Origin of the sequence: Nitrospirillum guaranorum (genome assembly GCF_034653275.1) — a bacterium.
GTDB lineage: Bacteria > Pseudomonadota > Alphaproteobacteria > Azospirillales > Azospirillaceae > Nitrospirillum.
Map to the genome: position 1 here is coordinate 2,386,860 of NZ_JAYEES010000003.1, position 56,902 is coordinate 2,443,761.

Here is a 56,902-nt window from a genome sequence, read left to right on the forward strand (position 1 = left end):
ACCATCAATGCGGTGCGCAGCGGCGACAGCCACGGCGGCGGCTCCTCCATCAATCTCTCCGAAGGTGACCTCTGATGTTTCGACGACCCTCGACGCACTATGGAAAAGCTCCCGAACCCGAAACGCCGTACCAGCGCGCTGCACAGGTCTGGGACGACCGCATCGGCTCGGCGCGCGTTCAGGCACGTAACTGGCGCTACATGGCGTTCGGCTCGCTCTTCCTGTCGGCCGGATTCGCGGCGGCACTGGTCTGGCAGTCGGCGCGCGGCACCGTCGTTCCGTGGGTCGTCCAGATCGACCGGCTCGGCCAGGCACAGGCGATCGCTCCGGCGACGCCCGATTACCGACCGACCGACCCGCAGATCGCCTTCCACCTCGCGCGCTTCATCGAGCAGGTCCGCTCGATCCCGGCGGACGCGATCATCGTCCGCCAGAACTGGCTGCGGGCTTATGACTTCACGACGGACCGGGGAGCCGCGGCCCTGAACGACTATGCGCGCTCGAACGACCCTTTCACCAAAGTTGGCCGTCAGCAGATCGCCGTGGACGTCTCCAGTGTGATCCGCGCTTCTCCCGACAGCTTCCGGGTCGCATGGACCGAGCGCCGCTACGAGAACGGCCAGCTCGCCGAAACGACCCGATGGACGGCGATCCTCACCATCGTCGTCCAGATTCCGCGCAACGCCGACCGGCTGCGCGCCAATCCGCTGGGGATCTACGTCAACGCAATTTCATGGTCACGGGAGCTGGGGCAATGACGATGCCGATTTGCCGTAAAGCCGGAGAACCGGCTTTCCGTACTCGCACACTGGCAGTTTTACTGCTTTCCGCCACGGCGCTTGCCGGCTGCGCGACTACGCAAAAGCCGCCCGAGATCAGCTACGACGACGCGCCTGCCGCCGTCCAAACCGTCGATCCTCCAGCGCCCGTCGCGGTCGTCGAACTGCCGAGGCCTCTTCCGCTGCCCGGACAGATGAAGCCGGTCGAGGAATCTCGGCGAGCGCCCGAGGCAGCTGATCCCACGGCACGGGTCAACCAGGCCAATGCTGCCGCCCGCATCCAGCCGGTACGCGACGGCTTCATCAACTCGATGCAGGTCTATCCTTTCACGCAAGGGGCCCTCTACCAAGTCTACACCGCCGTCGGGCAGATCACCGACATCGCCCTACAGCCAGGCGAGCAGCTCGTCGGCTCCGGCCCGGTGGCTGCCGGCGACACGGTGCGCTGGATTATTGGCGACACGCAAAGCGGTTCCGGCGCGACGCTGCAGGTCCACATCCTGGTGAAGCCGACAAGGGCCGATCTGATGACCAATCTCGTCATCAACACCAACCTGCGCACCTATCACATGGAGCTGCGCTCGACCGAGCGCACCTATATGGCTTCGGTCTCCTGGCAGTATCCCCAGGATCAGCTCATCGCGCTGCGCCGCCAAAACGCTGAAGCACAGGCGACCCAGCCGGTGGCGACCGGCGTCGATCTCTCGCGCATCAACTTCCGCTACGACGTGACCGGGGACCGCGCCGCGTGGCGCCCGCTGCGGGCCTACGATGACGGTCGGCAGGTCTTCATCGAATTCCCCCGGGGCATCGGTCAGGGCGAAATGCCGCCACTCTTCGTCGTCGGCGCCGAGGGCACCACCTCTGAGCTCGTCAACTACCGGGTTCGCAACAACTACATGATCGTCGACCGGCTGTTCGCAGCCGCCGAGCTCCGATTCGGCTCCGGCGACACGCAGAAGCGCGTCCGGATCACCCGCACCGACGGGAGGCCCGCATCGTGAGCGACGACCGGAACGAGGAAGAGGAAGCCGCCGCGCCGCTAACGGGATCGGCGCCGGAGGCGGCCGCACCGATGCGGCTGCGTGCCGAAGCTCCGCGTGTCACGCGGCTGTCGCGCAAGGTGCTCGCCGGGCTCGGCCTGGTGGCAAGCCTCGGCCTCGGCGGCGCGCTGGTCTATGCGCTCCAGACCCGCAACGGCGCCCGGGCGCCCGAGGAACTCTATTCGACCGACAACCGCTCGACCGCGGACGGCCTTCAGGGTCTGCCGCGCGACTATACCGGCGTGCCCCAACTCGGGCCGCCGCTGCCCGGCGATCTCGGTCGGCCGATTGTCAGCGCTCAGAACCGCGGGCAGCCCGTACCGACGCCCGGCGTTACGCCCGCGCAGCCGGGCATTAGCGCGGAGGAGCAGCGCCGCCTCCAGGAGATCGAGACAGCGCGCACCAGCCGGCTGTTTGCGGCGTCAGAAGCGCGCAACACGGCACCGGCGACGACGAGCGCGCCGCCCCCTGCGCAGCCCGATTTAACGAGCCTTGGCCTCGCGCCGCCAGCGGCGACGCCGACGGCGCAGGAGCGGCAACAGGCGTTCCTCAACGCGCCGGTTGACCGGCGCACCGTTGCGGCCGATCGGGTCGCCGCACCGGCGTCGCCGAACATCCTGCAGGCGGGCGCGGTCATCTCGGCGGCGTTGATCACCGGCATCCGCTCCGACCTCCCGGGTCAGATCACCGCCCAGGTCACCGAAAACATCTACGACAGCCCAACGGGCCGCATCCTGCTTGTCCCGCAGGGCACGCGCGTCATCGGCCAGTACGACAACAACGTCCAGTTCGGGCAGAGCCGCGTGCTGCTGGTGTGGAACCGCCTGATCTTCCCGAACGGTCGCAGCATTGTGCTGGAACGTCAGCCGGGGGCAGATGCAGAGGGCTACGCCGGCTTGCAGGACGGCGTCGACTATCACTGGTGGGACCTGGCCAAGGCAGCCGGCCTGTGCTGAGAGAGTAATGACCTGACAGTCCCGGCCACACCGGCCCCCGCGGGAGCCGGTGTGGCCATGCCACCTCTGGTAGGGTTTGATGGAGTTGCGAGCAACATCAACCCAAAGACCGGAGAACGACATGACCACGGCACAGAAGGTAGCACGCCGTAAGCTGAGCCTGCTTGAACTTGCGTCCGACCTCGGCAACGTCAGCAAAGCCTGCAAGGTAATGGGCTACAGCCGACAGCAATTTTATGAGATCCGCCGGAACTACCAGACCTTTGGCGCCGATGGCCTGATCGACCGTCTGCCCGGCCCGCGCGGCCCCCATCCCAACCGCGTGCCGGCGGAGGTGGAAACGGCGGTGCTGGACCATGCCCTGGCCCATCCCTGCCACGGCCCTCTGCGGGTGGCCCAGGAACTGGCCATGCGGAACATCCAGGTATCATCCGGCGGCGTGCGTGGCGTGTGGCAGCGCCACAACCTGCTGACCAAGCACGACCGACTGCTGCGCCTGGAGAAGAGCACGGCGGAGCGCAGGCTGACCCTCTCGGACGAGCAAATCCGCCTGCTGGAACGCTTCAGCCCAGAGTTCCGGGAACGGCACATCGAAGCGCCCCACACCGGCGCCCTGGTGGCCGTGGACACCTTCTTCGTCGGCGTCCTCAAGGGTGTGGGCAAGGTCTACCTGCAGACCGCCATCGACTGCCACAGCCGTCATGCCTGGGCCAGGCTCTACGCCAACAAGTTGCCGTTGACCGCTGTCCAGACCCTGAATAACGACGTGCTGCCCACCTTCGAGGCCGAGGACGCCACCGTCGAGGCCGTGCTTAGCGACAACGGCCGCGAGTTCTGTGGCCGCGAGGACCAGCACCCCTACGAACTGTTCCTTCAACTGGAAGGCATCGAGCACAAGCGGACCAAGGTCAAACGCCCGCAATCCAATGGCATCGTCGAGCGCCTGCACCGCACGCTGCTGGATGAGCACTTCCGCGTCGAAGGCCGCCGCACCTGGTTCGACACCATCGAAGAGATGCAGGTCGTGCTCGACCAATACCTGGTCGTCTACAATACCAAGCGGCCCCATCAGGGGCGCGGCATGAAGGGCAGAACACCCCTCCAGGCCTTCCGCGACGGTATCCCCAAGCCACAGAAGGAGGCGCCCGAAGCCGACCTCAAACCCGCCGCCTGATAACCTCACCAGAGGGGGCGACTGTCAGGGGATAACCATCTCTGTACAGCCGGCCTCTCGACGCTGCTCAGCGTCGGCGCCGAACTCGCCACCAATGACGACGACCGGCTGATCCAGGCGATCCGAAACGGCGGCCAAGACACGTTCAACGACGCAGGGCAACAGATCATTCGCCGCCAGCTCAACATCGCGCCGACCTTGACGATCCGACCAGGTTTCCCCGTCCGTGTCATCGTCACCCACGACCTAATTCTCGAACCCTACGGAGGCTGAGATGACCAAACTCAAGCTCGGTGCAATCGCCGACGACAAGCCGATCAAGGTGGCAGTCGAGTTGCCTGCGGCGCTGCACCGGGATCTTGTCGCCTACGCCGAGGTCCTAGCCCGTGAGACGGGACAACCGGTCTCCGATCCAGCGAAACTCATAGCACCGATGGTACAGCGTTTCATCGTCACCGACCGCGGCTTTGCGAAGGCGCGACGCCAACGCTCTTGACGACGCCTGAGTCTTCAGGCTGCAAACAACGGCCTGTTTGTACTATTTCAGCATCTTGTCTTCATGCGTCGCTCAAGACCCATTTTTATCAAGAACTTAAGCGCGGGATTCTGATTGCCCGATGACCAGACGGCGCTGAACGAGAACGTATTGCATCTTTCAGCGATCGGGACAAATCGAACGCCGGGATGGATGGTACCGCCGGCCGGGCTTGTGGCGAGAGTTGCTCCAAATCCCTGCGCAACCATTCCCAGCAAATTATCGCAACTGATATGCTGTACCGAAATCCTCGGGCGAACTCCTGAGCCTGTTAATTGCCTTACCAGATAATCTTCGATGTCGGGACCTCCAGCGTCTGCCGTCACAACAAACGACTCTTGTCCAACATCGTCCCACGTGACCTCCTTCAAGGAAGCAATTGCGTGCCACGCAGGAACGGCGACATAGACTTTCTCATCCCACAGCCTCTCAGCTCGGCACCCCGGCAATTGTAGAGAGGCAAGCGTGAAGGCTACGTCGAGCCTTCCATTAAGCAGGCCACTGATGCTTGTTTCAGTCGTTCCTTCCTCGAAACGAACTTCAATGCCGGGAAATCGACGATGGTAATCCGCGATCAGTTCGGCGAGAAACCCGTTGGCAAGGCAGGCTGTTAACCCGACGCGGATCATTCCTGTCGATCCGCGTTTGACCTGAGCGGCTATATCCACGGCTTGGTTAAGATGCTTAGCGCCGATTGCCGCGTCCCTTAGGAAGCGTTCGCCGGCAGGCGTCACCCGCGCGCCTGAGCCATGCCTTTCAAACAGCGGCATGCCAATTCGCCGCTCCAGTATCTGGATGCGCCGACTGACAGTAGACTGTGACACCGAGAGCATTTCTGCGGTGCGCCGGAAGCTACCATACTCTGCAGCGAGAAGCGCATAACGCAAGTAACGCAGATCAAAGGCGATGTCCGGCACTATCGATTCCTTCTCGAGATCGGCGGAGACACTCGATCCTCATGAAGGCTAGCCATCACGGACGGCGCCTTGTAACACCGGATGGATTTCGCCTGGACGTTTTCGGACTTGGACGACATCGCGAATTGCCGCGTCGCATCCCTCGGTTATGGGGCGGAGTCAGCCCGCATCTCCGAGGCCCGCGCCAACGCTTGCGTATCGATATACTCTCGGATGTTCTTCACCTTGCCATCTCGAATAGTGATAGCCCAGGCCCAATGGTCCTCGAACGTCTTGTTAGTGGCCTTAACTTTTCCGGTGGCAAAGCCGATGACAAGAACTCGGTTTCCCTGCGCCACGTATTCGCGCGGTTCTGCGGACGTTTCCATCGCCTTTGATGCCGTCTCAAGCAAATTCGTCAGTCCCGCGCGGCCGCGGTGCGTGCCGGCCAACGGCCAATCCTCGCCTGGAATGATCCACTCGATGTCGTTGGCTACCAGCGCCAGCAAACCCTCCCTATCGCCGCGGCCGATCGCGGCGAAGAAGTCTTTTACCGTTTGAACATTCTCTTCAATGCTCATCGGGCATCTCCTTATTATTTATGGCTACCGCTTGGTGTTGGCGTCAGCCGACACCAAGCTGCTTTTGCATTACAGAAACCATGTTGTAGCAATGAAACGATATGACGTTCCCGCCTGCGCAGTGAAAGACATCACAAGTCGGGACGTCTATCACCTTGCCGGTAGGGGCTAGAGTTCCCGAGGCAAGGGCTAGTTCGCCCTTGTGCATACCCCGAGTTGCGAGTTCGACAACGATGACTTCTCCCGCGACGTAGATGCTAAGCAACTCGCGGTGGACGTCTGGAAAAGCCTTTGCAAAACCGGCGATGGACTCGCCGATCGCCTCGCCACGAAACTCAACGCTGGAAGGAACATCTCGCATGTATCCGTCGTCGGAGAACATGGAGACGAACTTCTTCGGGTCCGTGCCTAGCCCCTCTGCCGCAGCGTAGAGTTCTCGGATGATTTTCTCGTTGTCAGTCATTTCTTGGCTTGTCCGTCGTAATGGCCATGGCGCCGCTACAATCAGCCGACGTCGACTCGCATGGCGAAGTCCCAAGTGCCGGCGCCGTTCTTCGCCAGACTGATCATCATCAGGCCGAGAGCTTCGAGCGACTGCGCCATGTGGAGGCCGCCGACATCCAGCGGACGCAGCCCGAGGCTTTCCAGAAAGGTCGAAACGCGCTCTTTCACCTTTGCGTCGTCGGCCGCGAAGAAGGCATCCAGGCGCCCGCCCTTGGCAAGGACGTGCCCGAAGATGGTGTTGAACGCCTTTACAACTTGGGTGCCCCCGGGAAGGCCCTTGGCGATTTCCTGTGCGCCGGAACTGCCATCGGGGGTGAGGAGGCCCGAGAGGTCGGGGGCGGCCGAGTTAGTGATGTCGATGATCACTTTGCCGCCGAGTGCGCCGCCGTAGTCGGCCACCACCGCTGCCGCGCTGGAGTACGGCACAGCAAGGATGACAATATCGCCAGCGGGCACCGCGCCATACGTCCCTGTCCTCGCTCCAGAGCCAAGCTTGTCGGCCAGGGCCTTAGCCTTGGCCGTGTCGCGGCCGATTACCTCGACAGCGTGTCCCGCCTTGGCGGAGCGGCCGGCGATCGCAGCGGCCATGCCTCCTGATCCGATGATGCTGATAGTACTCATATGCTCTATCCTCGTGTTTGTGGTTTCGCCGAGGTCGTGATGACCTGGCGCACCCGACAGCCCATCAGGCGGCGGGGAAGTAATGGCTGTTGTCCAGATCGGCGAGCAGGCGGGGTTGTGTGGGCTCCCAGCCAAGCGTTTGGCGGGTGATGAGGTTGGACGCCGGAAGGTCCAGCGTGACCAAATTCGCGAGGAATCCGAAGTATCCCGGCAGCATCAGCACATCTAAGGGAATGCTGACGGCGGGCACTCCCAGACGGGTGCCGATGGCCTCGGCGATCTCGCGGAACTCGATACCGTCGCCCTCGACCCCGTGCCACGCTCTACCGGCCGGCCCCTTCTCCAAGGCCAAGCGGAACAGGGAGGCGAGGTCACGACTATGCACTGCCGGCCACAGGTTCGTGCCGTCGCCGGGATAGCCGACAACGCCCTTCTCCTTCGCCAGCCCGATCAGCACCGGGAGAAAGCCGGCATTGTCGGTCGTGCTGTGCGCAATAGGAGAAATCCGAACGACCGAGGATCGCACGCCCCGCTCCGCGAGGCCGATTACAGTTGTTTCTACGATATTGCGGACTCGCAGAGTGCCCTTGTACCGATCCCCGCCCGGAAGGGCCGGATCTTCCTCAGTGGCTGGCCTGCCCAGGCCTTCCCAGCCAGGCGAGCCAATGCTTCCCGACACGACCAGCGGCTTTCCTGTGTCGGCCAGCGCGTCGCCATATGCGAGCATGATCTCGGTTTCCGCAGCGGCGACGGCGTTCAGGCCGCCGGACGGGAGCAGGTCTTGCCGGTGCGCGACGTGAATGACGCCATCGGACTCCTCCGCCGCCGCCTTAAGCCCATCGAGGTCCGAAATATCCCCGCGACGTACCTTAGCGCCTTGGGCAGACACCGCCGCCGCCGCCGTGTCCGACCGGACCAGGGCGGTGACTTCATGGCCGGCTGCGATGAGATCTGAGATGATGTACGGACCGATGTGGCCGGTCCCACCAGTGACGAAAACGCGCATATTCATTGTTCCTTTTAGGCAGAGTGAGAAATGGGACGGGGTTTGGTCAGCCGGGAAGGCTGACACCGATCGAGAAGTTGGCGTGCTTGATGGAGTGGGTCATAAGGCCCAGCCACAACATGCAGGCGTGCTCTAGCGTCCACGCCGTGGTCAGCGGTCCGACATCCATTGGGCGCAGTCCCAGACTCTCAGCGAACGCCGAAACGCGCGCCTTCGCTTGTGGGGCGTCTCCAGCGATGAACACGTCCAACGCATGGCCCCCGACCGAGCCGACAGCCAGGGCCTGCGAAGGTACCGTGTTGAAGGCTTTGACGACTTCCGCACCCGGGGGGGCCGCCTTGGCGATCTCCTGCGCGCCGAAACTGCTTTTGGGGAACAGGAAGCCCGAGAAATCGGATTTGATGGGGTTGGTGATGTCCACCAGGAGCTTGTCAGCCAGCCCTTCGCCGTAATGTTTCATCACGTCCAGAACGGCTAAATAGGGAACTGCCAGAACGACGATGTCCCCGGCCGGGCCGGCGCCGAATGTTCCGATCGTCGCGCGGGCTCCGATCCGATCGGCCAGCGCCTGCGCCTTGGACGGATCGCGGCTCATCACCTCGACGGTGTGCCCGGCCTTAGCAGCAAGGCCGCCGATGGCGGAGGCCATCCCGCCTGATCCGATGATGCTGACAACGCTTGTATTGGGCGTCTCTATTTCCATTGGCACACACACGCTCTATATCTTGTGGATCAGTGATCCGAATCATTTGGATCAGTGATCCACATATACGGATCAGTGGTCCAATTATCAAGAGTGCCCATGCGAGCCGACGCCAGAAAAAATTACAGCCATATCCTCACAATCGCGCGCGAGGCTGTGGCCGAGCACGGTAGCGACGTGTCGATGCGTGACATTGCCCGCCGCGCTGAGGTCGGGTTGGCTACGCTGTTGCGCCATTTCCCAACCCGAGAAGCATTGTTCGAAGCACTGGTATGTACGGACCTGGACGCACTGACGCAGAGGGCGGACGAACTTGAAAGGTCGAATTCGCCTGACGCGCTTCTGTCCTGGTTTCGTGAATGGATTGCATTCGCCCGAGGCTATCGGGGCGTTGTCACGATGATGGCGGGCGCCCACACGAACCCGGACTCCGCTCTTTATGCTTCATGCGCAGCCGTGCATTCAGCGAGTGCGCGGTTACTTCACCGTGCACAGGCCGAAGGTACCGCGCGCGTCGACATGAACGGGGATGACCTGTTTGCCCTGATGACGGCTATCGGCTGGGCGGTCGATCAGCCATCATTCACGCCACGGGCGGATCATCTCGTCCACCTCGTTATGGGGGCCATCCTGATTAATCGCATCGGCATCAACACGTAGGCACCGCTGTGACTCAGACCGCCGTTGGACCAAAATAGCACCCAACCTTCTCGGTCGACGCACTGACGGATCTCAGCATAGTGGACTACAATCCGGCGAAGGAAGCGGACGCAGATAAGGCAGATAAGATCGCCTCGCAGATTGGTAGGCGTCGAGTTGCCGGCGGGCTACGAGAAGTAGCATGCATTAGGTGGCTAAATCGTGATTGAACAGTTGGCGAGACTCGTCTGTGGTTCAGCCTGATTGAACATAGCTGGCGACTTGCTCGCGGCACCTTGGGAACGAGTGCCCCGCCGATGTGTACGCTACAGCCCGAAATTGCCGCACGCCCATCCGAAAGGGCTTCCAGCTCCGGCCTCTATCGTTCTCTATCGCCGATAATGCGAAGGAGATAGAGCATGAGGTACGACCAACAGGTAACTATCCGAAAAACCATCAGACGCCATCAGTTGCGTGAGATGGTGCCGCTGGCTGACAGCACGATCTATGAGATGGAGCAGCGTGGCGAATTCCCCCAACGCTTTGCACTCTCGCCACGTTGCATCGTGTGGGACCTCGCCGAAGTCGAGGCTTGGCTGACGGCACGGCGGACTGCTCCGATCCGTCGCGCTCAACACCCCGACGTTACCAAGCGCAAATCCCGTCCAGTCAAAGGGCGGGATCAAGCTCCATCAAGGGCATAGCTGGCGGCAAGAGCGTTGGCACATGCTTCCTACCCTCTACCCAGGCGTCAACGATATCGGCCCACTCCTGCATCATATGGCGGCGCTGCACCTCATATTCCGCCTTGTTGTAAACACCGCGCGAGGAGCGCCCGTCCTCGTGCGCCAAGCATTTCTCGATCCAGTCTCGATTGAAACCTAACTCGTTCAACAGGGTCGATCCTGTTCGCCGCAGATCGTGGACCGTGAACGGTTCGAGCGGCAGCCCATCTTGCTTAGCCTGCTCCACAACCGAATAGGTGACGCGGTTGAATGTCGCTCGAGACATTGGAGCATCGGCGTCATAGCGCGAGGGCAGCAGATACCGCGAGTTGCCGGCGCAGGTCTTGAGCGCAATCATGATGTCGAGAGTTTGGCGACACAGATAGACGTTGTGCGCCTTCGACCGCTTCATGCGCTCCTTAGGAATCGTCCAAACGGCGTTTTCGAAGTCGACCTCATCCCATACCGCGTCCTGCAATTCGCTCTTGCGCACCATCGTCAACAGGAACAGCCGCATCCCTAGGCGAATCGTCGGCAGCGTGGCTACCTTTTCCAACTCTTTCAGCATCACCCGGATTTCGGCCGGCGATAGAGACCGATCCTTTGGCGTGAATGTCGCGATCGATGCGGGGCCTACGTCATCGGCCGGATTGGCAACCTTCTCGCCATGCAAGATCGCGAAGCCATAGATCTGCTTCAGGATATCCCGGACATGGATCGCCGTCGCCGGCGCGCCGCGATCAACGATCTTACCGCATTGGGCGCGAAGATCGTCTGGCGTGATCTCCGTGAGAAGGCGGTTGCGCCAGACTGGCAGTAGCTCACGCTCGAAAATGGAGCGACGCATCGCTCGGGTGCTGTCCGCCATCGGTGCATTCACCAGCCATTTTTCGCCGAACTCGCCGAAGCTCTTCGCTTCCTTGATACGACGCTTTTCGCGCTGCTTCTCAATGGCTGGCGACCGGCCCTCGCTGATCGCTCGCTTCGCATCCAGGCAGAGCTCCCGGGCCCGTGCCAGCGAGATTCCGTCTCGCCCGTATTTGCCCAGGTAGACCGTCTCGCGCCGCCCATTCAGCCGATAGTCCAGCCTGAACGAGAGGGCGCCTGACGGTGCGACCCGCACATACATGCCGTCGCGATCCGTCACCTTGTACATTTTCTCTTTAGGTTTCAGCGCCTTGATCGCTGCATCCGTCAACATGCTACGCCACCTCCAAAAAGTACCGTCACGCGGTTTTGGGGGGCTCTCGTCGGAAAAGTCTGCGTATTGTCAGCAGCTTAGCGTAAAAAAAAGTACCGTCAGGAGCCTCATCTCTCCTGACGGTACTTCCAAATTTCGCCACGATCAATATGACCAAGGGCCGTCAACGGGGCCGCCGGCTCCGATCTCTGCCCACCGATAGACATCGATAGATCACGGTAGGAAAATTTATTTTTATCAGTGGGTTATGCCGTACTCTAGCGTAGTTTCGGATACGCCCGGATAGGCAAAAATCATTCCCACTCGATAGTGCCCGGCGGCTTGCTGGTGATGTCGTAGGTCACGCGGTTGATGCCGCGCACCTCGTTGATGATGCGGGTGGCCACGCGGCCCAGGAACTCGTGGCTGAAGGGGTAGTAGTCGGCGGTCATGCCGTCGACCGAGGTGACGGCGCGCAGGGCGCAGGCGTAGTCGTAGGAGCGGCCGTCGCCCATCACGCCGACGGTGCGCACGGGCAGCAGCACGGCGAAGGCCTGCCAGATGACGTCGTACAGGCCGGCGTTGCGGATTTCCTCCAGGTAGACCGTGTCGGCCTTGCGCAGGATCTCCAGCTTCTCGGGCGTGATCTCGCCGGGGATGCGGATGGCCAGGCCCGGGCCCGGGAAGGGGTGGCGGCCGATGAAGGCCTTGGGCAGGCCCAGCTCCACGCCCAGGCGCCGCACCTCATCCTTGAACAGCTCGCGCAGCGGTTCCACCAGCTTCAGATTCATGCGTTCCGGCAGGCCGCCCACATTGTGGTGTGACTTGATGGTGACGCTGGGGCCGCCGGTGAAGCTGACGCTTTCGATCACGTCGGGATAGAGCGTGCCCTGGGCCAGGAAGCCGGCGCCGCCGATCTTCTTGGCCTCGGCATCGAAGATCTCGATGAAGGTGGCGCCGATGGTCTTGCGCTTCACCTCCGGGTCGCTGACGCCGGCCAACTTGCCCAGGAACAGGTCGGCCGCGTCCACATGCACCAGTGGGATGTTGTAGTGGTCGCGGAACAGCGTCACCACCTCGTCCGCCTCACCGGCGCGCATCAGGCCGGTGTCGACGAAGATGCAGGTCAGCTGGTCGCCGATGGCCTCATGGATCAGCACGGCGGCGACGGAGCTGTCGACACCGCCGGACAGGCCGCAGATGACCTTGCCGGTGCCCACCTGGGCGCGGATCTTCTCGATGGCCTGGGCCTTGAAGGCGGCCATGGTCCAGCTGCCCGACAGGCCGGAGACGGAGAACAGGAAGTTGCGGATCAGCGCGTCGCCATGCGGGGTGTGCACCACCTCGGGATGGAACTGCACGGCGTAGAAGCGGCGGGTGTCGTCGGCGATGATGGCGTAGGGCGCGCCCTCGCTGGTCGCCACGATGCGGAAGCCCTCGGGCAGCTTGGCGACGCGGTCGCCATGGCTCATCCACACCTGCTCGCGGGCCCCCACCTGCCACACGCCCTCGAACAGGGCGCAGGGCTCCTTCACGTCGACGAAGGCGCGGCCGAACTCCCGCGTCTCGCCCGGCTCGACCTTGCCGCCCAGCTGCTCACACATCGTCTGCTGGCCGTAGCAGATGCCCAGCACGGGCACGCCCTTGGTGAAGACGATGCCGGGCGCGCGGGGGCTGCCCTCTTCCGTCACCGACGCCGGGCTGCCCGACAGGATGATGGCCTTGGGCCCATAGGCCTGGATGGCCGCCTCGGTCATGGAATAGGGGTGGATCTCGCAGTACACCCCCGCCTCGCGCACCCGCCGGGCGATGAGCTGGGTCACCTGCGACCCGAAATCGAGAATGAGGACCCGATCGGACGTCGTCTCTGTGGCCATGGGCTTATCCCTATCATTGGGGGTTGCGAGGGTGGCCGCACGCTAGTCCAAGGCACCCCGGCACGGCAAGCGCCGGACAGGCAAGGGGCCCCCGCGCCGAACGCGGGAGAACGGGCCGGCCGGAATTTGAGCTAATGTCCCTCACCCGGCAGCTCCGATACCGAAGTCAGCCAGGAGGACCGGGGTGATCGAGGCCGTGCCGAAGGAAGGCCGCGCCTATGAATTAGCAACAGGCCCTTGCGTCTTGGCGAGACTATCCCCATCCATAGCGAAACTGATGGGGAACCCCGCCGTGGCCGACCTGACCCTGCTCGACAACCCCGTCTGGAACGCGGTGACCTCGGCGCATCGGCCCCTGGGCCAGGTGCGCGGCCTGGCCGCCCGCTACCAGGACGACATCTCCCCCCTCGCCGGCTTGGCCGAACCCACGGCGGCGGCGCTGGCCGATCTGGCCGCCCTGGTGCCGTCGGGCCGGGGCGTCGGCGTGGTCAGCCCGGTGGCGTTGGACATTTCCGCCACAGATTGGCCAACCAGAGACTGGCAGGTGCTGCGCGCGCGGGAGGTCGACCAGATGGTGTGCGAGACCCTGACGCCCCAGCCCACGGTTTCCCTGATCCGCCTGACGACGGACGACGTGCCCGACATGGTCGACCTGGCCAAGCGGACGGAGCCCGGACCCTTTCTGGACGGCACCATCCGCATGGGCGCCTATTTCGGCCTGCGCGGCGACGATGGGCGGCTGATGGCCATGACCGGCCAGCGCATGCGCCTGCCGGGCCTGCGCGAGGTCAGCGCCGTCTGCACCGACCCGGATTTTCGCGGCCGGGGTCTAGCCCTGGCCCTGGTCGGCGCCGTGGCCGCCGGCATCGTCGCGGAGGGCGAGACGCCCTTCCTGCACGTGAAGACGGAGAACGAGGGCGCCAAGCGGGTCTATGAGAAGCTGGGCTTCCGCGTGCGGCGGGCGGTGCATTTCATCGTCTTGCGGCGAAACTGAGAACGCGCGGCAATGGATGCCCCACCGGCGCCCGACACGAACGAAAGCCCCTCACCCCTCGCTGTAGGATGACAGCCGCGCCAGGGGGGCCAGGTCCAGCCAGCCGTAGGCGACCTCGGTCAGGCGGGCGCCGGCGAAGGTGATGGGCTGCTCGGCCAGGCGGCTGCCGCCCAGACGCTCATAGAACCAGCGGGCGGGGTTGTCGCGCAGCACCCAGACGCAGGCCGAGCGCATGCCGGACCTCAGCAGCTCGGTCGCCATGGCGGCCATCAGGCGGCGGCCGTGGCCCTGGTTCTGGGCGTGGTCATAAAGGTAGATGGCGTAGAACTCGCCCTCATACCCCCGCATCTCGGTGCGCTGGGGGCCGCAGGTGGCGAAGCCCACCACGCCTGTGGCCGGCAAGCCGTCGGCGGCGATGTTCTCCCCCATGGCCACGAAGGTGCGGCGCTGGCGCCCGGCCAACAGGCCGCGCCAGCGCGCGGCATGCGCCTCGGGCGACAGGCCCACCAGGTAATCGTCGGGCAATTGCCCCGGATAGGTCGTGCGCCAGCTGGCGACATGGACGCGGGCGATGGCCGCGGCGTCCGCCACCGTGGCAGGCCGCACCAAACCGATTTCCGCCGGACCGTGAGCCATGGGCCGCCCCTCGTTCCCGTTACCGTCCCCACCATCCTGCCGCAGAAGCGCGCGCCCCGCCAGAGGGGGACGCGCCAAACGGAACCCAAACGGAACATGGATGGTGCGGACAGGCCAGGATCGGCCGGGCGTCAGGCCTCGGCGGCGTCCTCGCCAGCCTCTTCCGCCTCCGGCTCGTCAGCGGCGGCCGCGGCGGCTGCCTCCTTGCGCACCATGACGGCGGCGAAGAAGCCGTCGGTGTCATGGCGGGCCGGCGACAGCGACAGCATGCCGTTGGTGCTGGGGGGGGTGCCCATGCCCGTGGGCCACGCCTCGGTGATGGGCAGCAGGGTGAAGTCCGGATGGCTGGCCAGGAAGCCCGCCACCTGGTCCTGGTTCTCCTCCGGCAACAGGGAGCAGGTGGCATAAACCAGGCGGCCGCCGGGCCGCACGAGGCGGGCGGCGCTGTCCAGGATTTCGGCCTGCAAGGGCAGCAGCTCCGACAGGCCCGGGCCTAGCTGGCGCCAGCGGGCGTCGGGGTTGCGGCGCCAGGTGCCGGTGCCGCTGCAGGGCGCGTCCACCACCACGCGGTCGAAGCGGCCCTTGTGCCGCTTCACCCAGGGGTCACGGGCGGACTTGATGGGCCGCGTCTCGATATTGTGCAGGCCGGCCCGGCGGAACCGCTCCTGCGCGCGCTTCAGCCGGCCGTCCAGCACGTCGCAGGCGACGACCCGGCCCTTGTTGTTCATCATGGCGGCGATGGCCAGCGTCTTGCCGCCGGCGCCGGCGCAGAAATCCACCACCTGCTGGCCCGGCTGCGGGTTGGCGGCGAAGGCCACCAGTTGCGAGCCCTCGTCCTGGATTTCCAGCAGGCCGTCCTGGAAGGCCTTCAGCGTGGCGATGGGGAAGCGGTTGCGCACCCGGATGCCCAGGGCGGAAATGCGCGTGGGCTCCGCCTGCACGCCGGCCTTGGCCAAGGCCGCCAGCGCCTGCTCACGCGTGCCCTTCACCGGGTTCACGCGCAGGTCCATGGGGGCCGCCCCCAGCATGGCCTGCATCTCCGGCACGAAACGATCACCCAGGGCGTTGCGCAGGGTATCCGCCGCCCAGTCCGGCACCTCCGCCACCACGGCGTCCGGCTGCTGCGGATGGTCCAGCGTGTGGGTCTCCAGCGCCTGGATCAAGGCGCGCTCGTGCGCCTCCAGCGGCGCCGGCGCGAACTTGCCGCCGTTGAAATGCTCCGCCACCGAAGACGCGCCGCGGCCCCGGGTCAGCAGCTCATCGGCGATCAGCAGGGCGCGCGCGTCCACCGCCGGCTGGCCCTCACCACCATAACCGGCACGGTTCAGCCACCAGTGCAGGCGGGCCCAGCGGCGCAGGATGCCGTAGACCTTCTCCGCCACGTCGGTGCGGTCCTTGGCGCCGATATAGCGGCGCGCGCGGAAAAAGGCGCTGGCCACGGCATCGGCGGGGCGCGGCGTGGCCAGGACTTCCGTGAGAAGGTCGATGGCCGCCTGCAGGCGGGCGGTCGGGGTCATGGTGTACTTTCTTAATGCCTCAAACGCCGGCGGGCGCATCCGCGCCCTTGGCTTATCCTCAGTTTCCAGTCCGCTTCGCTCCCCCGGAAACTTCCGGCGGCCGCAGTCGCAGCCTACGACATTTTCCTCAAACGCCGGCGGGCCATCCGGCCCTTGGCTCATCCTCGGTTTCCAGTCCGCTACGCTCCCCGGAAACCTCCGGCGGCTGCGGTCGCAGCCTACAGCGGCATGAAGGTCTCATGCCGCTGTGGAGCGGGCGGGCAGAAACGCCGTCCGAAATCAACCCGGACGGTAGTTCGGCGACTCGTTGGTGATCTGGATGTCGTGGACGTGGCTTTCGCGCAGGCCCGCGTTGGTGATGCGCACGAAGCGGCAGTTCTGCTGCATCTCCGGCAGGGTGGCGTTGCCGGTGTAGCCCATGGCCGCGCGCAGGCCGCCCACCAGTTGGTGGATGACGCTGCCCACGGGGCCCTTGTACGGCACGCGGCCTTCCACGCCCTCGGGCACCAGCTTCAGGGTGTTGGTGACCTCGGCCTGGAAGTAGCGGTCGGCGGAGCCGCGGGCCATGGCGCCCACCGAGCCCATGCCGCGATAGCTCTTGTAGCTGCGGCCCTGGTACAGGATGACCTCGCCCGGGCTTTCGTCCGTGCCGGCGAACATGCTGCCCAGCATGGCAACGTCGGCGCCGGCGGCGATGGCCTTGGCCAGGTCGCCGGAATACTTGATGCCGCCGTCGGCGATGACGGGAATGCCGCGCTCACGGCACGCGTCCACCACGTCCATCACGGCGGTCAGCTGTGGCACGCCCACGCCGGCGACGATGCGGGTGGTGCAGATGCTGCCTGGGCCGATGCCCACCTTGATGGCGTCCGCGCCGGCGTCGATCAGGGCGCGGGCGGCGTCACCGGTGGCGACGTTGCCGGCGATGACCTGGGTGTAATTCGACAGGGCGCGGGCGGCGCGCACCTGGTCGGCCACCTTGCTGGAGTGGCCATGGGCGGTGTCGACCACCAGGACGTCAACGCCAGCGTCGAACAACGCTTCAGCGCGGGCCAGGCCGTCCGGGCCGGTGCCGGTGGCGGCGGCCACGCGCAGGCGGCCCTTCTCATCCTTGCAGGCGTTGGGGTGCGACTGCGCCTTCTCGATGTCCTTCACCGTGATCAGGCCGATGCAGCGGTAGCTGTCGTCCACCACCAGCAGCTTTTCAATGCGGTGGGTGTGCAGCAGGCGCTTGGCCTCGTCCTTGCCCACGCCCTCGCGCACCGTCACCAGGTTCTGGTGGGTCATCAACTCGGACACGGGCTGGTGCGGGTTGGTGGCGAAGCGCACGTCGCGGTTGGTCAGGATGCCCACCAACTTGCCGGCGGCGCCGTTCTCCACCACCGGAATGCCGGAGATGCGGTAGCGGGCCATCAGGCCCAGGGCATCGGCCAGGGTGGCGTCGGCGGCGATGGTGATGGGGTTCACCACCATGCCGGACTCGAAACGCTTCACCCGGCGCACTTCCTCGGCCTGGCGCTCGATATCCATGTTGCGGTGGATCACGCCCATGCCGCCGGCCTGGGCCATGGCGATGGCCAAGGCCGATTCCGTCACGGTGTCCATGGCGGCGGACATCAGGGGGATGCCCAGTTCGATGGTCTTGGTCAGCCGCGTGCGGGTATCCACCTCGGCCGGCATCACGCTGGACGCCGCGGGCTCCAGCAAGACGTCGTCGAAGGTCAGGGCTTCGCGGATTTGGAGCGCACGGGTCATGAACCATCTCCCTAGGCGGGCCGGCCATGGGACGTAGGCGGGCCCGGGCGTCAGATACGGGTATGGGACGACCCGTCCGCCCCCACACATGGGGCCGGCCGCGTCATCCAGGGCTTAAGGTTCGATGCACTATACACGCGGGCCGTCGGTTGTGAACCCACCAGATATGGGTCAAATCCGCGATGGCAGGCCTGCGTTAGCCTCACCCCTCACAGGGTGGAAAGGGTAGGGATTCAGTCCTCGTCACCCTCGGCGGCGTCATCGTCCCGCCGGGTGGTCGTGCCACGGAAGCCGGTGGCGACGACATAGGTTTCCGAGCTGTCGGCCCGGCTGGCCGGCGGCTTGGCGTGGCGGACCACGGCGAAGTCGCGCTTCAGCAGGTCCAGCAGGCTGCGTTCCGCCCCGCCCTGGAACAGCTTGGCCACGAAGGCGCCGCCGGGGGCCAGCACCTCGGCCGCGAAGGCGTAGGCCGCGTCGGCCAGGGCCATGATGCGCAAATGGTCGGTCTTGGGATGGCCGGTGGTGGGGGCCGCCATGTCGGACAGCACCACGTCGGCGGGGCCGCCCAGGGCCGCCTTCAGCTGGTCCGGCGCCTCGGGCAACAGGAAGTCCATCTGCATGGTGATGGCGCCGGGCACGTCCTCCATGCCCAGGATGTCCAGGCCCACGACCTTGGCGCCGCGCACCTTCTCCACCGCCACCTGGGTCCAGCCGCCGGGGGCGGCACCCAGATCCACCACGCGGGTGCCGGGCTTGAGCAGGTGGTACTTCTCATCCAGCTGCAGCAGCTTGAAGGCCGCGCGTGAGCGATAGCCACGCTTCTTGGCCTCCGCCACATACGGATCGTTCAGCTGGCGCTCCAGCCAGCGGGCCGAGGAGACGGAGCGCTTGGCCGCCGTCTTCACGCGCACGGTCAGGCCGCGACCGCTGAGCTGGCTGCCGGAACCTTTGGACTTGGTCATGGTGAACACCCGGTTTGGCGGACCGGGCCCACGGCCCCGTCATCTCTCGGCATCGATTCGAAGCGGCGCATATTGGTGCCACCACGCCCAAAGGCAAGCGAAACCTCAGCCCCGGCCGCGCTTGGCGGCCATGAACTAACCGCGTCCGCGCGTGGCGGCCATGAGCTCCGTCAGGATCCCCTCGCGCACACCCCGGTCGGCGATGCGCAAATTCTCCACCGGCCAGCGTTCCCAGATGGCCTCCAGCACGGCGCAGCCGGCGATGACCAGGTCGGCCCGGTCATGGCCGATGCAGGGATGGGCGGAGCGGCCTGCATAATCGAGGCACAGCAGCGACTTGCTGATGGCCCGCGCCTCCTCCAGGCCCAGCCAGGAACCGTCGACCTGCGACCGGTCATAGCGGGTCAGGCCCAGGCGGATACCGGCCAGGGTGGTGACGGTGCCGGAGGTGCCCAGCATCTGCACCCGGCCGGCCGCGACCTCGCGCCGGATGTCGTTGCGGGCGTCGAAGTCGGCCAGCGCGGCGCCCACCGTGTCCACCATGCCGCGATAGGCCTCGGGCAGCACGCGGTCGCCGCCGAAGGTCTCCGTCAGGCTGACGACGCCCTGGGGCACGGAAACCTGGTCGATCAGGGTGGGCCGGCCCCGGTTGAAGGACAGCCACATGATCTCGGTGGAGCCGCCGCCGATGTCGAACACCAGGGCGCGGGGGATGCGGCGGTTCAGCAGGGCGGCGCAACCGGCCAGCGCCAGCCGCGCCTCCTCCTCCGCCGTGATGATCTCGATGCGGATGCCGGTCTCTTCCGCCACGCGGTCGATGAAGGTGCCGCAGTTGGCGGCGCGGCGGCAGGCCTCCGTCGCCACGGCGCGCACGTCGGTGACGCCGCGCCGGCGCATCTTGTTGCCGCAGATCTTCAGGGCCGCCACGGTGCGGGCCATGGCCTCGTCCGACAGGGCGTTGGTGCGGCTGAGCCCCTCCCCCAGCCGCACGATGCGGGAGAAGGCGTCGATGATGCGAAAGCCCTCCCGCCCGGGGCGGGCGATCAACAGGCGGCAGTTGTTGGTGCCAAGGTCCAACGCGGCCAGAACCGGCCGCCGCACAGGCTCACCCGGACCAGCGCCCCGGGGGGCGCGGGTTTCCGGCAGGGGCTGAACGCCCGTCTCACTCATCGCCGAACCAGCCTTTTCCGTCACACCCGGCGGACACGCCCGTCAGGCACGGCCACCAGGTACGCCCCCTCGGGGGCATCATCGCCGCAAAGCCGGCACCCGGTCAGCCGCCCTGGACCGGATGGTCTTCGGGGGCGCCCCGGCGCCGCTGCGGCACACGGGTATTACTCTAGACTATGAGAGCGCCGCCGCACCACCACCCTCGCGCACGCGTCTGCGCCCCGCAATTCGACCATGGATGGGCCTTGCATCGCTGTTTCGCCCCACCGTTCCCAGGCGCCGCCCCCTGACCGCACCGTCAAAAAAATTCCAAGAAAGGGCTACACATCCCCAAAGAGGGGTGTTATAAGCCGCGCCGTCCGACGGACATGGAGGCAAGCGCCGCCGCGTTCGTTCTGCTGGGGGATCGTCTAGCGGTAGGACTACGGACTCTGACTCCGTCAACCTTGGTTCGAATCCAAGTCCCCCAGCCAATTTCTTCCGCGACAGCTCCGCTTGCCTGAGCACCGGCGCCCATCCAGGCGCCATCGCGGCCCGTCCTGCTGGGGGATCGTCTAGCGGTAGGACTACGGACTCTGACTCCGTCAACCTTGGTTCGAATCCAAGTCCCCCAGCCAAACGGCTTTCAATTCAGCACTTGTAATAAAGTTATCGCGCCGTATGGCTTGTCGCCGCGACGGCGCTCGGAAACTTGCTCCACATTGCGGCCCTTCAGGGGATATGCCAGGCTATTCCAGAAGGAGTTGCACCATGTCCCACAGCATCATCGGCAAATGGGGAAAGAACCTCGCCATCCGTGTGCCCATGGACGTGGCGCGTGTCACCGGCCTGATGGATGGCGAGAAGGTGGACGTGGAGATTCAAGATGGCGATCTGATCATACGCCGCCAAGCCAACCACATCCGAGCCCGGGAAGACGCGGCGGCGGCCGCGGCCGAAATCATGGCCGAAAGCCGCCACCACTCATTGGGTTCCACATCGATACGGGAGTTGCTCGACGAGGGCAGAAGGGAATGAGCGTCGTCCTGGACGCTTCCATGGCCATCGCGTGGCTCTTTGACGATGAGCGTACGGCATCAGCACATACGGTAATGCTGCGCGTGGTTACCGAAGGCGCCTTTGTTCCCGCCCTATGGCGGCTCGAGGTCGCCAATGTTCTGAGGAATGCCGTCAGACGAGGCCGATGTGATGAAGCGTATGTCGACCGGTCGCTTACCCGGCTAGGTCGCATGGCCATTCAAAGCGACGAAGAAACCGACCGCCATGCGTGGCGCACCACCCGGCGACTGGCACGAGAAGAGGATTTGACCCTGTATGACGCCGCCTACCTTGAACTGGCTATGCGGCGGGGATTCCCTTTGGCTTCCTGTGATGCCGCCTTGATCGCCGCAGCGAAGCGGCGTGGTTTGCAGATCCTGTCGGCCTGACGAACCGTTGACATCCGGCGGCGTTCGACGTCTTCTCAATGCCAGTGCGCATTGGGGCGCCACCTGTCCGCGGCAAGGGGGCCTGGCCTCCACCCAGTCGGTTTCGACCGTATCTCACATATCCCTTCTTCCGGCCCCATGAAGCGGACATCGGGCGATATTCGGAAGGAAGGTCATTCCATGTCTTCTCACACCCCGTCATCCCGCACCTTGGGGACCCGCACCACCGTCGACGGCCTGCGCCGCGAGGCCAAGCGCTGGCTGAAGGCGATCGGCGCCGGTGAGGCCGACGCCGTCGCGCGCTTCCTCATGGTGTTCCCCGGTCATGCCACGGCGCCCAAGCTGCGCGAGGTGCAGCACGCCCTGGCGCGCGAGCATGGCTTTCCCACCTGGGCCGCCCTGACGCAGGAGGTGACCGACCGCGCCCGAACCCTGGAGGAGCGCGTCCGCCTGTTCCTGGAGAAGGCGGTCAACCGCTACGGCACCGATCCCGCCACCCGGAAATGGGGCGACTATGAGCGCGATGGCGGCAACCGGGGCATCGTGGCCGCCCGCCTGCTGGCGCGGCATCCGGAGATCGCACGGGCCAGCATCCACACCGCCGTGGTGGCGCATGACCTGGACGCGGTGCGCGCCTTCCTGGCCAAGGACCCCGGACTGGCGCGCGATCGCAGCGATTTTGATGGCTGGACGCCCCTGGCCCACTTGGCCTATGCCCGCCTGCCCCTGGAGGCCGCCCTGGAGACCGACGCGCTGGCCATCGCCACCCTGCTGCTGGACGCCGGCGCCGACCCGGACGCCGGCTGGTCGAACAGTCCCGAGTTCACGCCCCTGGTCGGGGTCATCGGCGACGGTGAAGGCGGCCAGGCCCCCCACCCTCAGGCCGAGGCCTTCGCCCGCCTGCTGATCGACCGCGGCGCCGACCCGCTGGCGGCCCAGGCCCTGTACAACACCTCGCTGCGGGAGGATTCCACCTTCTGGCTGGAGTTCCTGTGGGCGGAATCGGCCCGGCGGGGAGAGACGTCCAAGTGGACCGGCCCCGCGCCCGAGGCCCTGGGCGGGGAAAAGTCCCGTAGCGCCGTCGCCTATTTGCTGGGCAACGCGGTGGCCAGCGACCACCCGCGCCGCGCGGAATGGCTGCTGGAGCATGGCGCCAAGGCCGACGACGTCAACTTCTACTCCCGCCAGCCGGTCATGAAGCATGCCGTCATGGGTGGCCACGCCGACATGGTGGACCTGCTGGTGCGCCACGGCGCGGCGCGTCCGCAGCTGACCGAGGACGAGGCGTTCGTGACCGCCGTCGCCACGGGCGACACCGCCGCCCTGCGCCGGCTGGCCCAGGCGCATCCGGAGTTCCTACGCTCCATCGCCCCGGTGAAGGTCGCCCTCAACACCGGCCGCGCCGACATGGTGGCGGCCCTGCTGGATCTGGGCATGTCGCCCGACGTGGCCGACGACCACAACTGCCGCGCCCTGCATTTCGCCGCCCATGCCGGCGCGGTGGAGGTGGCGCGGCTGCTGATCGCCCGGGGCGCGGAGGTCGATCCCTTCGACGGGCGCTATGGCGGCAGCCCCCTCACCCACGCCCTCTATCATGGGCAGTGGGACATGGTGGACTTCCTGGCCGGGCACAGCCGCAATTTCCGCGGACTATGCCTCGCCGGCAAGGTCGACCGGCTGCGGGAATTGCTGACCGAGGAGCCTGACCGCTCCAACCGCCAGGACCGGCCGGGCGAGCCCGCCCTGTTCCGCCTGCCGGACGATCCGGAGACGGCGGTGGAGGTGGCGGAACTGCTGCTGTCCTTCGGCGCCGACCCCACCTTCCGCAACCCCCTGGGCCAAACACCGGCCGAGGCCGCCCGCCGCCGGGGCCTGGACGATGCCGCCGACGTGATCGAGATGGCGGCGGAGGGGTAGAACCCCGTTAGAATGGTGTCCCCTTCCCGCCGGTGGTGGCAGCCGATGCGCCTTCCCGTCCTTGTCCTCTGCCTGCTCATGGCGATGCCCGCAGCGGCGGTCGCCCGGCCATCGCCCTGGCCGGGCGGCGCGCCGGAGGTCGACCCGGGCCAGGATTTCTTCCGCCACGCCAATGGCGGCTGGCTGGACGAGGTGGCCATAGCGCCGGACCGCCCCGGCTATTCCACCGCCACCCAGCTGACCGAAACCGCCGAGGCCCGGGTGCATGAGCTGCTGGAGGCCGCCGCCCAGGCCGGGGCGCCGGCGGACGGCGAGACGGCGCAGGTGGGCGCCTACTATGCCGCCTTCATGGATGAGGCGCGGGCGCAGTCGCTGGGCGGGCGGCCCCTGCACGCCGACCTGATGCGGCTGCGCCTGGCCGCCACCCGCACCGCGCTGGCGGAGGTGATGGGCCAGGCCACCGCCAGCCTGCACGGCTCCTGGTTCCAGCTGTCGGTGGATCGCGACAGCCGCGACGCCTCGCGCCACGCCCTGTACCTGGGCCAGGGCGGGCTGGGTGGCCTGGACCGGGCCTTTTACACCGAGGCCGGCAACGCGCCCCGTCGCGCGGCCTATCGCGCCTACATCGCGCGGCTGTTGACCCTGGCGGGATGGCCGCAGGCGGACTCGCGGGCCGAGGACATCCTGGCGCTGGAGACGAAAATCGCCACCGCCAGCTGGACCCCGGCGCAGCAGCGGGACGAACGGGCCATCTACAACCCCATGACGCCGGCGCAGCTGGCGCGCGGGGCGCCCGGTTTCCCCTGGGCGGACTATCTGGCCGCCGCCGGATTGGGCGGGGCGGACCGCATCGTCGTGGTGGAACGCACCGCCGTGCCGGCCCTGGCGCACCTGTTCGCCGTCACGCCCCTGCCGGTGCTGCGCGCCTGGGCCGCCTTTCACCTGGTGGACAACGCGGCGCCGTTCCTGGCCAAGGAGTATGCGGACGCCTGGTTCGACCTGCATGGCCGCACGGTGGAGGGCAAGCAGGCGCCACCGCCCCGCTGGCGCCAGGCCCTGGCCCAGGTGTCGGGCGGCGGCTGGAAGGACATGGCCCACAGCCGTGGCGCCCTGGGCGACGCGGTGGGGCGGCTTTACACCGCGCGCTGGTTCGACCGGCAGGCGCAAGCCACGCTGGCCGCGTTGGTCGATCGGCTCAAGGCCACGGTGAAGACGCGCATCGCCGCCTCCGCCTGGATGTCGGGACAGGCCAAGGCCGAGGCGACGCGCAAGGTCGACGCCTACCGCGTCCTGATCGGCGCGCCGGCCACGGGCGACCGGTACGACGGCCTGGTCATGCGCCGGGACGACCTGTACGGCGACGTGGTGCGGGCCACGGCCTTCGCCTGGGCGCGGGACCGGCGCCGGCTGGCACTGCCGGTGGACCCGCAGGCTTGGGCCATCACGCCACAGACGGTGAACGCCTATAATGACGGCGCAGCCCTGACGGTGGTGTTCACGGCCGCCCTGCTGCAGCCGCCCGCCTTTGACGCCAAGGCCGATCTGGCGGTCATTTACGGCGGCATCGGGGCCATCATCGGGCACGAGCTGACCCATGCCTTCGACGACCAAGGCCGCCTGTTCGACGCGGCGGGCCACGCCCGCGATTGGTGGACCAAGGCGGACACGGCCCGCTTCACGGCGCTGGCCGACCGCCTGGTCGGCCTATACGGCGCCTGCCAGGTGGCGCCCGGGCTGACGGTCGATGGCCGCCTGACCCTGGGGGAAAATCTGGCCGACGTGGGCGGCCTGCAACTAGCGTTCGAGGCCTATCACGCCGCCCTGGCCGAGGGGGAGGCGCCCGTCGTCAACGGCCTGACGGGCGACCAGCGCTTCTTCCTGGCGTTCGCGCAGCTGCGCCGGGGCAAGCGCCGGCCGGAAGCCCTGCGCAACGATGTCGCCAACGATCCCCACACCCCGGACGGCTGCCGCGTGAACCAGGCCGTGCGCAACGTCGACGGCTGGTACCAGGCCTTTGGCGTGGGGCCGGGCGCCCCCCTCTATCTGCGGCCGGAAGACAGGGTGCGGATCTGGTAAGCGCTCAGAGCCGCGAGAAGTCGAAGCGCGGGCGGAAGCCCAGCACGGCGGCGGCACGGCCGGCATCGTAGACGCGGTCCAGCCGAGCCGGCAGGGCCCAGCCCCGGCGGTCGAAAAGGGCCGCCACCCGAGGCAGGCGGGCGCGGATCAGGCCCGCCGCGTCCGTGGCCAGCGCCCCCGCCTCCTCCCGCCGGAAGGGGGTGAGGGCGGAGATGACGAAGGTGCCGGAGACGGTCCCCGCCGCCGCGTGCACATGGGCCGCCGCCGCGTCGGCCATGCTGAGCCCCCGGTGCAGGCGGTAGGCGGCGCGCGCGGGCGGGGCCTCGCGGAAGCAGCGGGCGATGCGCAGGACGGCCAGGCCCCGGGGAAAGACGGACCCAGCCTGGACGCACAGGTCCTCGGCCGCCCGCTTGGTCTGGTCATAGATGTCGCGTGGCCGGACGGGCGTGTCCTCGTCCACCCAGACCAGGCCGCCCGGCGGCGGCACCAGGCTGTGACCGTAGAGGGAGGTGGTGGAGGTGTAGACGACGCGCCCCACCCCGGCCTCGGCCGCCAGGCGCAGCAGCGCCGCCGTCGCCTGGACATTCACGCGGTGAAAATCGGCATCCGGCACCTGGCCCACCTGGGGCGCGTGCAGGGCCGCCACATGGATGACCGCGTCCTGGCCCTCAAGGGCCCGTGCCAGCGCGTCATCATCCGCCACATCGGCCAGGATGGCGGTGGTGGTTTCCGCCCGGATGTCCAGCCCCGTCATCGCCCAACCGCGCGCCAGCCCCCGGCGCACGATGGCGGCGCCCAGCGGGCCGGAGGAACCGGTGACCAGGATGCGCATGCGGTCTTTCCCCAAGGACAGGGGCTCCAAAAAGAAACGGGGGACAGATTTCCCCGTCCCCCGTTTTACCACTGATCGGCCCGAAAGGCTTAGCGGCGCCAGGCCACGACCGTCTGCTGCTGCGTGCCCAGCAGGTCGGAGCCCAGGCGCATGACGTCGCCGGCCTTCAGGTACACCGGCTCCGGCTTCACGCCCATGCCCACGCCCGGCGGGGTGCCGGTGGTGATCAGGTCTCCCGGCTGCAGGGTGATGAAGCGGCTGATGTAGCTGACCAGCGTCGCCACGCCGAAGATCATGGTGTTGGTGTTGCCCGTCTGGCGGCGGGCGCCGTTCACGTCCAGCCACAGATCGATGTTCTGCGGGTCGGCGATCTCGTCCGCCGTCACCAGCCAGGGGCCGACGGGGCCGAAGGTGTCGCAGCCCTTGCCCTTGTCCCAGGTGCCGCCGCGCTCGATCTGGTACTCACGCTCCGACACGTCGTTGACCAGGACGTAGCCGGCCACGTGGCCCAGGGCGTCGGCCTCATCAACGTAGCGGGCGGTCTTGCCGATGACGATGCCCAGCTCCACCTCCCAGTCGCTTTTCACGCTGTCCTTAGGCAGCACGACGTCGTCGTTGGGGCCGTTCAGGCAGCTGATGGCCTTGGTGAACAGCACCGGCTCCTTGGGCAGGGGCAGGTTGGATTCGGCGGCGTGGTCGGCGTAGTTCAGGCCCACGGCCAGGAACTTGGCGATGCCGGTGTAGGGCACGCCCAGGCGCGGGCTGCCGGACACCACCGGCAGACTGGCGATGTCCAGCGCCGCCAGGGCGGCCAGGCCCTCAGCCGACAGCTGGGCGGGACCGATGTCGGCCACATGGCCCGACAGGTCGCGGATCTGGCCGGCGGCGTCCAGCAGGCCGGGTTTCTCCTGGCCCACCGGGCCGTAACGCAGCAGCTTCATGGGGAAGTCCTACCCTTGAATTAGAAGGCGTATGTTAGCGCCCGCAGTTTTCTTCCAACCTGACACCGCTGGCAATGCCGATCCTTTCATGGCGCGGCGGCGGCGCCGGGACTTGACGCCGCAGGTTGGCGGTAAGCCTTGGCGCGCAGGCTCATTGCCCGGTCCGGATGTAGGCCGCCAGGCCTAGGGCCAGATGGTCGTACAGCAGGCGCACCCGGCGGCTGGACTTCAGATCCGGATGCATGACCAGCCAGGTGTCGAGGGTGATGCGCAGGGCGCCGGGCAGCAGGTGCACCAGATCCGGGTCGCGCCGGGCCAGCCCCAGCTGGCAGATGCCAATGCCGATGCCGGCGCGGATGGCGGCCAGCTGCGCCACGTCGCTGTCGGCGCGGAAGGCGAAGCGGTCCCGGCCATAGTAAATCCCCTGGGCGCGCAGCGCCCGGATGGCCGCCGTTTCGGTATCGAAACCAATAAGACTGTGCCGCCCCACGTCTTCCATCGAGGTGGGCGTCCCGGCCCATTCCAGGTAACGGCAGTGGGCGTGCAGGCCCAGGGGGATCACGCCCAGGTGGCGGGCCACCAGCGCGCCCTGCGTGGGCCGCACCATGCGGACGGCGATGTCGGCGTCACGGCGCAGCACATCCTCCATCTCGTTCGACAGCGACACCTCGATCGCCACCTTGGGGTGATCGCGGCGGAAGTCCGCCAGGATGGGGGGCAGCACCTCCACCCCCATCACCTCACTGGCGGTCACCCGCACACTGCCCGCCACCTCATCCGCCGGCCCCGACGCCGTGCGCAGCAGCGCGGCGGCGGCGGCGGCCATCACCTCGGCATGGCCGCGCAGTTCCAGCGCGGTGGCGGTGGGGGTGAGCCCCTGGGGGGAGCGGGTGAAGAGGGCGGCGCCCAGCGCGCGTTCCAACTCCTCCACATGACGGCCGACGCTGGGCTGGGTCAGCCCCAGCACGCGCCCCGCCGCCGACAGGCTGCCCTCACGCAGCACCGCCAGGAAGGAGCGGTAGAGTTCCCAGCCGGGTTCCTGCTTAGTCATAGATTTATGTATATCGGCTCAACGGCATTGCGCAATTCCGTTTAACCCCCCGGCCCGTCACCTTCCTGGCATCGCACTGACGCGGACGGAGGAAAAGATGGCGAAGACGAACGGCAAGACGGTCCTGGTGGTCGGGGCCAAGGGTGGGGTGGGTGGTGCCGTGGCGGCCCGCCTGCTGGTCGATGGCTGGACGGTGAAGGCCCTGGCCCGGGGGCGGGGCGGCCGCGCCGACTTGGCCACCGCCCAATGGATCCAGGGCGACGCCATGAACGCGGCCGACGTGGCCCGGGCCGCCGCTGGCGCGGACGTGATCGTCCATGCCGTGAACCCGCCCGGCTACAAGGACTGGGACAAGCTGGTGCTGCCCATGCTGGACAACACCATCGCCGCCGCCAAGGCCGTCGGCGCCCGCATCGTGCTGCCCGGCACGGTCTATAATTACGGGCCGGACGCCCTGCCCAACCTCACGGAAGACTCGCCGCAGAACCCCGTCACGGTGAAGGGCGGCATCCGCATGGCCCTGGAACGGCGGTTGCGCCAGGCCTCGCAAGAGGGCGCCCGCGTCCTGATCCTGCGTTGCGGCGACTTCTTCGGGCCCCATGCAGGCAACAACTGGTTCGGCCAAGGGCTGGTGAAGCCGGGCAAGGCGGTGACCGCCATTCCCTACCCCGGCCCGCAGGCGGTCGGCCACGCCTGGGCCTACCTGCCCGACGTGGCGGAGACGGTGGCCCGCCTGCTGGCCCGCGAAAGCGAGTTGGCCGCTTTCGAAAGCTTCCACTTCGGCGGCCACTGGCTGGAGCCGGGCGTGGAAATGGCCCGCGCCATCCAGCGCGTGGTTGCGGCGCGCGGCGGCGGCACCCCCAGGATCACCACCTTTCCCTGGTGGCTGGTCACCCTGGCGTCCCCTTTCGTCACTGTGTTCCGCGAAATGCGGGAGATGCGCTACCTGTGGCAGCGGCCGGTGCGGCTGGAGAACGCCAAGCTCAAGGCTTTCCTGGGCGCCGAACCGCACACGCCGCTGGACCAGGCGGTGGCGGTGGCATTGACGGATTTAGGGTGCCTGCCAATGTGACGCAGGGTCCGGGCTGGACAAACGTACCTGCTTTCACCATCAAATTTTTATTGGATACAAAATCCATGGGCAGGAGCAGGGAATGAAAAAGATGGCAGGGGCGAACCGGACGGTGAAATGGGTGGCGGCGGCGCTGGCCGCCGTGCTGATGACCGGCGTGGCGACGACCCACGGCTGGGCCGAGGACAAGAAGGAGAAGGGTGGCGAGGACGGCCCCAAGGCCGGCAAGATCGCGGAACAGATCGAGGCCGCCACCGCCCGCGCGCCCATCGTGGAAACGGCCAAGGGCAGCGCCCACAGCGTCACCATCCACGGGAAGAGCATCCGCTACCAGGCGACGGCCGGCACCCTGACCATCCGGGACGACAACGGCAAACCCACGGCCAGCGTGTTCTACGTCGCCTACACGGCGGAGGGCGCGCCGGCGACCAAGCGGCCCGTGACCTTCCTTTATAATGGCGGGCCGGGGTCCGCCAGCCTGTGGATGCACATGGGCCTGGGGCCGGTGCGCGTGCGCACCAGCGCGCCGGACAACACGCCGCCGGCGCCCTACGTCTATTCCGCCAATGAGGACAGCATCCTGGACAAGACCGACCTGGTCTTCATCGACGCCGTCGGCACCGGCTATTCCCGCCCGCTGGGCGATGCCAAGGACAAGGACTTCTGGGGCGTGGACCAGGACGTGGACGCCTTCGCCCGCGCCATCAACCGTTACGTCACCATCAACAACCGCTGGAACTCCCCCAAATTCCTGTTCGGCGAGTCCTACGGCACCACCCGCTCGTCCGCGCTGGCCAACCGGCTGCAGCAGGATGGCATGGACCTGAACGGCGTGGTGCTGCTGTCGTCCATCCTGAATTACGGCATCCGCCAGCCGGGCTTCGACAACATCTTCGTCTCCTACCTGCCCAGCTACGCCGCCACCGCCTGGTATCACAACCGCATCGCTAACAAGCCCGCCGACCTGCCGGCCTTCCTGCAAAAGGTGCGGGACTACGCGCGCGGCCCCTACACCGTGGCGCTGGCCAAGGGCCAGGACATCACGCCCGAGGAAGAGGACGCGGTGGCCAAGCAGTTGTCGACCTACACCGGCCTGTCGGTCCCCTTCCTGAAGCAGGCCAAGCTGCGCGTCAGCCTGCAGCGCTTCCGCAAGGAGCTGTTGCGCGATGAGGCCAAGACGGTGGGCCGCCTGGACAGCCGCTTCCTGGGCGTGGACATCGATTCCGCCGGCGAGGGACCGGAGTACGACGCCTCCTCCAACGCGGTCACCAGCGCCTTCATCTCCAGCCAGCGCGCCTACATCAACGGCGACCTGGGCTATAAAACCGACCTGGATTACCGCCGCAGCGCCGACGGCGCCATCGGCCAGTGGGACTGGCACCACAAGATCGAGAACCGCCGCATGGAGATGCCGGACGTGGCGCTGGACTTGGCGCAAGCCATGCGCCAGAACCCGCACCTGCAGCTGTTGTCGCTGAACGGCTGGTACGACATGGCGACCCCGTTCTTCGGCACGGAATACGACATCGGCCACATGGAGCTGGAACCGGCGCAGCGCAAGAACGTGACCTTCAAGTATTACCCCTCGGGCCACATGGTCTATCTGAACCCCGACGCGCTGAAGCAGATGATCGCCGACCTGGACGTCTTCTACGACAAGGCGGCCCCGGCCGCGCCGTAAGGCAAACACGGCATCTCGGGCACTAATGCCAACGGCATGAAAACCTCATGCCGTTGGTAGCCCGCGACTGCGGGCGCCGGAGATTTCTGGGGAGCCGGAGGCGGACTGGAAATCGAGGACAAGCCAAGGCCGCGGATGCGGCCGCCCGGGGCTTGAGGCTCCACCAAATAAGTCATGATGTCGCTCCCCAGCGCAACGGGCTGGACAGCGGGCTTGTCATCAAACATCAAACAATTTGATGACAACCCGCAACAGGGAGCGTGGGGATGCGTAAGACGATCGTGGCGTTGACGGCGGTGCTGCTGGCATCCGTCGCCGTGGCCGGATGGGCGGACGACAAGAAGGACAAGGGGGGCGAGGACGACGCGCCCAAGGGCGGCAAGGTGGCGGAGCAGATCGAGGCGGCCACCGCCCGCGCCCCGGTGACCGAGACGGCCAAGACCACGTCCCACACCGTCACCATCAAGGGCAAGAGCATCCGCTATCAGGCGACGGCCGGCACGCTGACCATCCGCGACAATGATGGCAAGCCCACGGCCAGCGTCTTCTACGTCGCCTACACGGCCGAGGGCGCGCCGGCGGCCAAGCGGCCGGTTACCTTCCTCTACAACGGCGGCCCCGGCTCGGCCAGCCTGTGGCTGCACATGGGCTCCTTTGGGCCCGTCCGGGTGCGCACGGCCAGCCCGGACAACAACGCCCCGGCGCCCTATACCTTCACCGCCAACGACGACAGCCTGCTGGACAAGACCGACATGGTGTTCATCGACGCCATCGGCACCGGCTATTCCCGCCCCCTGGGTGAGGCCAAGGGCAAGGATTTTTGGGGGGTGGACCAGGACGTGGACGGCTTCGCCCGCGCCATCAGCCGCTATGTCAGCCTCAACAACCGCTGGAACTCGCCCAAATTCCTGTTCGGCGAATCCTACGGCACCACCCGGTCCGCGGCGCTGTCCAACCGGCTGCAGCAGGACGGCATGGATTTGAACGGCGTCATCCTGCTGTCCTCCATCCTCAATTACGGTATCCTGCAGCCGGGCTATGACGAGGGCTACATCGCCTTCCTGCCCAGCTACGCCGCCACCGCCTGGTACCACAACCGCATCCCCAACAAGCCCGCCGACCTGGCCGCCTTCGTGCAGCAGGCGCGCGTTTTCGCGCGGGGCCCCTACGCCGCCGCCCTGGCCAAGGGCCAGACGATATCGCCGGAGGAGGAGGACGCCGTGGCCAAGCAGCTGGCCACCTTCACCGGCCTGTCGGCGGACTACCTGAAGCGCGCCAAGCTGCGCATCGACCTGTTCCGCTTCCAGAAGGAACTGCTGCGCGACAAGCGGCAGACGGTGGGCCGCTTCGACAGCCGCTTCCTGGGCGTGGACACGGACGCCGCCGGCGAGGGGCCGGAGTACGATCCGTCCGACAGCGCCATCAACAGCGCCTTCGTCTCCAGCCTGCGCGCCTACCTGGCCGGCGACCTGGGCTACAAGACGGACCTGGAGTACCGCCCCGGTTCCGACGAAGCCAACGACCAGTGGGACTGGCACCACAAGGTGCCCAGCGTCGGCAAGCTGGAGGTGCCGGACGTGGCGCTGGACCTCAGCCTGGCCATGCGCCAGAACCCGCACCTGCAGCTGCTGTCGTTGAACGGCTACTACGACATGGCGACGCCATTCTTCAACACGGAGTACGACATCAACCACATGGCGCTGGAGCCGGCGCAGCGGAAGAACGTGACGTTCAAGTATTATCCGTCCGGGCACATGATCTACCTGAACCCGGACGCGCTGAAGCAGCTGGTCGTGGACCTGGACGCCTTCTACGACAAGGCTACCTCGGGCGGCGCATAAGGACGGGCCCCTTCGCCCTGTCCCAACAGCCACTTGCCGGGTGATGGGCTTGGCCCCATCTTCGGTCCATTCCGCCGCCGGCGTTCCCCAGGGGATGCCGGCGGCCAACAACGATGCCAACGAAGATTGGGGGTAAGCGATGCGTTCTGCCGCTCTGGCGCTGGCCGTGATCCTGGGCACCACTTCCCTCGCGGCGGCAGCCCCGCCCCCGCCGGCCACCAGCCCGGCCGCCCCCCTGATCGAACGCGCCAAGTTCTTCGGCAATCCCAGCCGCACACAGGCCAAGCTGAGCCCGGACGGCAAGTGGCTGTCCTGGATCGCGCCGCGCGACGGCGTGATGAACGTCTGGGTGGCCCCGGCCGGCGACCCGGCGAAGGCCAAGGCCCTGACGGCGGAGAAGACCCGCCCCATCCGCCAACATTTCTGGTCGCCCGACGCCAAGATGATCCTGTTCGTCAACGACAAGGGCGGCGACGAGAACTTCGTGCTGTACGGCGTGAATGTCGTCACCGGCGAACAGCGCACCCTGACGCCGCAGGAAAAGACGCGCGTGGACATCGTCGGCACCAGCCGGCACATCAAGGGCCGCATCCTGGTGGGCCTGAACAACCGCGACCCCAAGTGGTTCGACGTCTACAGCCTGGACCTGCCCACGGGCAAGCTGACCCTGGTGTTCAAGAACGAGGGTTATGCCGGCTTCGTCGCGGACGAGTCCCTGAAGCTGCGCCTGGCCGCCAAGTCGCGGCCCGACGGCGGTTCCGACTATTTCCGCATGGCCGGCGGCAAGGTCGACGCGACACCCGTGGCCAGCGTGGGGCTGGACGACAGCCTGACCACCGCGCCCGCCGGCTACACCGATGACGGCAAGACCCTGTACTGGATCGACAGCCGCGACCGGGACACGGCCGCCCTGATCGCCCAGGACGCGGCCACCGGCGCCACCCGCATCGTGGGGCAGAGCCCCAAGGCCGACATCAGCGAAACCCTGGCCGACCCCAAGACGGGTGTGGTCCAGGCCTATGCCGTGACCTACCTGCGCACCGAATGGACGGCGCTGGATCCCAAGATCGGCGCCGACCTGGATTACCTGAAGGCCCAGTTGAAGGGCGACGTCCACGTCACCAGCCGCACCGACGACGACAGCGCCTGGACCGTGGTGGTGGACCCGGTGACGGCGCCGGCGGCCACATACCGCTATGACCGCGCGGCCCACACCCTGACCAAGCTGTTCGTCAACCGGCCGGAGCTGGAGGGCGCGGAGCTTGCCGCCATGCATCCGGTGGAAATCAAGGCGCGCGACGGCCTGACGCTGGTCTCCTACCTCACCCTGCCGGCGGGCGCCGACGGCAAGGGTGACGGCCACCCCGACCAGCCCCTGCCCCTGGTGCTGTTCGTCCATGGCGGGCCCTGGGCGCGCGACGGTTACGGCTATAACGGCTATCACCAGTGGCTGGCCAACCGGGGCTATGCCGTGCTGTCGGTCAACTATCGCGGCTCCACCGGCTTCGGGAAGAACTTCATCACCGCCGGCAACCTGCAATGGGGCCGCAAGATGCACGACGACCTGATCGACGCCGTCGACTGGGCGGTCAAGCAGGGCATCACCACCAAGGACAAGGTGGCCATCATGGGCGGGTCCTACGGCGGCTACGCCACCCTGGCCGGCCTGACCTTCACCCCCGACGCCTTCGCCTGCGGCGTGGACATCGTGGGACCCAGCAACCTGGCCACCCTGCTGAAGACCATCCCGCCCTATTGGGAGGCGGGCAAGCAGCAGTTCTACAAGCGCATGGGCGACCCCACGACGGAGGACGGCCGCCAGCTGCTGCATGACGCCTCCCCCCTGTTCAAGGCGGCGGACATAAGCAAGCCGCTGCTGATCGGCCAGGGCGCCAACGACCCCCGCGTCAACCAGGCGGAATCGGACCAGATCGTGAAGGCGATGAAGGAAAAGAACATCCCCGTCACCTACATCCTGTTCCCCGACGAGGGCCACGGCTTCGCCCGGCCGGAGAACAACATCGCCTTCAACGCCGCCGCCGAACAGTTCCTGGGCGCCTGCCTGGGCGGCCGGGCGGAACCCTTCGGCACCGCCTTCAAGGGCTCCAGCATCACCGTGCCGGATGGGGCGCAGTTCACGCCAGGGCTGCAGGCGGCGCTGGCGGCGAAGTAAGCGCGAAACGGGACAAGGGTGTGGCGGGTATGATGGAGGATAGGGCACGGGCGCATCGGATGGGCATGGCGGCGGCCCTGCTTCTCTTCCTGTCCCTGCCGGCGGCGGCGCAGACCGCCGCCGACACGCCCGCCGCCAACCCGCCCGCTGCCAACCCGCCCGCCGCCAACGACAGCCCAACCACCGTCACCATCACCGGCAACCGCTTCACCGTCGAGACGCTGACCCGGGCGACGGAAGGCTTCGTCCAGGACCATGGCCACCCCTCCCCCGGCTGAACCAGCTGACCCGGTGGGAGCGTCCCGTCTGTCCGGAGGCGATCAACGTGCCGGCCGACGTGGCCACCTTCCTCACCACCCGCATCAAGACGGTGGCGGGCCAAGTGGGCGCGCCGACGCGGGAGGGCTGCAAGCGCGACATCGAGATCATCTTTTCCGACAAGCCCCAGGCCGTGATGGACGCCGTCGCCGACAAACGGCCCTTCCTGCTGGGCTATCACTTCGTCAACCAGACCAAGACCGTGAGCAAGGTCACCCAGGCCATCCAGGCCTGGTACGTGACAGCCGTGCGCGACGGCGCGGTCACCGTGGTGGACGACCCCTATTACGCCTCAGGCATGCGTTCCGACGATCCCTTGAAGGACCAGTTCCACGGCAACGGCGGCAGCCGGCTGTCCCACGACATGGCCAGCGTCTTCGACAACATCGTCGTCATCGTGGACACCACCAAGATCGAGGGGGAGACGTTCGGCAGCTTGGCCGACTATCTGGCCATGCTGGTCCTGGCCCAGCCCGCCAGCGCCGTGGGCCAATGCAACCCCCTGCCCAGCATCCTGAGCCTGTTCACGGACGCCTGCCCGTCCGCGCAGCGGATCCGGGCGCTGAGCCCGGCGGACAAGGCCTATCTGGAAGGGCTCTATTCCATACCCCCGGACGCGGTGGGCAGCCTGCAACGCGCCACCATCGCCACCCACATGCTGGACAGCCTCAAGTTCAGCGCCCTGGCCCCGGACGGCCGGACAGCAGCGGCGAAGTAAGACCCGCGACGCCCCCGGCGCCTACGGCTGTACGCCAGCGGCCGGCATGGCGCCAAGCCGCCCCTGCCAAAAGCGCCTAACGATATTGTTAAAATCGATGTTGCGATCGTTTCTCATTATCAGTATCAGGATGCCCAGCCCACCCTGACTGAATAATGGAATCACGATGAAAAAGTGCGCCGTGTCGATGCTCGCCCTGTTGGCGGCGATGCAGGCCCCGTTGCGGGCCGAGGCCACGGAGGCGATGGACACCGCCGTGGACACGACGACAGCCGCCACCGACACCGGCCAGGAAAAGGCCCTGGACGACATCGTCGTGACCGGCACGCAGGCCCCCTCCTTCAAGGCGGAGGTGGTGCAGGTCGGCGCCTTCCGGAACCAGTCGCTGCTAGACACGCCGCTGACGGTCGCCATCCTGCCGCGCGCCCTGCTGGACGCGCAGGGGGCGCACGGGCTGGACGACGCGCTGCGCAACACGCCCGGCGTGACGCAGCAATCCACCAGCCCCCTGACCAGCAACAACTTCGTCTCGCGCGGCGTGCTGATGAACGCCCGCACCAATTACCGACTGAACGGGTCGCTGCCCATCATCAACCTGGGCCCCATCCCCATCGAGAACAAGCAGCGGGTCGAACTGCTGAAGGGCGTGTCGGCGCTCTATTACGGCATCAGCACGCCGTCGGGCATCGTCAACGTGGTGACCAAGCGGGCGGGGTCCGACCCCGTCACCAGCTTCACCCTGAACGGCGACAACAACGGCAGTTTCGGCAGCGGCTTCGACATCGGGCGGGAATTCGGCGATCACAACGAATACGGCGCCCGGGTCAACGGCTACGCCTCGCGCATCGGCACGCCGGTGAACGACGTGGACGGCCGGCGCTGGCTGATGAGCGGCGCCTTCGACTGGCGCGCCACCGAGCGCCTGACCTTCAAGCTGGATGCCGAATACTACCGCCGCGAAATGGATGAGCCGGGCGGCATCACGCTGCCCACCGCCGTGGGCGCCAAGGGCGGCAACGGCGGTACCATCATCCTGCCGTCCATCCCCGATCCCAGCCTGCGCTTCGCCCCGCTGAACGCGCCCTACAACACCTGGGCCACCAACGTGGTGGGCCGCGCCGACTACGCCATCACCGACGACTGGTCGGCCCGGGCGGAGTTCGGCGTCGCCTCCACCCGGCGGCAGCGCACCATCGCCAACCTCGGCGGCGTCAACCTGGCCACCGGCGCCGGCACCGTGACCGGCACCTACACGCCCGATCAGGAATACCGCAACCAGAACCTGCGGCTGGAGGTGTCCGGCAAGCTTGACACCGGCCCCATCAGCCATGAGTTGCTGGTGGGCTTCAGCCGCAACCGCCAGACCCAGGAGGACCAGCACCAGCAGTCCTACGTCGGGGTGAAGCAGAACCTGTACGATCCCGTGGACGTGGCCTACGACACGCTGAAGTTCACCACCACCCGCCTGCTGGCCGGCAGCGTGAACATCGACACCGGCGGCTATGTCATGGACATGGCCCACCTGGGCGACCATTGGCTGCTGATCGCCGGCGCCCGCTATGTCGACTACGACACCAGCTCGGCCGCCAGCAACTACGCGGTTCAGACGGTCACCCCCACAGCTGGCCTGGTCTACAAACTGACGCCCAAGTCCAGCCTGTACGCGACCTATATCGAGGGGCTGGAGAGCGCCGGCACGGCGCCGGACGGCACCACCAACGCCGGCAGCATCCTGAACCCCATCGTCAGCAAGCAGGTGGAGGTTGGCGGCCGCATGGAAGTGGGCGGCGCCATGATGTCGCTGGCCTGGTTCCATATCGACCGGGGCCTGGCCTACACCGACATCCACAACACCTACGTCCTGAACGGCCAAGCCATCCACCAGGGCGTCGAAGCCTCCGTCCAGGGCGAGGTGCTGCCCGACCTGTCGATCATGGTCAGCGGCCAGTACCTGAACGCCCTGCAGGAGAATACCGGCAGCGTCTACCAGGACGGCAGGCGGGTGGAGAACACGCCCCGCTGGTCCGGTTCCATCTTCGCGGAATACCATCCGGACTTCCTGGACGGCGTGGGCCTGAACGCCGGCGTCTACTACACCGGCGACCGCGCGGCGGATGCGCAGAACCGCGCCACCCTGCCCGCCTACACGACGCTGAGCCTGGGCGCCAGCTACAAGACCCAGGTGCAGGGCAATGGCCTGACCCTGCGCGTCAACGCCGACAACGTGACCAATGAGCGCTACTGGGCCACCGGCGGCCCCACGCTCTACTCGGGCATGCCGGCCACCGTGCGCTTCTCGGCGAGTTTGGATTTGTAAGTTGTAGGTGTTCGTTTTCCTCAAGCGCCGGCAGGCCCATCCGGGCCTTTGGCTGTCCTCGTTCCGCTCCTGCGGTGCTCACTCCGGCGCCCGCCGTCGCGGGCTACCGATGACGGGAGTATCCCTCCCGTCATCGGCTTTGTTGAGCGAGCGACCAAAGATTGTCGCCAACGCCCCGGCATCGACCCTTTGATGCCAGGGCATGGCCGCCCTTGAAATTTCATGAGCGTGTTCGCTTGACACGCCGCCCGGATGCCGCTTTTATCCTGCGCATCATGACCGACACCGCGACCACCCTGCTGCTTCTTATGAACCCGGCCTCCTGAGAGGACCGGGGATTTCGTCATAAGTTTGCGCAAGGTTCGTGAGTATCCAAATGTCGTGTCGCACCGCCCCGTTGATGGGCCTCTCTGACAAAGCCAAAGCCGCCCCCAGCGCCCCCGCGCCGCGCCTGCTCCTTATCGGCGGTCGCCGGGCCTGACGGCCATCCGGCGGCTGTAGATCTGGCCGTATTCACCTTCCCCGACTGAATACATTGCAGCAGAGACGCCCTGACCATGTTGCGCGACCCCTCCACCAAGTACCGCCCCTTCGCCCATGCCGACCTGCCCGACCGCACCTGGCCGTCCCGCGCCATCACCCGGGCGCCGCGCTGGCTGTCCACCGACCTGCGTGACGGCAACCAGGCCCTGATCGACCCCATGGACGCGGAGAAGAAGCAGCGCTTCTTCGACATGCTGGTGAGGATCGGCTTCAAGGAGATCGAGGTCGGCTTCCCCTCCGCCTCGCAGACGGAATTCGATTTCGTCCGCGGCCTGGTGGAAGGCGGCAAGGTCCCCGACGACGTCACCATCCAGGTGCTGACCCAGGCGCGGCGCGACCTGATCGAGCGCACGTTCGAAAGCCTGCGCGGCGCCCCCCGCGCCATCGTCCACATGTACAACGCCATCTCCCCCGCCTGGCGCCGCATCGTCTTCGGCATGGACCGGGCCGGCATCAAGGACATCGCCGTCAAGGGCGTGACCATCCTGCGCGAACAGGCGGAGAAGTATCCCGAGACCGACTGGATTTTCGAATACTCGCCCGAGACCTTCAGCACGGCGGAGCCCGACTTCGCCCTGGAGGTGTGTGAGGCGGTGCTGGACGTGCTGCAACCCACGCCGGACAAGCCCGTCATCCTGAACCTGCCGGCCACGGTGGAGGCCGCCGGCCCCCACATCTACGCCGATCAGATCGAGCGGTTCTGCCGCCAGATCAGCCGCCGCGACAGCGTCGTCATCAGCGTCCACCCGCACAACGACCGGGGCACCGGCGTGGCGGCGGCGGAACTGGCGGTGCAGGCCGGCGCCGACCGTGTCGAGGGCTGCCTGTTCGGCAATGGGGAGCGCACGGGCAATGTCGATCTGGTGACCCTGGGCCTGAACCTGTACACCCAGGGCGTGGATCCGGGCCTGGACTTCTCCGACATCCAGTCCGTCGTGCAGACGGTGCAGTACTGCAACCAGATTCCGGTGCACCCCCGCCACCCCTATGCCGGCGAACTGGTGTTCACCGCTTTCTCCGGATCGCACCAGGACGCCATCAAGAAGGGCTTCGCGGCGCAGGCCGGCCGCAACGACCAGATCTGGGACGTGCCCTATCTGCCCATCGATCCCACCGACCTGGGCTGCGGCTATGAGGCGGTCATCCGCGTCAACAGCCAGTCGGGCAAGGGCGGCATCGCCTGGGTCCTGGAACAGGACAAGGGCCTGAAGCTGCCCCGCCCCCTGCAGATCGACTTCAGCCGCGTGGTCCAGGGCTATGCCGACGAGACCAGCCGGGAGATGACCGCCGCCGACATCTGGACCATCTTCCAGGACACCTATTGCCTGACCGGCCTGCAGCGCTTCGAACTGATCGACTACCAGGAGACCGGCGCCGCCGGCAGCCGGGAGCGCATGTTCGTCGGCCGCATCAGCGTGGGCCGGGAGGAGCGTAGCGTGAGCGGCCGGGGCAACGGCCTGCTGTCCAGCGTGCTGGCCGCGCTGAAGGCCGATTGCGGCGTGGACCTGGACATCGTCGATTACCAGGAACACGCCATCGGCCACGGCGGCGACGCCCGCGCCGCGGCGTACGTCGAGTGCCGCACCGGCGATGGCCGCAAGGTCTTCGGCGTGGGCATCGACACCGACGTCGCCACCGCCTCCGTCCGCGCCGTGCTCAGCGCCGCCAACGGGGCGGGCTGACATCACCGGCTGACATCCTGGGCTCAGGGCCGTCCCGTATGTGGACGGCCCTGGCCCGGCGCCCGTGCGAAGTCGATGAAGGCGCGCAGGGCGGCCGGCAGGTGCCGGCGGCTGGGGTAATAGAGGAACAGGCCGGGGTAATAGGGGCACCAGTCTTCCAACACCCGCACCAGGCGGCCGGACGCGACCAGGTCGGTCACGCGGGCGTCGAACACATAGGCCAGGCCCGTGCCGGCCAAGGCGGCGTCCACCATCAGGTCCTGGTCGCTCAGGGTCAAGGGGCCGTCGACCTCCACATCCAACGCCACGCCCGCCCGCTCGAATTCCCAGCGATACAGCGCGCCGCTGAGGAAGCGGTAGCGAATACAGGGCTGGGCCCGAAGGTCATGGGGGCTGGCCGGCACCGGATGGCGTTCGAAATACCCGGGTGATCCCACCACGGCGAAGCGCTGGCGCGGTCCCAGCGGCAGCGCGATCATGTCGCCGGCGATGCTTTCGCCGAAGCGCACCCCGGCATCGAAACCACCGGCCACCACGTCGACCAGCGCGTCGTCCACCACCATCTCCACCCGCACGTCGGGGAAGGCCGCCAGAAAGCGCAGCACCAGGGGCAGCAGCACAAGGCGCGCCGCCGCCTGCGACGCGTTCAGGCGCAGGGTGCCGACAGGCTGGCCCCGCAGGCTGTTCAAATCCTCGATGGCGTCGTGGATGTCCAGGAAGGCCGGCCGGATGCGGGTGTACAAGCGCTCCCCCGCCTCGGTCAGGGCGACGCTGCGCGTGGTGCGGTTCACCAGGCGCAGATCCAGCCGTTCCTCGATAGCGCGCAAAGCGTGGCTGAGGGCGGACGGTGTCACGCCCAGTTCCACCGCTGCCTTGCGGAAGCTGCGATGGGTGGCGATGGCCAGGAAGACGGACAGCTCCGCCGGATCGATGCGCTTCATGGGTCGGCATTATTGATGAAATAATCTCATCAGGACAACGCGAATTCCCAGCATTAATTCACCAGCGACACGGCGCTAGCTTTTCCCTCGTCAGCCGGTGGCGATGGGCCCCGGCCCCCAAAAAGCGAAGGAGAGCATCATGCGTGTCTGGTTCATCACCGGGGCGTCCCGGGGCTTCGGCGCCTTGATCACCGAACAGGCCCTGGCCGCCGGCGACGCCGTGGTCGCCACCGCCCGCGACCCGTCCGCCATCACCGCCCGCCTGGGTGACCACCCCCGCCTGCTGGCCGCCAAGCTGGACGTGACCGACGAGGCGCAAACCCAGGCGGCGGTGGAACAGGCCATCAAGACCTTTGGCCGCATCGACATCCTGGTGAACAACGCCGGCTACGGCCTGCTGGGCGGAGTCGAGGAAGCCAGCGGGACGGAGGTGGAACGCCTGTTCGCCACCAACGTCTTCGGCCTGCTGGCCGTGACCCGCGCCGTGCTGCCCCACATGCGCCGCCAGCGCTCGGGCCGCATCATCAACGTGTCGTCCATCGGCGGTTATCAGTCCTTTATCGGTTGGGGCCCCTACTGCGCCACCAAGTTCGCGGTGGAGGGCCTGACCGAGGCGCTGGCGCTGGAGGTCGCCCCCTTGGGCATCCACGCCACGGTGGTGGAACCCGGTTTCTTCCGTACCGACTTCCTGGATGACCAGTCGCTGTCGCGTACCAAGGTGCAGATCGCGGACTATCACGCCACGGTGGGCGGCATGCGCGACTTCGCCGCCGGCGCCAACCATGCCCAGCCGGGCGACCCGGCCCGCCTGGCCCAGGCCATCATCGCCCTGGCCAACGCGCCCCAGCCGCCCGTGCGCCTGCCCCTGGGCAGCGACACGGTGGCGGCCATCGAGAAGAAGAACGCCTTTGTCGCCGCCGAACTGGCGCAGTGGCGGGACGTGGCGCTGTCCACCGATTTTCCGGCCGGCGCGTGACCCCTCCACCAGGGCGGCGCCACCACCGGCCCAGCCGCTATTGCCCCTGGTCGCTGGCGAACTGCCGGGCACAAAGTCCTTGCGGATGCCAGTCCTGGATCAGGGTGGTCGGCGGCTGGGCCGCATCGTGCAGGATCAGGGCGAAGCCCCGACGCGGTATCTGGCCAATGGCCATCAGCAACATGGGCGGGCCGCCCTCGATGACCAGGCTGTTGCCCGGTCCCCGCTCCTGCCGTGCACCGGCCGGCGTCTCCAGGCACGTATCCCCGGTCAGCGCATAGAAAGCCTCCGGCCCCGAATGCACGTGCAAGGGCGCGGTCATGCCGGGCGTGAAGACCGAACGCAAATATTCCGCCGAATAGGAAGCGGCGGAGGTCACCGGCAGGGGCCCGATGTCCGCCACGTGCGTACCACCCTGCGGGGGCCGCCATCCTCTCCCTTCGATGGTGAACAGCCAGACCTTGCCGAAGGCCGCGACCACGCTGCCCGTCTTGCTGGCCGCCGCCTCCGCCGCCGCCTTGGATGGGAAGGTGTCCAGGTGCCAATAAATGTCGCCCTCCGGCAAGGCGGCGATGTTCTGATGGGCCATCAGGCAGGCGGGGCCGGCCGCTTCCTCCACACCGCAAGGCCGGGCGGTCGCCTGTCCGAAGGCGGGACCAGCCACCAGCATGGCGGCGACAACGGCCCCGACAGCATATGCTTTGCCCATAAGCCACTCCCCTCAATGGATGGCGCAGCATGTCCATCCCAAAGGCGGTGGCGCAACGTCTCCGGGTAGATACAACTTTTCGTGAGGCCGTGAGTCGTGCGAAGGGTGGGCAGGTGGTGGCGCCGTGCAGACGGCCCCTGCCCCACCGCCCGCTGCCCCCCGCCCCCTGCCCGCTTACGCCGCGCCCTTCGCCGCCTTGGCGGCGGTGAAGCGGTTGACCGGCACGTCCAGCCCCAGGTTGTCGCGGAAGGTTTCGCCGTCGTACTCCCGACGCAGCAATCCACGCTCTTGCAGGATGGGCACCACCGTGTCCACGAACACGTCCAGCTGCCGGGGCAGCGCCTCGAAGAAGACGAAGCCGTCGGCGGCCTTGGCCTCCTGCCACTGCTGGAACTTGTCCGCCACCTGTTCCGGCGTGCCGACGAAGTTGCCGCGCGGGGTGGCGAAGCGCTGGGCCACCTGGCGCAGGGTCAGGCCGTCGCGCCGGGCGGCGCTGACGATCTTCAGCACGCTGCTCCGGTTGCTGTTGAGGCCCACGGCCGTCACGTCCGGGAAGGGCGCGTCCAGGTCGTACTGGCTGAAGTCATGGTCGTTGAACGGCCGGCCCAGCATGGACAGGGCGTTCTCGATGGAGACCAGGCTGGCCAGTTCCTGGTACTTCGCCTCGGCCTCCGCCTCGGTGGCGCCCACCACCGGCGCCACGCCCGGCAGGATGAAGACCTTGTCCGGGTCACGGCCGAAGCCGGCGGCCCGCGCCTTCACGTCGGCGTAGTAAGCCTGCGCCTCCGCCAGTTCGTCCTGGCCGACGAAGATGGCGTCGGCGTGCTTGGCGGCGAAGTTCTTGCCGTCCTCGGACGCGCCGGCCTGGAAGATGACCGGCTGGCCCTGTGGGCTGCGGGCGATGTTCAGCGGCCCCTTCACCTGGAAGAATTCACCCTTGTGGTCCAGGGTGTTGAGCTTCTTCGGGTCGAAGAAGACGCCGCTGTCCTTGTCATGGACCAGGGCATCATCCTCCCAGCTGTCCCACAGCCCCTGGACCACGTCCAGGTATTCCGCCGCCAGGCGATAGCGCTGGTCGTGGGCCAGGTGCTGGGCCTTGCCGTAGTTGGCGGCACTGCCCTCCAGCCAGCTGGTAACCACGTTCCACCCGGCCCGGCCACCGCTGATATGATCCAGCGAGGCGAACTGGCGGGCCACGTTGTAGGGCTCGCTGTAGCTGACCGTCAGGGTGCCGACCAGGCCGATATGGCTGGTGGCGCCCGCCAGCGCCGACAGGATGGTCAGCGGCTCGAACCGGTTCAGGTAGTGGGGGCTGGACTTCTCGGTGATGTAGACGCTGTCGGCCACGAACAGGAAATCGAACTTGCCCCGCTCCGCCACCTGCGCTTGGCGCTTGTAGAAGGCGAAATTGGTGCTGGCGTCCGGCTGGGCGTCGGGGTGGCGCCAGTCACCCCAGGTGCGCCCCACGCCATGAAGGATGAAGCCCAATTTCAACTGCTTGCCCATGATCGCCTCCGTAAGATCGAAGCGGCCAGCATCCAAGCGGGACCGGCGCCACACAAACGAGTCTTCTCAAAGAGACCGTTGAGTGGCGCCGGAACCAATACTGTTCCCTCAAGCGGCGGGCGCGGGCATCCGCCCGCTTGCCTCATCCTCGATTTCCAGTCCGCTACGCTCCCCGAAAATCTCCGGCGGCCCCGTCGGGGCCTACAGCGGCACAAGCCGCTGGGTCAGAACTTCTCGACCCACGGGCGCAGTTCCACCTCCCAGGTCCAGGCGCTGCGGTGCTGATTGTGGATGTGCAGGTATTCCCGGGCGATGGCGTCAGGGTCCAGCCACTTGTCCGCCGGCCCCTCCTCCCCCGGTTTGGACCAGCTGCTGGCCACGCCACCGTCGATGACGAAATGGGCGACGTGGATGTTCTGCGGCGCCAACTCGCGCGCCAGGCTCTGCGCCATGCCGCGTAAGGCGAACTTTCCCATGGCGAAGGGGGTGGAGCCCGCCATGCCCTTCACGCTGGCGGTGGCGCCGGTCAGCAGGATGCTGCCCCGGCTCAGCACGCGCATGCGCACCGCCGCGGCCTGGGCCACCAGGAAACCGGCGTAGGCGGAGACGCGCAGGGACTCCAGCACCTGGGCGGGGTCCAGGTCCTGCACCGGTCCGCGCGCGCGGGCGCTGGCGTTGAACACCACCAGCTCCGGCACGCCCAGGTCGGTGTCGACCCGTTCGAACAGGCCGGCCACCGCCTCGGGCTCGGCGGCATCGACGGCGTAGGCCCGGGCCCCCGTTTCCGCCACCAGGTCGGCCAGCTTGTCCGTGTTCCGCGCGGCCAGGGCCACGCCATACCCCTCCGCCGCCAGCAGGCGGGCCAGCGACGCGCTGATGCCCTTGCCCGCGCCGACGATCAGCGCCGATTTCCCGCTCATGACGCGTACTGCGCTTCGCCGTTGCCGAAGGACCAGTTCTCCTTGGGCACCTCGACCAGGTTGATGAACACGTCCTCGCGCCGCAGGCCCAGGCGGGCGTGCAGGCCATCGGCCACCGCCTTGTAGAACGCCTTCTTCACCTCCAGCGTGCGCCCCTGGTTCAGGGTGATTTGGATGATCACCGTGTCGCGGGTGCGATGAATGCCCAGATAGGTGGGGTCGGCCACGAAGTCGCTGTCACCATGTTCGGTGATGATCTGGAAACGGTCGTCCTTGGGCACGTTCAGGGTGCTGAGCATGGCCTCATAGATCACCTCCCCGATTGTGTGGCGGTATTCGGCGGACTTGCCTTTGACCAGGTCGATACGGGCGAGCGGCATGGGGTGTTCCTCCGGTTGTGGCCAATCCCTGGATGGGATCTCCAAACGCGAGCATGCCGCATTTATGGGTAATTGCCCATATAATCGTTGACAGCGTCACCTCGGGCGCGCCTGATACGCTGGCGCCCGTTTCCACCAGGACCGTTCATGCCTGACACCACCCCCCTCGCCATCGATCCGTCCGAACCCACGCAGTGCAACTGCGCCGCCTTGCGCCAGGCCTCCCGCCGCCTGACCAAGTTCTATGACGCGGCCCTGGCACCCACGGGCCTGGGCATCAACCAGTACTCCATCCTGTCCCGCCTGAACCGCCACGGGCCCAGAAGCATCCAGGATCTGGCGGCCCTGCTGGCCATGGACCGCTCCACCCTGGGGCATCTGCTGCGTCCGTTGGAGAAGCGCAACCTGGTGCGCCTGACCATCACGCCGGCGGACAAGCGCCGCCGGGTGCTGGTGCTGACGGCGGAGGGGCGGGATCTGATCGCCCAGGCCCAGCCGCTGTGGACGGCGGCGCAAGCGCGGTTCGAGCACGCCTTCGGCAGCGACAACGCCCTGACCCTGCGCACTGTGCTGCGCCAGGTGGAAACGGCCGAACTGGCGGAACCGGCCGAGTAAAGCCACCAGTCCTGACCAGTTGTGATTAAATAAAATGCCATGTAATTGATAGCAAGATAGCGGCGGAACGCCGCAGCGCACCGGCATGCGACAGGATACAAGGTTAACGGGGGTGGCAATTGGACAGGTGCACCCCATGTCCTTCTCTCATAAAGGGGTATCTCTTGTGGGAAATGGATAGGGACCCCAGCGCAATCCGCTTCAGGAGCCGCCATGCCGCGTCTTGTCGACCTTTCCTTGCGCACCCGTATAGTCTCGGCCTTCGCTTTGGTCTTGCTGGTGACCTTGGGCCTGGGGCTGTTCGCCCTGGAGCGCCTGTCCCGCATCGAGGCGGCCGCCGCCGACCTGGGAACCGACGCCCTGCCCTCCATCGTCGCCAGCAACGAATTGCTACAGGGCGTGCTGGAGGCCCGGCGCTTCCAGCAAGGCATGCTGCTGACCACCGACGACGCGGCGCGGGCCGAGCAGGAAAAGACCGTGACCCAGGAGTTGGACCGCGTGGCCAAGGGCCGCCGGGCCTACGACCCGCTGATCACCATCGAACGACCGCAGATGGACCAGTTCGATACCCTGTGGCCGCGATTCCTCGCCTCGTCCACCCAGGTTATCGACGCCCTGCACAAGGGCGACCGGGAAACGGCGCTGAAGCTGTACGCCGGCGAGAACCGGGACCAGACGCGCGCCCTGGTCAAGGTGCTGACGGACGCGGCGGACCTGAACTACCGCGCCGGCCAGGACGCCTACGCCCTGCTGAACCACACCACCGGCATCTCGCGCCTGGGCACGCTGCTGGCGCTGGCCGTTGCGCTGGCCGTGGCCTTTGCCGCCGGCGCCGTCACGGTGCTGACCACCGGGCGGCCCACCCGTCAGCTGACGGCGGTCATGACGCGCTTGAGCCAGCGGCAGCTGGACACCGCCATCCCCGGCGCCGACCGCCAGGATGAGATCGGCGCCATGGCGCGCGCCGTCCAGGTGTTCCGCGACGGCCTGGTGGAGGCCGAGCGCCTGGCCGCCGAACAGCGGGAGGCGGAGGCGGCCAAGGCCCGCCGCGTCGCCGCCATCGACAGCCTGGTCGGCGACTTCGACCGGCAATCCTCCCACATCCTGCACCAATTCAGCGGGGCGGCCGCCGAACTGGACACCGCCGCGCAGAGCATGTCCGGCGTGGCGGAGGAGACCAACCGCCAGTCGGCCAGCGCCGCCGCCGCCGCGGACCAGACCACCGCCAACGTCCAGACCGTGGCCGCCGCGGCGGAGGAGATGGCGGCCAGCATCGCCGAGATCAACCGCCAGGTGGTGCACGCCCAGGCCATCGCCAGCCGCGCCAGTCAGGACGCGCGCGAGACCATGGCCACAGTCGCCGGGCTGACCGACGCCACCCAGCGCATCGGCGAGGTGGTGACCCTGATCCAGACCATCGCCGAGCAGACCAACCTGCTGGCGCTGAACGCCACCATCGAGGCCGCGCGCGCCGGGGAGGCCGGCAAGGGCTTCGCCGTCGTGGCGGCGGAGGTGAAGGGCCTGGCCAACCAGACGGCCAAGGCGACGGGGGACATCGCCGCCCAGATCACGGCGGTGCAGCAGGTGTCACTCCGCACCTCCACCGCCATCCAGGCCATCGGCGCGGTGATCGAGGAGGTGAACGGCATCTCCACCTCCATCGCCGCCGCCATGGAACAGCAAGGCGCCTCAACCACGGAGATCAGCCGCAACGTGGGCCAGGCCGCCACCGGCACCCAGGGGGTCGCCGATGCCCTGGGGGCGGTGACGGAGGCCGCCGGCCAGGCCGGCGTCGCCGCCACCCAGGTGCTGGGCGCCGCCCACGACCTGTCGGAACAGTCCGGCGTGCTGCAGACCCACGTCAGCCGCTTCCTGGCCGCCATCAAGGCGGCTTGAGGCGGCCCCCGGCGCCGGACGCCCGCAGTAGCGGTCTACCTCGGTGCAATGAGAAAGGCCGGCGGGAGCTCCCCCTCGCCGGCCTTTTCCTTCGCACCTCAGGGCAAGGGCACGGTGTTGTTGGCCAGGGTCAGCTCCGGCTGGTCAAGCGCCACCCGCACGCTGGCGCCTTGGGCCTTGAAGCCCCGGGGCAGGGGCAGCGTCACCTCCACCGTGCGCGGCACCAGGTCCAGGGGCGCGGGCAGCGCCGGCACGGATGCCGTGGCCACCACCGTGCCAGCGGCATCGACCAGCGACAGGGTGCCGGCCGGCGCGTCCGCCCCGCCCAGGCTGTGCACGGTGGCCTGCAGCACGCCCTTTTCCACCCGCACGTCGTCACGGCCGATGCCGATGTCCGGCCGGGCTTCCGTCGGCGTGGTCGCCTGGTCCAACGAGAACTCCAGCACCGTGGTCTGGTGCGGCTGGAACACCACGTCCACGCCGGCGCTGCGTTCCAAGTCCACGGTCTGGCGGGCGGTGGCGCCGGTGATGCTGTCGCCACCCTCGGTCGCGGTACCGCTGGCCATGTGCCAATGGCCGGCGGTGACGTTCCAGGTGGTCATGCGCGCCGCCTGCGGCCGGTCGGACAGGTTGTAGGCCACCACCTTGAAATGGTCGCGCGTGGCGCCGGGCAGCAGGATGGCCACCTGCTCCGCCCCGTCCGGCTCGGCGAAGCGCCAGCTGACGGTGTGGCCGGGGTAAAGGTAGTTGCGCCGCAGGGCCACGCCGCCCAGCCGTTCCCGTTGCAGGACGTCGCTGGGCAGATCCACCCGGTCGGACCACCAGTGCCCTTCGGTGTTCATATAGAACGTCTGCGACTTGGACTGGATGGCGGCGGCGTGCAACTCCTCCAGCCAATGCGTGTCGCCCGTCATCTGCCAGGCGATGTAGGGGGCGAAGCCGCTGTCGCCCCTGAGGCTGGCAGGGCCGGCCTTGTCCGCCTTGGCGGTCATGGCCCGGCCCCAATCGTCACGGCGGCCCAGCACGTCGATGGCGTTCTCGTTCAGCTCATCGATGGCGCGGGGGCCCGCCTGGGCCACGCGCGACAGGATGGGGCCCAGGTACTTGGCGTCGCCGGTCCAGCGGTAGCTGGCCCAGAAGGTCTGCATCGCCCCCACCTCCCCCACCGCCTTGGCAAGGTCCCCGTCCCGTTCCGCGTCCGTGCGCCAGTTGATCTCCGCCGGGTAAGACACGGTGCCATCCTTCCCGCCCGGCTTGCCATGGGCTAGGTAGCCGTCGGCCAGGCCCTGGATCAGGGCGCGGGCCTTGGGGTTGGCGTTGTAGACGCCCATCAGGATGGCGGGATGGGTGATCATGAAGGAATGGGGCTTCTGCCATTCCCACGGGCCCTCGCGATAGGCCTGGGTGCCGCTGAACCAGTTGGTGGCGAAGTGCACATGGCCGTTGGGATTGGGCAGGATGATGCGCTCGGCCAGCGCCTTGGTGGTGGCCATAAGCCGCTCCACCGTGCGCGGCTCGCCCCAGTTCAGGTACAGCGCCTCGCTGTTGCTGTTGATGCCTTCCTCATAGGAATGCAGCTCATCGGTGGTGATGGTGCCCAGGCCGTTGGTGATCATACCGTTGCGGTACTGCGCGTCGATCAGCGCCGCCAGGGAGGCCCTGATCTTGTCCGGCTCCACCCCCATCAGGGCCAGGCCCGGCCATTGCTCCGTCAGGTCGGTGTCGTCGGAGATGCCGCCGCCGAAATCGCCATAGGGCACCTGCCGTTCATCGATCCACCAGTCGACGAAGCGGCGGATCAGCTTCATGTCCTCCACCTGGCGGAAGGCCCACAGGGGCACGCCGGCCGGGGCCTGCGGCTGGGTGAAGGCGGGCCAGCCCTGCGCGCCATAGCTCATGTCCGCCCAGTAATAGCGGCCCAGCAAATTGTCCGGATCCACGCGCAGCAGGTCGCTGACGTCACCGAAGAGGCGGCGGTACAGGCGCTGGCGCTTGGAGGTGGTGTGCTCCTCCACCAGGAAGCCCCAATTGTCCTTCACCTGGTTCAGGCGGTCGGCGATGTGCTCCACCTTCGCCTGTTCCCGGTCCTTGAACACCAGGCGGATGCGGGCGCCGTCCAGGCTGTGGGCGGTGAAGTCGGGAGCGGCCGAGGCGACGGTCAGGTAGAGGCTGTCGTTGGTCAGGATGCGGTCGCGCGTGTCCAGCCACAGGGTGCGCGCCTGCCCCGGCTTGACCGAGACCGACACATCGACCAAGTCGCGGTCCGGCCAGATGGGGTCCTTGATCTGGATGTTCAGGGGGATCAGCCCGTCCCTGGCTGGCGTCACGCCAAGCGCCGGCAGGTCGATGGCGATGCCGTCCAACCCGTCGTGCATGTTCTCCCAGCCATAGGCCCAGGCGCGCATCAGCGGCTGCGCCACCGGCGGATCGCCGAAGCCGGAGGGGATCAGCACATGAACGATGGGCATGGCCGGGACGGTCTCCGCCGCCCGCTTGCGCACCGGCGCCTCCGCCGGCAGGGCCACCACCGTGCTGCGCTCATTGGCGGGGTAGCGCCCGGCGATATAGCCGCGCAGGGCCGCCAGATTGTCGTAGTCGGGGGCCGCGTCGCTGCGGATGGTGTAGCTGAGCTTCACCGTGCCTTGCGGCTCCGCCCCCTCGGTCACGTTGTAGGCCCAGATCTCCTGGATGGGGGTTTCCTGGGCGACGTTGGTGAAGCGCAGGCGGCCGCCCTGGCGGGTGCCGAACTGGTCCACCGTGCGCACGGGGCCCTGCCGGCGCTTGGCCAGCGGTTTGAAGGCGCCGTCGGCACCGGCGTAGTCCAGGCTGCCGTACGCGGCCCCCCGTATCTCCACACGGTTGAAGGGCTCATCGGGAAGCGCCAGGTCCAGCGCCTGCCCACCCTCCACATAGGTGTTCCAGTCCGGCAGGGTGAAATAGTCATTGCGCCCGGGCAGGCGGGAGCGGTTGTAGACACCCGGCCATGTCGTCTCCTGGATGCCGTCGGTGGCCTTCCACATCCATTCCTTCTTATCCTTGGCGTCGGCGAACTCGACCTTGCGGATGGCCGTCACGGGCGCCGTCAGCGCGGGCGGCGCCTTGTCCTCCCAGCCATAGCGATGCAGCCAGGCCTGGCGGGCGGCGGCATCGGAAATGGACGCCGGCGTTGCCGCCGGCATGTCGTTGCGCGCCAGGGCCGCCATCTCCGCCGGCGCCAGCATATGGTCATAGACGCGGATCTCGTCGACGTCGCCGCCGCGCATGAAACTGTAGCGGCTTTGCACCTGGTGGGGGGAGATGGTGCGGCCGGCAAGGCCGAACTGGTCCAGCCCCACGTCATAATCACCCTTGGCGTCCTGGCGCGCCGCCTCGCGCCCGTTCACGTACAGGCGCACGCCCGCCGTCTCATCCCAGGCGAAGGCGATGGGGATCCAGGCGTCGGGGGCCGGCGGGGTATCGAGCGTGAAAGAGACGCGGGTGCGCGCCAGGTTGGCGTCGGTGACGAAGGCGTCGAAGCCATGGCCATTCCAGTCGATGCGCAGCCACGCCATGTCCCAGCTGGTGTGGTCGGCGAAACCCACGCGGAAGATGACGAAAGGCGCCGCGCCCACGGGATAGCGCGACCGCCAGAAGAAGGAGAGCGTGCCGCGCTGGGCGTAGATGTTGCCCGGCGCGTCCCAGGCCAGCACCCCGTCGTCCTGCCATTCGATGGCGCCACCGGACACGCCGGTGGACACGATTTTCACCTTGGCCTGGAAGTTGGGCACCGCCTGCCCGCCGGCCACGTCGGCGACGAAGCCCCTGTCCGCCGATACGCGGAACAACAGGCCATCCGTCCCCGGCGCCGCCAGCGACGGGGCCGACAGGATGGCGGTGGATAAGAGGCCCGCGGCCAGCGCCCGGCCGGCCTTGGTCATCCCGGACATGTTCCCTCCCCTGGGTTCCGGCCGCCGCGGGCTTCCGCCGCCGCCCCGGTTTCTCTTTGCGGGCCGGAGGCTAAAGCATAATTGACACCGGTGGCAATTATGGATTTCGGCTGAAAGTGCGGGTCGGTTTGCCGCAGCCGGCGACGGGCGACCCGACCGGATGAGTTTAATCAACTCCCGCCTTGGAGGGCGCTGACGATCCCCGTATGGTGCCACCGGTTACCGCCCCATAGCTGGAGCCCTGAACATGCAGTCCCTCTATCGCGCCGCCGACGACCGTTACGAAACCATGCCCTACCGCCGCTGCGGGCGCAGCGGCCTGGACCTGCCCGCCATATCGCTGGGCCTGTGGCACAATTTCGGCGGTGCCGACGTCTTCGAGACCGGCCGCGCCATCCTGCGCCGCGCCTTCGACCGGGGCGTCACCCATTTCGACCTGGCCAACAACTACGGCCCGCCCTATGGCTCGGCCGAGGAGAACTTCGGCCGCGTCATGGCTGGGGACTTCAAGCCCTACCGGGATGAGATGATCATCTCCACCAAGGCCGGGTACGACATGTGGCCCGGCCCCTACGGCATCGGCGGATCGCGCAAGTACCTGATCGCCAGCCTGGACCAGAGCCTGCGCCGCATGGGTCTGGACTATGTCGACATCTTCTATTCCCATCGCGTGGATCCGACCACGCCGCTGGAAGAAACCATGGGCGCGCTGGCCCAGGTGGTGCGCCAGGGCAAGGCGCTGTACGTCGGCATCTCCTCCTATTCGCCGGAGATGACGGCCAAAGCCGCGGCATTGCTGAAGGAGATGGGCACGCCCTGCCTGATCCATCAGCCCAGCTATTCCATGCTGAACCGCTGGATCGAGGGCGGCCTCCTGCAGACGCTGGAAGGCAGCGGCATCGGCTGCATCGCCTTCTCCCCGCTGGCGCAGGGCTTGCTGTCCAAGAAGTACCTGAACGGTGTGCCGGCCGACGCCCGCGCCGCCAAGGGCGGGTCGTTCAAGGAAGATCTGCTGACGCCCGAGGCGCTGCACCATGTGCGCGCCCTGAACGCCATCGCCGAGCGGCGGGGCCAGACCCTGGCGCAGATGGCGATCGCCTGGGTGTTGCGCGACCCGCGCGTTACCTCCGCCCTCATCGGCGCCCGTACCGTGGCCCAGCTCGACGACAGCCTGGACGCGTTGAGGAACCTGGCGTTCACGGACGCTGAACTGGCGGAAATCGACGCCCACGCCGTCGACACCGGCCTGAACATCTGGCAGCGCTCCTCCGACGCCAGCACGCCGGAGTGAGCGGACAAAAAGATGCCCGCGCCTCGGACGGGGCGCGGGCATCCAGGATGGCGGTGCGGGCGGGGGGCCGCAGGTACCGCCCATGGGGAGGAAAGCGACGGGGTGATGGGGAGTGGGGGGATATCCCGTCGCCGCAAGGGAAAGCTACCCCAGGTGGCGGCCGGCGCTCTTGCACGCCTTATGGATATTTTGTCTGAAAGGGGCGTCGTGTTGGGCCCGCGGGGTCAGCCCAGAAGGCGCGCCATCTCCGCCTTCACGGCCGGCGCCTGGTGCAGCAACAACAGATCCGCCTCGTCATTCAGATCCTGCCGCCGGAAATACGCGTCATCCAGCCCCTCGCCCTTGTGCGGGTGGCCATCGGCGAAGGGCGCCCGGCCGCGTGCCCGCTTACGCTCGAACTCCGCCCGCGACTTGACAGAATAGTGGTGGATGTACAGCCGGGAATGGGAGATGGCGGGCGTAAAGGCGAAGTCGCGCAACGCGACGGGCGTTCCGGTGTCGTCGACATAGTGATGTCCCTGCCGCAGGCGGCCGGAATGAATCAGCATGCGATCCAGGGCCGCCGTGCGCACCAGGCTTTTCATATGGACGTGGCCGGGATGCAGGGTGGGGGCGCAGCGGGTGAAGCGCTCGATCACCAAACGGCCGTCGGGCTGCCGATGGCCGCTGGACCCGAAATAACGCCAGTTGAGCGCCACCGCCCCCACGGCCGGATCCTCGCCGTATGAGGCCGCCAGCGCAGGCAAGGACAGCCCCGCCCGGCTGACGACGAACTCATCGGCGTCGATGAACAGGGCCCAATCCGTCTCCGCCGCGTAGTAGGTCACGAAATGATTGTAGGCCCGCAGCTGCGGACCCACCGTCATGTCGCCCCACCAGTTGAAATCCCGCAGATGGGGTAGCGACAGGACCAGGTCCCGCGCCTCGAAGAAGGACAAGGCACCGCTGTTGGGCGTGGACGGCCAGTCGATGACGGTGATGCCGGCCCGGCCGGCGATGCGATCCAAGACGGCGCGCGTATCATCGGTACTGCCGTTGTTGTAGATGACGAAGCGCTCGATACCCATCAGGCGGTAATACGCCACCCATTCCAGCAGGAAGGCGCCCTCGTTCTTGACGATGGCGCAAATGGTGACGCGGGGCGGATTGGCATCCGCCCCCTGACTTATGCCTATTACACGCCCATGCTGGCGCCCATCATCCGCCCATTTTATTGTTGATATACTGTTCATAAGGGCGATACCGGGCTTGGTTATTTCCAAGCATTTTATAGGTCTCCTGCGACTGGCGGGACTACCGTCCCTTCGCCCTAGGCCACATTGCATAATAATGACAAAACTGAGACGGATCGCCGTCTAACAAGGCCCCGGTTCAGCGCTCGACGCGATAGACGAAGGCGTAATCGCCCGGCGCCCGCTTCGGTACCGCCAGGTGCAGGCCATCCTCATCCTGATGGAAGGAAAGGGTCTGGCCGGCCCCGCCATCCAGCAGGGTGACGGCCTTCACCGCCACCCCCGCCGGCAGGGCGTGGATGGTGGCCTCCCCGCCTTCGGGCCAGCCCAGCTCGATGGCGTAGAGGGTGTCGCCCTTGGTGGTGAAGCGGAAGTCCTCGGGTCCGAATGGCCTGTCGGCCTGCCCTTCCTTGAACGAGCCGCTGGCCATGCGGGCGGGCCCCTCGCCGAACTGGCGCCACGGCCGCGTGCCGTAGATCGCCTCGCCATTGGTCTTCAGCCAGGATCCTATGGCCAATAGCCTGTCCTGCGCCTCCTGCGGGATGGTGCCGTCGGCGCGGGGACCGATGTTCAGCAGCAGGTTGCCGTTCTTGGACACGATGTCTGCCAGCAGGTGGATGATCCTCTCGGGCGACTTGTACCGCTCACCCTCGATATAGCCCCAGCTGTAGTCGCCCAGCGAGGTGCAGGTCTGCCAGACGCGGGGCTGGATCTCCGGCATCAGGCCCCGTTCCACGTCGGCGACGCCGCTGCCCGCCGCCAGCGCCCCTTCCTTGTAATTCACCACCGCCGAGGCGCCGCGCCGTCCCTGGGTATTGTAATAATAGGCCAGGAACTTGGGCAGGGTGGCGCGGAAGGCCGGATGGCTGATCCACCAGTCGAAATAGATCAGGTCGGGATGGTAGTCTTCCACCAACTCCGCCGTGCGCGCCGTCCAGTCATCCAGCCAGGCCTGCGAGACGTAGGTGAAGTCACCCGTCAGCTGGGCGTCGCCCGTGTCCTCCGCCGTCAGCCGCGCCTCCGCCGGGCCATAGAGGTCGGCGTAGCGCGGGTCGTTCACGTCGGAGGGGATTCTGCGGCCCTCGCCGAAGAACCAGTCATGCTCCGCCCGGTGTGAGGACAGGCCCAGGTGCAGACCTTGCGCCCGCACCGCCCGGACCAGATCGCCGATCAGGTCGCGCTTGGGCCCCATGCGCAGGGCCGACCAGTCGGACAGGCGCGTGGCGTACATGGCGAAGCCGTCATGATGCTCCGCCACCGGCACCACGTACCGGGCGCCGGACGCGCGGAACAGGGCGGCCCAGGCGCGGGGATCGTATTTCTCCGCCTTGAACAGGGGGATGAAGTCCTTGTAGCCGAACTTGTCCGGGGTGCCGTAAACGGCCAGGTGATGCTGGTATTCCTTGCTGCCCTGGATGTACATGCGGCGCGAATACCATTCGCTGCCGAAGGCGGGCACGGAATAGACGCCCCAGTGGATGAAGATGCCGAACTTGGCATCCGCGTACCATTCGGGCACCCGCCAGGTCCGCAGGGATTCCCAGTCCGCCCGGAAGGGCCCGGCGGTGTCGCCCGCCGCCACCTTCCTCAACAGAACCTCACGCTCATGCGCCGCCTTGGCGGAGCCCTGGCGCCAGGCCGCGTCCATCTGCGCCGGGGTCAGCGCGG

At 67.2% G+C, this 56,902-nt stretch carries 50 protein-coding genes and 2 tRNA genes (2 of these 52 only partly in view); 28 read left to right on the forward strand and 24 right to left on the reverse strand.

Going from position 1 to position 56,902, the window contains the following annotated elements; translation table 11 throughout:
• From trbL to UAJ10_RS19935, 7 genes are all read left to right on the forward strand, one after another.
• Positions 1-75, forward strand: the 3' portion of a protein-coding gene (trbL, locus tag UAJ10_RS19905) for a P-type conjugative transfer protein TrbL (protein ID WP_322916970.1). It extends 1,284 nt beyond the left edge of the window; only the last 75 of its 1,359 coding nucleotides appear in the window; its start codon lies beyond the left edge, outside the window; the stop codon is at positions 73-75.
• Positions 75-758: a conjugal transfer protein TrbF gene (gene trbF / locus UAJ10_RS19910; RefSeq protein WP_322916971.1), complete on the forward strand. Its 684-nt coding sequence runs from the start codon at positions 75-77 to the stop codon at positions 756-758. The genes trbL and trbF overlap by 1 nt, the downstream gene beginning before the upstream one ends.
• Entirely contained in the window at positions 755-1,783 is a 1,029-nt protein-coding gene (trbG, locus tag UAJ10_RS19915) for a P-type conjugative transfer protein TrbG (RefSeq protein WP_463667864.1), read from the forward strand. Before trbF ends, trbG begins: the two co-directional genes overlap by 4 nt.
• Positions 1,780-2,778: a TraB/TrbI/VirB10 family type IV secretion system protein gene (locus UAJ10_RS19920; RefSeq protein WP_463667865.1), complete on the forward strand. Its 999-nt coding sequence runs from the start codon at positions 1,780-1,782 to the stop codon at positions 2,776-2,778. Before trbG ends, UAJ10_RS19920 begins: the two co-directional genes overlap by 4 nt.
• Before the next feature lie 121 nt (positions 2,779-2,899).
• Positions 2,900-3,952: an IS481 family transposase gene (locus UAJ10_RS19925; RefSeq protein ID WP_322914931.1), complete on the forward strand. Its 1,053-nt coding sequence runs from the start codon at positions 2,900-2,902 to the stop codon at positions 3,950-3,952.
• A gap of 63 nt (positions 3,953-4,015) precedes the next feature.
• Positions 4,016-4,225 (forward strand): TrbI/VirB10 family protein, encoded by a 210-nt coding sequence (locus tag UAJ10_RS19930; protein WP_463667868.1) that lies wholly within the window; start codon positions 4,016-4,018, stop codon positions 4,223-4,225.
• Position 4,226: 1 nt separating this feature from the next.
• Positions 4,227-4,448, forward strand: a complete 222-nt coding sequence (locus tag UAJ10_RS19935) for a DUF2274 domain-containing protein (protein WP_322916972.1) — start codon at positions 4,227-4,229, stop codon at positions 4,446-4,448.
• Between the two features lie 47 nt (positions 4,449-4,495).
• Here the strand turns inward: UAJ10_RS19935 and UAJ10_RS19940 are convergent, their stop codons facing one another.
• From UAJ10_RS19940 to UAJ10_RS19965, 6 genes are all read right to left on the reverse strand, one after another.
• Positions 4,496-5,404 carry a LysR family transcriptional regulator gene (locus UAJ10_RS19940; protein ID WP_322916973.1) on the reverse strand — a complete coding sequence of 303 codons (909 nt, stop codon included), beginning with the start codon at positions 5,402-5,404 and terminating at the stop codon, positions 4,496-4,498.
• 146 nt (positions 5,405-5,550) lie between these two features.
• Complete coding sequence (locus tag UAJ10_RS19945) at positions 5,551-5,964, reverse strand: nuclear transport factor 2 family protein (RefSeq protein WP_322916975.1); 414 nt, start codon at positions 5,962-5,964, stop codon at positions 5,551-5,553.
• A gap of 43 nt (positions 5,965-6,007) precedes the next feature.
• Positions 6,008-6,427, reverse strand: a complete 420-nt coding sequence (locus tag UAJ10_RS19950; protein WP_322916976.1) for a nuclear transport factor 2 family protein — start codon at positions 6,425-6,427, stop codon at positions 6,008-6,010.
• Positions 6,428-6,468: 41 nt separating this feature from the next.
• Complete coding sequence (locus UAJ10_RS19955) at positions 6,469-7,089, reverse strand: NADPH-dependent F420 reductase (RefSeq protein ID WP_322916977.1); 621 nt, start codon at positions 7,087-7,089, stop codon at positions 6,469-6,471.
• 64 nt (positions 7,090-7,153) lie between these two features.
• On the reverse strand, positions 7,154-8,095 hold the full coding sequence (locus UAJ10_RS19960; RefSeq protein ID WP_322916978.1) for an SDR family oxidoreductase: 942 nt from the start codon (positions 8,093-8,095) through the stop codon (positions 7,154-7,156).
• 46 nt (positions 8,096-8,141) lie between these two features.
• Positions 8,142-8,798: an NADPH-dependent F420 reductase gene (locus tag UAJ10_RS19965; RefSeq protein WP_322916979.1), complete on the reverse strand. Its 657-nt coding sequence runs from the start codon at positions 8,796-8,798 to the stop codon at positions 8,142-8,144.
• A gap of 99 nt (positions 8,799-8,897) precedes the next feature.
• On the opposite strand from UAJ10_RS19965, the gene UAJ10_RS19970 reads away from it, so the two are divergent.
• Both UAJ10_RS19970 and UAJ10_RS19975 read left to right on the forward strand, forming a co-directional pair.
• Complete coding sequence (locus tag UAJ10_RS19970; RefSeq protein ID WP_322916980.1) at positions 8,898-9,458, forward strand: TetR/AcrR family transcriptional regulator; 561 nt, start codon at positions 8,898-8,900, stop codon at positions 9,456-9,458.
• Positions 9,459-9,856: 398 nt separating this feature from the next.
• A complete protein-coding gene (locus UAJ10_RS19975) occupies positions 9,857-10,141 on the forward strand; it encodes a helix-turn-helix transcriptional regulator (protein ID WP_081797723.1) in 285 nt (94 codons plus the stop codon).
• Here UAJ10_RS19975 and UAJ10_RS19980 read toward each other — a convergent pair.
• Positions 10,107-11,363 carry a tyrosine-type recombinase/integrase gene (locus UAJ10_RS19980; protein WP_322916981.1) on the reverse strand — a complete coding sequence of 419 codons (1,257 nt, stop codon included), beginning with the start codon at positions 11,361-11,363 and terminating at the stop codon, positions 10,107-10,109. The two genes, UAJ10_RS19975 and UAJ10_RS19980, sit on opposite strands and share 35 nt — an antisense overlap.
• 293 nt (positions 11,364-11,656) lie before the next feature.
• Positions 11,657-13,219: a glutamine-hydrolyzing GMP synthase gene (gene guaA, locus UAJ10_RS19985; protein ID WP_322916982.1), complete on the reverse strand. Its 1,563-nt coding sequence runs from the start codon at positions 13,217-13,219 to the stop codon at positions 11,657-11,659.
• Positions 13,220-13,496: 277 nt separating this feature from the next.
• Between guaA and UAJ10_RS19990 the strand changes: the two genes are divergently transcribed.
• On the forward strand, positions 13,497-14,213 hold the full coding sequence (locus UAJ10_RS19990; RefSeq protein WP_322916983.1) for a GNAT family N-acetyltransferase: 717 nt from the start codon (positions 13,497-13,499) through the stop codon (positions 14,211-14,213).
• Positions 14,214-14,264: 51 nt separating this feature from the next.
• Here the strand turns inward: UAJ10_RS19990 and UAJ10_RS19995 are convergent, their stop codons facing one another.
• The 5 genes from UAJ10_RS19995 to UAJ10_RS20015 all read right to left on the reverse strand — a co-directional run bounded on the left by UAJ10_RS19995 (position 14,265) and on the right by UAJ10_RS20015 (position 20,253).
• Positions 14,265-14,849, reverse strand: coding sequence for a GNAT family N-acetyltransferase (locus UAJ10_RS19995; RefSeq protein ID WP_322916984.1), 585 nt, complete (start codon positions 14,847-14,849; stop codon positions 14,265-14,267).
• A 131-nt stretch (positions 14,850-14,980) separates the two neighbouring features.
• Positions 14,981-16,366: an RsmB/NOP family class I SAM-dependent RNA methyltransferase gene (locus UAJ10_RS20000; RefSeq protein WP_322916985.1), complete on the reverse strand. Its 1,386-nt coding sequence runs from the start codon at positions 16,364-16,366 to the stop codon at positions 14,981-14,983.
• Between the two features lie 279 nt (positions 16,367-16,645).
• Complete coding sequence (gene guaB / locus UAJ10_RS20005; protein WP_322916986.1) at positions 16,646-18,121, reverse strand: IMP dehydrogenase; 1,476 nt, start codon at positions 18,119-18,121, stop codon at positions 16,646-16,648.
• Between the two features lie 233 nt (positions 18,122-18,354).
• Positions 18,355-19,083: an RlmE family RNA methyltransferase gene (locus UAJ10_RS20010; RefSeq protein ID WP_322916987.1), complete on the reverse strand. Its 729-nt coding sequence runs from the start codon at positions 19,081-19,083 to the stop codon at positions 18,355-18,357.
• Positions 19,084-19,218: 135 nt separating this feature from the next.
• Positions 19,219-20,253 (reverse strand): Ppx/GppA phosphatase family protein, encoded by a 1,035-nt coding sequence (locus UAJ10_RS20015; RefSeq protein ID WP_322916988.1) that lies wholly within the window; start codon positions 20,251-20,253, stop codon positions 19,219-19,221.
• A gap of 399 nt (positions 20,254-20,652) precedes the next feature.
• On the opposite strand from UAJ10_RS20015, the gene UAJ10_RS20020 reads away from it, so the two are divergent.
• From UAJ10_RS20020 to UAJ10_RS20045, 6 genes are all read left to right on the forward strand, one after another.
• Positions 20,653-20,726: transfer RNA gene (locus UAJ10_RS20020), tRNA-Gln, on the forward strand.
• A gap of 70 nt (positions 20,727-20,796) precedes the next feature.
• Positions 20,797-20,870: transfer RNA gene (locus tag UAJ10_RS20025), tRNA-Gln, on the forward strand.
• A 133-nt stretch (positions 20,871-21,003) separates the two neighbouring features.
• Positions 21,004-21,270, forward strand: a complete 267-nt coding sequence (locus UAJ10_RS20030; protein WP_322916989.1) for an AbrB/MazE/SpoVT family DNA-binding domain-containing protein — start codon at positions 21,004-21,006, stop codon at positions 21,268-21,270.
• Positions 21,267-21,680 carry a type II toxin-antitoxin system VapC family toxin gene (locus UAJ10_RS20035; protein WP_322916990.1) on the forward strand — a complete coding sequence of 138 codons (414 nt, stop codon included), beginning with the start codon at positions 21,267-21,269 and terminating at the stop codon, positions 21,678-21,680. The genes UAJ10_RS20030 and UAJ10_RS20035 overlap by 4 nt, the downstream gene beginning before the upstream one ends.
• A 180-nt stretch (positions 21,681-21,860) precedes the next feature.
• A complete protein-coding gene (locus UAJ10_RS20040) occupies positions 21,861-23,597 on the forward strand; it encodes an ankyrin repeat domain-containing protein (RefSeq protein WP_322916991.1) in 1,737 nt (578 codons plus the stop codon).
• 45 nt (positions 23,598-23,642) lie between these two features.
• Entirely contained in the window at positions 23,643-25,673 is a 2,031-nt protein-coding gene (locus UAJ10_RS20045; RefSeq protein ID WP_322916992.1) for a M13 family metallopeptidase, read from the forward strand.
• A gap of 4 nt (positions 25,674-25,677) precedes the next feature.
• Here UAJ10_RS20045 and UAJ10_RS20050 read toward each other — a convergent pair whose 3' ends face one another.
• The 3 genes from UAJ10_RS20050 to UAJ10_RS20060 all read right to left on the reverse strand — a co-directional run bounded on the left by UAJ10_RS20050 (position 25,678) and on the right by UAJ10_RS20060 (position 28,497).
• Positions 25,678-26,505, reverse strand: coding sequence for an NAD-dependent epimerase/dehydratase family protein (locus tag UAJ10_RS20050; protein ID WP_322916993.1), 828 nt, complete (start codon positions 26,503-26,505; stop codon positions 25,678-25,680).
• A gap of 89 nt (positions 26,506-26,594) precedes the next feature.
• Positions 26,595-27,446, reverse strand: coding sequence for a 2,4-didehydro-3-deoxy-L-rhamnonate hydrolase (locus UAJ10_RS20055; protein WP_322916994.1), 852 nt, complete (start codon positions 27,444-27,446; stop codon positions 26,595-26,597).
• Positions 27,447-27,597: 151 nt separating this feature from the next.
• Positions 27,598-28,497: a LysR family transcriptional regulator gene (locus UAJ10_RS20060; protein ID WP_322916995.1), complete on the reverse strand. Its 900-nt coding sequence runs from the start codon at positions 28,495-28,497 to the stop codon at positions 27,598-27,600.
• Positions 28,498-28,594: 97 nt separating this feature from the next.
• Between UAJ10_RS20060 and UAJ10_RS20065 the strand changes: the two genes are divergently transcribed.
• The 8 genes from UAJ10_RS20065 (at position 28,595) to leuA (ending at position 40,842) form a co-directional block, all read left to right on the forward strand.
• A complete protein-coding gene (locus tag UAJ10_RS20065) occupies positions 28,595-29,569 on the forward strand; it encodes an NAD-dependent epimerase/dehydratase family protein (RefSeq protein WP_322916996.1) in 975 nt (324 codons plus the stop codon).
• 82 nt (positions 29,570-29,651) lie between these two features.
• The gene (locus UAJ10_RS20070; RefSeq protein ID WP_322916997.1) at positions 29,652-31,250 is read left to right on the forward strand and encodes a S10 family peptidase; all 1,599 of its coding nucleotides are present in this window, start codon (positions 29,652-29,654) and stop codon (positions 31,248-31,250) included.
• Positions 31,251-31,516: 266 nt separating this feature from the next.
• Positions 31,517-33,091: a S10 family peptidase gene (locus tag UAJ10_RS20075; protein ID WP_322916998.1), complete on the forward strand. Its 1,575-nt coding sequence runs from the start codon at positions 31,517-31,519 to the stop codon at positions 33,089-33,091.
• A gap of 139 nt (positions 33,092-33,230) precedes the next feature.
• A complete protein-coding gene (locus tag UAJ10_RS20080) occupies positions 33,231-35,264 on the forward strand; it encodes a S9 family peptidase (protein ID WP_322916999.1) in 2,034 nt (677 codons plus the stop codon).
• 29 nt (positions 35,265-35,293) lie between these two features.
• Positions 35,294-35,542: a hypothetical protein gene (locus UAJ10_RS20085; protein WP_322917000.1), complete on the forward strand. Its 249-nt coding sequence runs from the start codon at positions 35,294-35,296 to the stop codon at positions 35,540-35,542.
• Between the two features lie 47 nt (positions 35,543-35,589).
• Positions 35,590-36,300 carry a hypothetical protein gene (locus UAJ10_RS20090; protein WP_322917001.1) on the forward strand — a complete coding sequence of 237 codons (711 nt, stop codon included), beginning with the start codon at positions 35,590-35,592 and terminating at the stop codon, positions 36,298-36,300.
• A gap of 187 nt (positions 36,301-36,487) precedes the next feature.
• Positions 36,488-38,617, forward strand: coding sequence for a TonB-dependent siderophore receptor (locus UAJ10_RS20095; RefSeq protein WP_322917355.1), 2,130 nt, complete (start codon positions 36,488-36,490; stop codon positions 38,615-38,617).
• Positions 38,618-39,174: 557 nt separating this feature from the next.
• Positions 39,175-40,842 carry a 2-isopropylmalate synthase gene (leuA, locus tag UAJ10_RS20100; RefSeq protein ID WP_322917002.1) on the forward strand — a complete coding sequence of 556 codons (1,668 nt, stop codon included), beginning with the start codon at positions 39,175-39,177 and terminating at the stop codon, positions 40,840-40,842.
• Between the two features lie 23 nt (positions 40,843-40,865).
• Here the strand turns inward: leuA and UAJ10_RS20105 are convergent, their stop codons facing one another.
• The gene (locus UAJ10_RS20105; RefSeq protein ID WP_322917003.1) at positions 40,866-41,783 is read right to left on the reverse strand and encodes a LysR family transcriptional regulator; all 918 of its coding nucleotides are present in this window, start codon (positions 41,781-41,783) and stop codon (positions 40,866-40,868) included.
• Between the two features lie 139 nt (positions 41,784-41,922).
• On the opposite strand from UAJ10_RS20105, the gene UAJ10_RS20110 reads away from it, so the two are divergent.
• On the forward strand, positions 41,923-42,759 hold the full coding sequence (locus UAJ10_RS20110; protein WP_322917004.1) for an oxidoreductase: 837 nt from the start codon (positions 41,923-41,925) through the stop codon (positions 42,757-42,759).
• Positions 42,760-42,796: 37 nt separating this feature from the next.
• On the opposite strand, the gene UAJ10_RS20115 is transcribed toward UAJ10_RS20110, so the two are convergent.
• The 4 genes from UAJ10_RS20115 to UAJ10_RS20130 all read right to left on the reverse strand — a co-directional run bounded on the left by UAJ10_RS20115 (position 42,797) and on the right by UAJ10_RS20130 (position 46,274).
• Complete coding sequence (locus UAJ10_RS20115) at positions 42,797-43,468, reverse strand: hypothetical protein (protein WP_322917005.1); 672 nt, start codon at positions 43,466-43,468, stop codon at positions 42,797-42,799.
• A gap of 174 nt (positions 43,469-43,642) precedes the next feature.
• Positions 43,643-44,974 carry an LLM class flavin-dependent oxidoreductase gene (locus UAJ10_RS20120; protein WP_322917006.1) on the reverse strand — a complete coding sequence of 444 codons (1,332 nt, stop codon included), beginning with the start codon at positions 44,972-44,974 and terminating at the stop codon, positions 43,643-43,645.
• Positions 44,975-45,198: 224 nt separating this feature from the next.
• The gene (locus UAJ10_RS20125) at positions 45,199-45,894 is read right to left on the reverse strand and encodes an SDR family NAD(P)-dependent oxidoreductase (RefSeq protein ID WP_322917007.1); all 696 of its coding nucleotides are present in this window, start codon (positions 45,892-45,894) and stop codon (positions 45,199-45,201) included.
• A complete protein-coding gene (locus UAJ10_RS20130; RefSeq protein ID WP_322917008.1) occupies positions 45,891-46,274 on the reverse strand; it encodes a tautomerase family protein in 384 nt (127 codons plus the stop codon). The genes UAJ10_RS20125 and UAJ10_RS20130 overlap by 4 nt, the downstream gene beginning before the upstream one ends.
• A 147-nt stretch (positions 46,275-46,421) precedes the next feature.
• Between UAJ10_RS20130 and UAJ10_RS20135 the strand changes: the two genes are divergently transcribed.
• Both UAJ10_RS20135 and UAJ10_RS20140 read left to right on the forward strand, forming a co-directional pair.
• Complete coding sequence (locus UAJ10_RS20135) at positions 46,422-46,889, forward strand: MarR family winged helix-turn-helix transcriptional regulator (protein ID WP_322917009.1); 468 nt, start codon at positions 46,422-46,424, stop codon at positions 46,887-46,889.
• Positions 46,890-47,102: 213 nt separating this feature from the next.
• Positions 47,103-48,785, forward strand: coding sequence for a methyl-accepting chemotaxis protein (locus UAJ10_RS20140; protein ID WP_322917011.1), 1,683 nt, complete (start codon positions 47,103-47,105; stop codon positions 48,783-48,785).
• Positions 48,786-48,883: 98 nt separating this feature from the next.
• On the opposite strand, the gene UAJ10_RS20145 is transcribed toward UAJ10_RS20140, so the two are convergent.
• On the reverse strand, positions 48,884-52,711 hold the full coding sequence (locus tag UAJ10_RS20145) for a LamG-like jellyroll fold domain-containing protein (protein WP_322917012.1): 3,828 nt from the start codon (positions 52,709-52,711) through the stop codon (positions 48,884-48,886).
• Between the two features lie 247 nt (positions 52,712-52,958).
• On the opposite strand from UAJ10_RS20145, the gene mgrA reads away from it, so the two are divergent.
• Positions 52,959-54,002 (forward strand): L-glyceraldehyde 3-phosphate reductase, encoded by a 1,044-nt coding sequence (gene mgrA, locus UAJ10_RS20150; RefSeq protein WP_322917013.1) that lies wholly within the window; start codon positions 52,959-52,961, stop codon positions 54,000-54,002.
• Between the two features lie 224 nt (positions 54,003-54,226).
• Here mgrA and UAJ10_RS20155 read toward each other — a convergent pair whose 3' ends face one another.
• Complete coding sequence (locus UAJ10_RS20155; RefSeq protein ID WP_322917014.1) at positions 54,227-55,234, reverse strand: glycosyltransferase family 2 protein; 1,008 nt, start codon at positions 55,232-55,234, stop codon at positions 54,227-54,229.
• A 139-nt stretch (positions 55,235-55,373) separates the two neighbouring features.
• Positions 55,374-56,902, reverse strand: the 3' portion of a protein-coding gene (locus UAJ10_RS20160) for an alpha-L-fucosidase (RefSeq protein ID WP_322917015.1). The gene runs 109 nt beyond the window's last position; only the last 1,529 of its 1,638 coding nucleotides appear in the window; its start codon lies off the right edge, out of view — the gene reads right to left on this strand; it ends in the stop codon at positions 55,374-55,376.

Excerpts from the sequence above, each read along its gene's own strand:
- UAJ10_RS19970 (WP_322916980.1), top strand. The coding sequence starts at position 8,898 with ATGCGAGCCGACGCCAGAAAAAATTACAGCCATATCCTCACAATCGCG.
- UAJ10_RS20155 (WP_322917014.1), bottom strand. The coding sequence starts at position 55,234 with ATGAACAGTATATCAACAATAAAATGGGCGGATGATGGGCGCCAGCAT.
- UAJ10_RS20115 (WP_322917005.1), bottom strand. The coding sequence starts at position 43,468 with ATGGGCAAAGCATATGCTGTCGGGGCCGTTGTCGCCGCCATGCTGGTG.
- leuA (WP_322917002.1), top strand. The coding sequence starts at position 39,175 with ATGTTGCGCGACCCCTCCACCAAGTACCGCCCCTTCGCCCATGCCGAC.
- trbF (WP_322916971.1), top strand. The coding sequence starts at position 75 with ATGTTTCGACGACCCTCGACGCACTATGGAAAAGCTCCCGAACCCGAA.
- UAJ10_RS20085 (WP_322917000.1), top strand. The coding sequence starts at position 35,294 with ATGATGGAGGATAGGGCACGGGCGCATCGGATGGGCATGGCGGCGGCC.
- UAJ10_RS20050 (WP_322916993.1), bottom strand. The coding sequence starts at position 26,505 with ATGCGCATCCTGGTCACCGGTTCCTCCGGCCCGCTGGGCGCCGCCATC.
- UAJ10_RS20035 (WP_322916990.1), top strand. The coding sequence starts at position 21,267 with ATGAGCGTCGTCCTGGACGCTTCCATGGCCATCGCGTGGCTCTTTGAC.
- UAJ10_RS20045 (WP_322916992.1), top strand. The coding sequence starts at position 23,643 with ATGCGCCTTCCCGTCCTTGTCCTCTGCCTGCTCATGGCGATGCCCGCA.
- guaA (WP_322916982.1), bottom strand. The coding sequence starts at position 13,219 with ATGGCCACAGAGACGACGTCCGATCGGGTCCTCATTCTCGATTTCGGG.
- UAJ10_RS20055 (WP_322916994.1), bottom strand. The coding sequence starts at position 27,446 with ATGAAGCTGCTGCGTTACGGCCCGGTGGGCCAGGAGAAACCCGGCCTG.
- UAJ10_RS20125 (WP_322917007.1), bottom strand. The coding sequence starts at position 45,894 with ATGAGCGGGAAATCGGCGCTGATCGTCGGCGCGGGCAAGGGCATCAGC.
- UAJ10_RS20070 (WP_322916997.1), top strand. The coding sequence starts at position 29,652 with ATGAAAAAGATGGCAGGGGCGAACCGGACGGTGAAATGGGTGGCGGCG.
- UAJ10_RS19935 (WP_322916972.1), top strand. The coding sequence starts at position 4,227 with ATGACCAAACTCAAGCTCGGTGCAATCGCCGACGACAAGCCGATCAAG.
- UAJ10_RS20060 (WP_322916995.1), bottom strand. The coding sequence starts at position 28,497 with ATGACTAAGCAGGAACCCGGCTGGGAACTCTACCGCTCCTTCCTGGCG.
- UAJ10_RS19975 (WP_081797723.1), top strand. The coding sequence starts at position 9,857 with ATGAGGTACGACCAACAGGTAACTATCCGAAAAACCATCAGACGCCAT.
- UAJ10_RS20110 (WP_322917004.1), top strand. The coding sequence starts at position 41,923 with ATGCGTGTCTGGTTCATCACCGGGGCGTCCCGGGGCTTCGGCGCCTTG.
- UAJ10_RS20040 (WP_322916991.1), top strand. The coding sequence starts at position 21,861 with ATGTCTTCTCACACCCCGTCATCCCGCACCTTGGGGACCCGCACCACC.
- UAJ10_RS19960 (WP_322916978.1), bottom strand. The coding sequence starts at position 8,095 with ATGCGCGTTTTCGTCACTGGTGGGACCGGCCACATCGGTCCGTACATC.
- UAJ10_RS20000 (WP_322916985.1), bottom strand. The coding sequence starts at position 16,366 with ATGACCCCGACCGCCCGCCTGCAGGCGGCCATCGACCTTCTCACGGAA.
- UAJ10_RS20010 (WP_322916987.1), bottom strand. The coding sequence starts at position 19,083 with ATGACCAAGTCCAAAGGTTCCGGCAGCCAGCTCAGCGGTCGCGGCCTG.
- UAJ10_RS20140 (WP_322917011.1), top strand. The coding sequence starts at position 47,103 with ATGCCGCGTCTTGTCGACCTTTCCTTGCGCACCCGTATAGTCTCGGCC.
- UAJ10_RS20015 (WP_322916988.1), bottom strand. The coding sequence starts at position 20,253 with ATGAGTGAGACGGGCGTTCAGCCCCTGCCGGAAACCCGCGCCCCCCGG.
- UAJ10_RS19995 (WP_322916984.1), bottom strand. The coding sequence starts at position 14,849 with ATGGCTCACGGTCCGGCGGAAATCGGTTTGGTGCGGCCTGCCACGGTG.
- UAJ10_RS20065 (WP_322916996.1), top strand. The coding sequence starts at position 28,595 with ATGGCGAAGACGAACGGCAAGACGGTCCTGGTGGTCGGGGCCAAGGGT.
- trbG (WP_463667864.1), top strand. The coding sequence starts at position 755 with ATGACGATGCCGATTTGCCGTAAAGCCGGAGAACCGGCTTTCCGTACT.
- UAJ10_RS20120 (WP_322917006.1), bottom strand. The coding sequence starts at position 44,974 with ATGGGCAAGCAGTTGAAATTGGGCTTCATCCTTCATGGCGTGGGGCGC.
- guaB (WP_322916986.1), bottom strand. The coding sequence starts at position 18,121 with ATGACCCGTGCGCTCCAAATCCGCGAAGCCCTGACCTTCGACGACGTC.
- UAJ10_RS20075 (WP_322916998.1), top strand. The coding sequence starts at position 31,517 with ATGCGTAAGACGATCGTGGCGTTGACGGCGGTGCTGCTGGCATCCGTC.
- UAJ10_RS20030 (WP_322916989.1), top strand. The coding sequence starts at position 21,004 with ATGTCCCACAGCATCATCGGCAAATGGGGAAAGAACCTCGCCATCCGT.
- UAJ10_RS19990 (WP_322916983.1), top strand. The coding sequence starts at position 13,497 with ATGGGGAACCCCGCCGTGGCCGACCTGACCCTGCTCGACAACCCCGTC.
- UAJ10_RS19955 (WP_322916977.1), bottom strand. The coding sequence starts at position 7,089 with ATGAGTACTATCAGCATCATCGGATCAGGAGGCATGGCCGCTGCGATC.
- UAJ10_RS19965 (WP_322916979.1), bottom strand. The coding sequence starts at position 8,798 with ATGGAAATAGAGACGCCCAATACAAGCGTTGTCAGCATCATCGGATCA.
- mgrA (WP_322917013.1), top strand. The coding sequence starts at position 52,959 with ATGCAGTCCCTCTATCGCGCCGCCGACGACCGTTACGAAACCATGCCC.
- UAJ10_RS20095 (WP_322917355.1), top strand. The coding sequence starts at position 36,488 with ATGCTCGCCCTGTTGGCGGCGATGCAGGCCCCGTTGCGGGCCGAGGCC.
- UAJ10_RS19925 (WP_322914931.1), top strand. The coding sequence starts at position 2,900 with ATGACCACGGCACAGAAGGTAGCACGCCGTAAGCTGAGCCTGCTTGAA.
- UAJ10_RS20130 (WP_322917008.1), bottom strand. The coding sequence starts at position 46,274 with ATGCCGCTCGCCCGTATCGACCTGGTCAAAGGCAAGTCCGCCGAATAC.
- UAJ10_RS19945 (WP_322916975.1), bottom strand. The coding sequence starts at position 5,964 with ATGAGCATTGAAGAGAATGTTCAAACGGTAAAAGACTTCTTCGCCGCG.
- UAJ10_RS19980 (WP_322916981.1), bottom strand. The coding sequence starts at position 11,363 with ATGTTGACGGATGCAGCGATCAAGGCGCTGAAACCTAAAGAGAAAATG.
- UAJ10_RS20080 (WP_322916999.1), top strand. The coding sequence starts at position 33,231 with ATGCGTTCTGCCGCTCTGGCGCTGGCCGTGATCCTGGGCACCACTTCC.
- UAJ10_RS20135 (WP_322917009.1), top strand. The coding sequence starts at position 46,422 with ATGCCTGACACCACCCCCCTCGCCATCGATCCGTCCGAACCCACGCAG.
- UAJ10_RS19950 (WP_322916976.1), bottom strand. The coding sequence starts at position 6,427 with ATGACTGACAACGAGAAAATCATCCGAGAACTCTACGCTGCGGCAGAG.
- UAJ10_RS20105 (WP_322917003.1), bottom strand. The coding sequence starts at position 41,783 with ATGAAGCGCATCGATCCGGCGGAGCTGTCCGTCTTCCTGGCCATCGCC.
- UAJ10_RS20145 (WP_322917012.1), bottom strand. The coding sequence starts at position 52,711 with ATGTCCGGGATGACCAAGGCCGGCCGGGCGCTGGCCGCGGGCCTCTTA.